Genomic DNA, 55,704 nt, shown 5'->3' with positions numbered 1-55,704 from the left:
ATGATCGGCGGGCGCTGGACGCACGCGCACCCAGGCGTCATCGTCCGCCTCGCGCTGGCCATGGTGATCGGCATCGGGATCGTCGCCCAGATGCAGGTGTGGACCAGCAGACTCGGGGAGCACTCACAAGCAGCGGTCGCCACGCACCAACGCAATGAGGACACCGTCATCGAGCTGACCACCAGCGGCATGACCGCGGCGCAGACCGACCGGTTCCGCGCCTCCCTTCCCTCCGGATCGCTTCTGCTGACCCGCACCATGCACGACCCGGGGCCGCCCGAAGAGCCTTGGGTTTCCGTCGAAGGACCCTGCCAGGACCTGCGCACACTGCACCTCGCCTGCACCGGCGACGGCACGCGGACCACGGCACCGGGCAACGCGCAGGTGGACGAGCTCCGCCGCTGGTACGGCAACGTCAAGTTCGCGCAGATCCCCCGCGTCACGGTGAAGGCGGACGGCACTCAGTCGCTCCTCGTCATCACCCCCGCACCGGGCCGACTCGCCGGGGTGAAGCACGCCGCTCACACGGTCCCCAACCCGTCCGTGCAGGTCACAGAGCTGGGTGGAAACTGGTTGGGCTCCTCGCGTACCCGCCTCCCGAGCTGGATCCAGGTGTTCGGCGTCACCGGCCTCCTGTTCCTGCTCGTGGCCGGTGCCGTGAGCGCGGCGGCGGAATTCGTACGCATCCGGCACGCTTTCGCCCCGTTGTCCGTCCTGACCGGCCACCGTCGAGTGTTCCGGTCCGTGAGCTCCTGGCATCTGACCGTCCCCTTGCCCATCTCCACGGTGGTGGCCGGGGCCGTGACCGCATGGCACTCGGTGTTCTTCGTCGCCCTGGTACGGGAAGGCTCCGTCTCCTGGACCGTCCTCGCGGTCGGCGTCACGACATGTGCCGTGATCTCGCTCGGCGTCGGGTTTCTCGGTGCACGTGCAGCGTCACGAGAGGCCGACCAGTGGCGGCCCGCCGCGGACTGACCGCCCCTGGGCGAACCATGGGGCAGCGGCAGATGTCCGGACCGCTGCCCCATCGGCCGGTCAGCGCGTCGAAGACTGCTCTTCGGCGTACTGGTACAGGTCCTGGGACGTGTCGATGAGTTCCTTCTGTTCCTCTGCCGAGCCGACCATCGGCTGCGAGCCGTCGAGGGGCAGTTGCGCGCTCTCCGGAAGGAACTTGACGGTCACCAGGCCGATGACTCCGGCCACCATCAAGTAGTAGGCGGGCACCAGCTTGTCGCCGGTCGCGTTCACCAGTGCCTCCGTCACCAGCGGGGTGGTGCCTCCGAACGCCGCCACCGCGAAGTTGAAGCCGATGCCCATCGCCGCGTACCGCACCGCGGTCGGGAACAGGGCGGGCAGCGTGGCGGCACTCGGTGCTGCGAAGCACGCGAGGAGCGTGGACAGGATCAGCACGCCGAAGATGGGCGGCCAGGTGCCCTCCGCCTTGATGAGCAGGAAGGCGGGGATGGCAAGGATGATCATGGCGACCGCCGCGCCCGCGTACAGGGGGCGCCTGCCGATGTGGTCGCTGAGGCGCCCGAGGAAGGTGATGAGGAGGACGATCCACACCATGCCGATCAGCACCAGGATGTCCGCCGACGTGCTGGAGCGGTCGAGTGTCTCCGTCTGATAGGTCGGCAGATAGCCGGTGACCATGTAGTTCGTGACGTTGTAGAGAAGAACCAGGCCCATGCACACGAGTAGGGGGCGCCAGTGCTCGCGGACGATGGTCTTGAACTCGCTGCCGACCGAGTCCTGGGCGAGGCTCTTCTCGTGTTCGTCGAGCTGTTGCTGGAAGGCGGGGGACTCCTCCAGCTTCAGCCGCATGTACAGGCCGATGACACCCAGCGGTCCCGCGATCAGGAACGGCAGGCGCCAGCCCCAGGACAGCATCTGGTCGTCCGTGAGAGCCACGTTCAACACGGTGACCAGCGCGGAGCCGAGGGCGTAGCCGACGAAGGTGCCGAAGTCGAGCCAGCTGGAGAGGAAACCGCGTCGGCGGTCCGGCGAATACTCGGCGACGAAGGTGGTGGCACCGCCGTATTCGCCGCCGGTCGAGAACCCCTGCACCATTCGGGCGACCAGCAGAAGAATGGGAGCGGCGATACCGATCGTCGCGTAGCTCGGGATGAGGCCGATCGAGAACGTTCCGGCCGCCATCATGATCATGGTGGTGGCGAGCACCTTCTGCCGCCCGACACGGTCACCGAGCGGGCCGAACACCAGGCCGCCGAGCGGTCGCACCACGAACGCGGCGGCGAATGTCGCGAAGGACGAGATCAGCTGGGCGCCCGGGGAGGCGCCCGGGAAGAACACCTTGCCGATGGTCGCGGCGAGATAGCTGTAGACGCCGAAGTCGAACCACTCCATGCAGTTGCCGAGCGCCGAGGCTCCGACAGCCCGCTTGAGCAGTGGTTTCTCGACGACCTGGACGTCCTGCTTGCGATAGGCCCGCTTGGTGCGCCGGAGCCGACGAGTCAGTTCCTCGCGCACATGCCGGGGCATGCCCGCGACTGTCTCCGGCATGCGCTTGCGGCCTCTGCTGGTCGGACCGTCAGAAGGTGTGTGGGCCACGTGCCGAGGCCGCCTCTCTCTGTTGTCCTCATTTCCGCTCGTCAGGGCCGAGTCTCCGCACATCGATCACCTGGCGCACCTCGAGGACGGCTGCCCGACACGTACTTCGGACGCCGTGCCTCGGGGCTCTTCCTCACCCGGGGCACTCGCGGCGACGCGGGATTCAGCCGTCCCAGGGTGTCCCGTACGCGGCGGCCAGTTCCCGCGCCTCGTCCGATGTGAGCAGCCGGTCCGGCAACTGTCCGAGAGTGAGGAGGAGCGCGGCTGTCTCCTCCAGTTCGACGGCCGAGTCGACGGCTGCCGCGACGGAGGATCCGGACACCACAGGGCCGTGATCCTGGAGCAGTGCGGCGCGGAAGGGGAAGGGCAACCGCTCCATGTCTGCCGCCTGTTGAACGTCCCCGGGTGGCGCGTAGGGAAGGAGGGGCGTCTGGCCCACGCGCATCACGAAGTACTGGGTGAGCGGGGGGAGAGCGCGCTGCGCTCGGACCAGGCGGGCCGGCAGGAGATCGCCGCGGCGTGGCGCGAGTGCAGGTGGATGACGGCCCGGGCCGTGGGGTCGCGCCGGTAGAGGGCGGCGTGCAGAGGGAACTCCTTGGACGGGCGAGGGCCGTCCAGATGCGTTCCCTCCAGGTCGAGGACGGTCAGACCGTCGGTGTCGATCGCGGCGAGATCCGTACCCGTAGGGGTGATGAGGACGTGGTCCTCCTCGCGGATGCTGAGGTTCCCGGAGGAGCCGGGGCTCAGACCGAGGGAGGCGAGGTGGGCACCGGCTGCGGCGAGTTCGTGGCGGGCCGTGCTCATGCGAGGTGGTCCCACGCGGAGATGAAGATGTCCGTGCCGCCGAAGTTGCCGGACTTGAGGGCCAGGTCGATGCCCTCGGCGCTCCCGGCGACGCCCGGTTCGGTGCGGGCCCAGGCGACGCCGGGCGCGATCTGCGCACCGATGCCCAGGGTGCGGGCACCGAGCGCGGTGACCACGGCGCCCGAGGTCTTCCCGCCGGCGACCAGCAGACGCCGGGCTCCGGCCAGGACGAGTGCGACAGCGCACTCCGCCAGGGCCCGCTCGACCAGTTCGGCGGCCGGTTCGCACCCTGGGGGTGTGGTGCGTTCGAGGTCGTCGATCGAGCCGACGGCGTAGAGGAGCGGCGGCCGCTGCGGGTCCTTCGCCCAGCAGGCGGGCGAAGTCGACGAGTTCGGCGACGGCCGCCGCGCTGTCGGCCCGCAGCGCCGCGAGGTCCGGCTTCCGGTGCGGAAGTCGCTCGCGCCCGTGTGCCACCTGGGCGCGGGTGGCCGCCGACGCGCTCCCCGCCAAGGCGACGCCGAAGTCGGTGGACCGGGATGCCGCCACGGCCCGCGCCGTCCCCTCGTGCGGTCCGTCGAGGCCCAGGGCACGACCCGCCGCACCGGTGACGAGCCGCGGTTCACGGGTGGCCGCGGAGATGGTGCGAAGGTCGTCGTCACAGGTCGCGTCGACGACGGTGAGCGCGTCCGCGTACTGCGGAGCGGCGAGCGCGTCGCGCAGCGCGGCCGCGCCGGAGCGCACGGTGTCGAGCCCGATGGCCCGCACGGGACGCCGGGTCTGCGGCGCGAGGAGCCGGACGAGATGCGAGTCGCGCATCGGGGTCAGGGGATGGTCGCGCATCGGGCTCTCGTCGAGCAGCTCGTCGTGGACGAAAAGGCGGACTTGTAGACCGTGCGGCCGGTGGCCGGAAACGCCGGGACGACGACGGTGGCCCGCTCCTGGAGGGCGTCCTGGAGGGCGTCCGTGACCGGCCCGATGTTGCCCTGCGGTGTGGAGTCGAATCCCACATGACCGTCCGCCGGGACATCGCCGAACTGGAGCGCCAGGCCCTGGTCTTCTCGGTCCCCGGTGGCGTCAGGATCGCCGGCCACGTCAACACCGAGCCCAGCTTCCAGGACAAGACCCTCGTCGACCGGTCCGAGAAGCAGGCCATGGCGGCACTCGCCGCCGAGCTCGTCCGTGACGGGATGACCGTCTACCTCGACGCGGGCACCACTCTTCTCGCGATGGTGCCCGCACTCGCCCGTCTGAACTCGCTGACGGTGGTGACCAACGACTTCACCACCGTGGACCGGCTGATGACCGCGCCTCACCTGGACCTGGTGCACATCGGTGGCCAGGTCGACGTGGACAACCGGTCCGGCGTGGGACGGCTCGCCGCCGCGACCCTGCGTCAACTCGCCCTGGACATCGCCTTCATCAGCACCGGCTCGTGGGGCCTGTTGCGCGGGGTGACCACTCCCTCCGAGCCCAAGGTCGAGGTCAGGCAGGCGGCCATGGAGTCGGCCGGCACCTCGGTGCTCGTCACGGGTTCCTCCAGGTTCGGGACCTTCGGCAGGTACCGTGTCGCGCCGCTCGCGGCGTTCGACACCGTGGTCACGGACGCGGCGCCGGCCGAGGCCGCGGCCGAGGGAGTCCGCGCGGGCGGAGCCGAACTGCGCATGGCATGAGCGGTGGTACCCGCCATGCCGGACGGTTCGGCAGGCGACGATGTGCGCTGAGGACACCTCCTCTCCCCTTCCCACACAAGGAGCCTCCACGATGCACACGCGCACCCTCGGTCAAGGGCTTCAGGTCTCGGCGATCGGCATGGGCTGCATGGGCATGTCCCAGAGCTACGGCCCCAACCCCGGCGATCGCGGCGACATGATCGGCGTACTCCGCACAGCTGTGGACCGGGGTGTCACGTTCTTCGACACCGCCGAGGTCTACGGCCCCTACGTCAACGAGGAATTGGTGGGCGAGGCGCTGGCGCCCGTACGTGACCAGGTCGTGCTCGCGACCAAGTTCGGCTGGCGCGTCGAGAACGGCACGCCGGTCGGGCTCGACAGCCGACCGGAGCAGATCAGGCGGGTCGCGGACGCCTCGCTGCGCCGGCTGCGCACCGACACGATCGACCTTTTCTACCAGCACCGGGTCGACCCGGACGTCCCGATCGAGGAGGTCGCGGGCGCGGTGGCGGAGCTCGTACAGGCGGGCAAGGTACGGCACTTCGGCCTGTCCGAGGCCGCGGCGGCGACGATCCGCAGGGCGCACGCCGTGCATCCCGTGAGCGCCGTCCAGAGCGAGTACTCCCTGTGGACGCGCGACCCCGAGCCCGAGGTCCTGCCCACACTCGCCGAACTCGGCATCGGCTTCGTGCCGTTCAGCCCTCTCGGCAAGGGGTTCCTCACCGGCACCGTCGACACCACGACCGCGTTCACCCAGGGCGACATCCGGGCCGGCATCCCGCGATTCGACGAGGACAACCTCGCCGCCAACCGGGCCCTGGTCGACCACGTCACCGCGCTCGCCCACGCCCGCGGCGCCACCCCCGGCCAGATCGCCCTGGCCTGGCTGCTGGCCCAGCAGCCCTGGATCGCGCCGATCCCCGGAACCCGCCGGATCGAGCGCCTGGCGGAGAACCTCGCGGCGGCCGACGTGGCCCTGTCCGCCGACGACATTGCGGACCTCGATGCCGCAGCGGCCCGCATCGGGGTGCACGGCGACCGCTACAACGAGACGCACATGGGACTGGTCGGCAAGTGAGACGACCGTGTCGAGGGCCCGCGCCGGTGCGTTCGTACTGAACGGCGGCTGACCGGTTCCCAGGCGCTCGGCCTCGGCCCGTGTCTGCCGCTCGCCCCTGTTCCGTGACCGTCCGGCCTTTTCGTGACGCCCTCCGTTCGGCAAAGAATCCATGAACTTTCATGATGCATGGATCGTGGTCGGGCAGGGCAGCCGACGGCCAGTCACATCAGGGCCGGGCCCGTGCGAGGGTCGCCGGCAGACTTGAGGACGGGTGTGGTGATGGCCACGACAACGGAGCCTTCAGGGCCGATTCCGGAGCAAAAGCAACCAGCGCTGCGCAGGGACATGGGGCGTGTCAGTCTGCTCTTCGCAGGAGTGGGATCCATCATCGGGTCCGGCTGGCTCTTCGGCGCATTGAACGCGGCGAAGACAGCCGGGCCCGCGTCCATCTTCTCGTGGGCGACAGCGGCAGTGATGATCCTGCTCATAGGGTTGTGTTTCGCCGAACTGGGGACGATGTTTCCCGTGTCCGGCGGGGTGGTGCGCTTTCCGCACCTCTCCTTCGGTTCCTTCGCCAGCTTCACCATGGGCTGGATCACCTGGATCGCCGCGGCGACCGTGGCCCCGATCGAGGTGGAGGGCGCTCTTCAGTACGCCACGAAGTGGGCCCATTTCACCGACTTCCACGAAGCCAACGGAGCCTACACACTGACCGCGCTCGGCTATGCGGTCGCGGTGGTCGCGATGGCCTTCTTCGTGGTGCTGAACTACTACGGAATCCGCTGGTTCGCCCGCGTCAACAACATTCTGGTCTGGTGGAAACTGCTGGCCATCGCTCTGGTGATCGTGGCCTTCTTCATCACCGCGTTCCACGGGCACAACTTCAACGCGCACGAGTACGGAGGATTCGCACCCGGGGGCGCCAAAGGAGTCTTCACCGCCATCTCCACCGCAGGCATCACCTTCTCGTTCCTCGGTTTTCGCCAAGGCGTAGAACTGGCGGGGGAGACCAGTAATCCGCAGCGCAACGTCCCGTTCGCCATCATCGGCTCCGTGCTGCTCACGGGTGCCATCTACGTGCTGCTCGAACTGGCCTTCATCGGCGCGGTGCCGCAAGGAGATCTGGAACATTCGCACGGCTGGCTGAACCTGGCCTTCGCGAACGACTTCGGGCCGCTGGCCGCGATCGCCGGCGCCATCGGCCTCGGCTGGCTGGCCTACATCCTCTACGTCGACGCGGTCATCTCACCGGCCGACACCGGCCTGATCTACACCACCGTCACGGCCCGCATCTCCTACGCCATGGCCCGCAACCGCAACGCTCCGGAAAGCCTGGCGAAGACCACTCCTCAGGGCGCCCCGCTGATCAGCCTGATCGTGACGTTCGTCCTCGGCCTCATCGTGTTCCTGCCTTTCCCGAGCTGGCAGGAACTGGTCGGGTTCATCACCTCGGCCACCGTCCTGTCCTTCGGCTCCGGCCCCCTGGTGCTGTCCGTGATGCGCCGCCAGATTCCGGAGCACGAGCGCCCGTACCGGATTCCGGGCGGCGACATCATCCCGTTCCTCGGCCTCTATTCGGCGAACCTGATCGTGTACTGGGCCGGCTGGAACACCAACTACAAGCTCTTCGTCACCATCGCCATCGGTTTCGTCCTGCTCGCCGTCTTCCAGGCCCTGGACAAGGGGCGCGCCCCGAACATGGACTGGCGGTCGGGCGCGACCTGGGTCCTGCCCTGGCTGATCGGCCTCGCCCTGATCAGCTGGGCGGGCGACTACGACGGCGGCCGGGGATGGATAGGCCTCGGCTGGGGCTTCGTCGCCAACCTCGTGCTCACCGCCGTCGTCCATCTCCTCGCGCTGCGCGTGCGACTCCCGCGCGAGCGCGTGCTGGAGAACATCGAAGAGGCCAAGGAGGAGTCCCGCATCGAGGAGGCCGAGCTGGCGCCTTCGTCCTGACGGTGAGCACATCCGGTCGGCGGCCGGGGACCGAAGGCCCGGCCGCCGCCGGCCGATCAGTCCAGCGGCGCCTTGGCCTCCGGGGCGACCACGTCGAGGACGGGGTACGGGCGCGGGTAGGGGGCGCCCAGGGCGTGTGTCGCGGCGAGCGCGTCGGCGAAGGCGGCGGCGATGCGGAGTTCTCCGTTGGGATTGGGGTGGGTGCCGTCCCAGGTGTGGTCGGGGGCGCGGAACTCGGCTGCCGTCTCGGCCACCGACACCCCTTCCTCGGCGGCGACGGCCCGCAGCTGTCGGTTGGTCTCGTCGACGAGCGTGGCGAACTCCGGGTCGTCGAGCGCCTTCTGCGTCTCCAGCACCGTGCCGATGACGATCTTCAGGCCGGGCGCCGCGCGGCGGGCGCCGGTGAGGAACTCCCGGAGGTTGGCGGCGAACTGAGGCGGCGTCACCCCGTACCAGAAGAGGTCGTTGATGCCGAGCAGCACCAGCAGGTACTCCGGCTCGTACTCGGCGACCTTCTCCTCGATGACCTCCTTCTCCTGGACGTAGGGACGGCCCCACTGCGCGTCGTGGTCCCGGTCGAACCCGGGGTCGGCGTAGGTCGCGTCGTCGTCGCCGACCTCGGCCGTGCGGATGTTGTCGAGGGTGTCCTTGGGGCCGACCAGGTCGATGCTCAGGCCATTGTTCTTCAGGTGTTTCCAGAAGAAGTAGCGCCAGGTCCAGTCGCCGCTGCTGCCGTGGCTGATGGAATCGCCGACGATCATGATGGGGATGTCGCCCTCGGGCGGCTTCTTCACTGTGCCTCGCTCGGTCGTGTCGGTTGCTGCGATACCGCGCCGGCCCTCGCCCGACGACCGGCGGCATGGGGTCTGCATAACCGGGGCGGGGCATCCGGAAGCCTGCCGTCCGCTCGGGCCGCCGATATTCACCCGGTCGAGCGACCGTCGGGCGCCGAACCGGCGCGTACGCGTGCGGCGGCGGTTGCGGGAGGGGCGCGGGGGCTCAACGCTTGTCCGGAGAAGGAGCGTGATCGCGTGGCCCGGAACCGCAGACTGATCCTGAGCCCGCCCGCCGAGGTGTGGCGGCTGCTGTCCGACGGCCGTCGGTACGACGAGTGGGTGACCGGCAACCAGGAGGTGCTCGCCGTCGACGAGGGCTGGCCCGCGGTGGGCACCGCCCTGCGGTTCCGGGTCGGCATCGGCCCGCTGAGCGCGGACGACATCAGCGTCGTCCGCATCTGCGAGCCGGAGCGCCGGCTCGAGCTGGAGGCGAAGGCGGGCCCGTTCGGCGCGGCCCGCGTCGCCATGAACCTGGTCCCCTGGGGCGACCACACCCTCTTCGTCCTCGACTGGCATCCGCTGCGGGGGCCCGGTACACGCATGCACGGGCTGCCCGTGGACTACCTGGTCAAGGTACGCAACGGCATGATGCTGACGAAGCTGGCCCGGATCGCCGTGGCGGAGCGGCCGACGGCGAAGCCGGGCGTCTGAAGACGGTTTCTAGTGCTGCTGCGGCTTCTGCGGCGTCGCCTCGCTCGGCCGCACCACCACGAACCCCTGCCCCTCCAGCATGAGTTGGACCGCCTCCCCGGATCCGCCGCGGATCATCGACCCGATCGACTGGGACCGGTGCAGCGACGTACGGAGATCGGCGGTCCAGCCCACCACCGCGTCCGTGTCCACGTACACCGGCTGCTGCGGCGAGACCGGGAGCACCAGCGGATTGCCCTCACATATCAGCCCCAGCCTGCCGTGCCCCGTGAACACGCTGTTGAACAGGCCGCCGCCCGTCATGCCCGCGCCCTTCACCGTCTTGATGTCGTACGACAACGAGGAGTCGAAGCAGAGCACGTTGCGGCCGTTGACGGTGAACACGTCGCCGGGCTCGATGTCCACGACGAACACGTTCTGCGCCTCCTGCGCGAACCAGGCCTCCCCCTGCCCGCGCACCTTCATCACCGGGAGCCCCTCACCGGTGACGGCGCGCTTCAGCATGCCGCCGACCCCCTGGCTCTTCCGCTCGAACTGCAGGTTCCCCCGGTAGGCGATCATCGATCCCTGCCGCGCCATCATCTCGCCGTCGATCACGTACCGGATCGATTTGGCGTTCTGCGCCGACATGCCCGGCCCGGCGGCGGCCCGCACCATGAACTCACTCGCGAAAAGATCACCCTTCATCCGGGCATCGTGACCCGGAGGGTTCCGTTCCGACAAGGTGCGCGAGCCTGGTCGTGACCGGCTCGGGGACGCGCGCGGCGCACAACCCGTGGAGGGTTGTCGGATCCGCCCGCTAGTCTCTTCACATGATCCCCACCGACGACGCTGGTTCCGTGCTGTCCGCCGACGAGTTGAACGAGCGGATCCGCGGCCTTCTCGCGCGCTCGGGCGGGCGGCTGAGCGTCGAGCAGCGCCGCGAGTACGAGGTGCTCGTGGTGGAGTGGGCGGCGGCGGTGCGCGGGGAGATCGTGAAGGCCGCCTGAAGGGCATCCCTCTGACTCAGGGCAGCACGCGATACGTCACGTGCGTCACCGAGTCCGTCGCTCGTGACTCCATCTGTTCCAGGTTCAGTGACGGCACGCCGTCGAAGAGGCGGGTGCCCGCGCCGAGGGTGAACGGGACGATGTGCAGGCGCAGTTCGTCGATCAGGCCTGCGGCGAGGTACTGGTTGACGGTGGTCGCGCCGCCGTGGATCGACACGTTGCGGTCGCCGGCCGCCTCGCGGGCCTGTCGCAGGGCGGATTCGATGCCGTCGGTGACGAAGTGGAACGTGGTGCCGCCGTCCATGGGCTGCGGGGCGCGCGGGTGGTGGGTGAGGACGAAGACCGGTGCGTGGTAGGGCGGGTTGTCGCCCCACCAGCCGTTCCATCGCCGGTCCCATGCGCCGCGCACCGGGCCGAACATGTTGCGCCCCATGACGAAGGCGCCGGCCGTGGACAGCCGGTCGAGTTCGGCCTGCCGCCGCTCCGGGGTCTCGAACATCCAGTGGTGCAGCCGGTCGCCCCAGCCGTCGCCCGCGTCGTCGCCGAACGGGCGCTTCTCGGACTGGTGGAGCCCGGCCGCGTACCCGTCGACGGAGATCGAGAGGTCGCACGTCACCTTGCCCGGTCGTGTCGTCACTGGTCCGTCCTCCTGGCGGTCGGTGGCGGTCGTTCGTCACCAGGATGGACCGGTGCGGGCCCGTGAACTCATCGCGCGGCCGCACGCGCAGTCAGGGCCGTTGACGCCGGGGCGTGCAGGCGCACCCGGCGTCAACGACGTAGGAGGTCAGCAGGTTGGGCTGATCCCGCTGCCTCACACGTGCTTCAGCGCCGGCCCTCGGGTCGGATGCACCTCTTCGGAAATTCGTCGGTCCGTCGGTCCGTCGGTCCGCCGGTCCGGCAATGCGGGAATTCGGCAGAAAGTGCCCGCATGCCGTTCTGGCAGCGGAGTGCCAAAGGTGAGGTTTGAGCACGGTAATCGCTCACCGTTTCGGGCGGAATGTTCTTTTCACTCCATTCGGGGATGTACCGCGAAAACAGCATTTCCTACGGTGGGCGGCGTATCGCCGGATTCTCTATTTGTGAGGTCACGTGCTTGCAGAAACCCGCAGGAAAGCCGTCGCCGAACGTGCCCGCCCGGTCGTCGAGTCGTCCGGATTCAGCGCGGCGGCACTCCTGTCCATCCTGGGTAACGCGACGCTGCTGGCTCTCGAGACATACCCCCATCTCTTCCGGGCGCACGGCGCTCTCCTCGCGGATCTCCAGCACGTGTTCCTCGGTCTGTTCGCCCTGGAGATCGCGGCGCGTGCCCTGGCCGAGGCCGACCGGCCCCGCTCCTTCTTCACCGACCCGTGGAACATCTTCGATCTGTTCCTGCTGGTCGCGACCCTGGTCCCGTTCGGCAACAGCGGGGCGGGTGTACTGCGGCTGCTGCGCCTCGCGCGGGTGTTGCGGGCGGCGCGCATGCTGCCGCACGTACGGCTCATCGCGACGGCCATCGGGCGCAGTCTGCCGGGCATGGTGGGATTCCTGATGGTCGGCGCGATCGTGCTCTTCCTGTACTCGATGGTCGGCTGGATGCTGTTCGGCCGGAGCGACCCCGAGCACTACGGCACGGTGGGGCTCGCCGGGCTGACCCTCTTCCTGCTCATCACGCTCGACGGGATCGGCGACATGGTCCGCTCCGGGCTCGACGTGACCACATGGACCATCCCGTACTACGTGAGCTTCGTGCTCTTCGCGTCGTTCCTGCTCGTCAACACCCTGATCGGCGTGGTCATCACCTCCCTCGACGAGGCGCGGGAGGCCGCGGGCGGCGAGAGCGCCGCGCCTGCCGCGGAGCCTGCTCCGGCCCCGGTCGTTCCCGCGCAGGGGCTGCGGAGCCATGTGGGCGAGCTCCGTTCCGTCCTCCTGGCGTTGGAGCACGCGGTGCGGGAGGAGGCGGACGGGCGCGAGGTGGCGTCGCGGGAGGTGCGGGGGCCTCGCTAGGCGGCGGCATGACCCGCGGGAAGGGTCCGGAGGACCCGCGCGAAGAAGCGTCCGCGAACACTTCTTCGCGAAGGACTCTTCCCGAACAAGTCTTCTGTGTCTACGCTCGGGCCCATGAGTGCATCCGCCGGAGATCCCCCTCATGCACCGAAGGCCCGGGACACGTCCGACACGGAGGGGGAGGTCACCCTCGACACCGCCGCTCTGCGCGTCCTCGCCCACCCCATGCGCCTCGCCCTCCTCGACGCGCTGCGGTGCCAAGGCCCGGCCACCGCACGGCAGTTGGCCCGCAGGTTCGAGCTGGACTCGGGTGCCGCCAGTTATCACCTGCGACGGCTCGCCGCGGGCGGGCTCATCGAGGAGGACGTCGAGCGCGGCAACCGCAGGGACCGGTGGTGGCGGGCGCTGCACCGCGTGTCCCAGCACGATCCCGCCGAGCACGGCGGCCCCGAAGGCCGCGCCTACACACAGGCCGTGGCCCTCGCCGCCGCCGAGACGCTGCGCAGGGCCGCCGCGCAGACCCCCGGTATGCCGGACGAGTGGTTCGCGGTGTCCGCCTTCAGCGACTTCACCGTGCGGCTCACGCCCGACGAACTCCGGGAACTGACAGGTGAGTTGTACGCGGTCGTCACGCGGTACCGGGACAAGGAACCCGCGCCGGGGGCCGCGCCCGCCACCGTGCAGTTCCAGGCGTTCCCCGCGGACCGGCCGCACGAGTCGTGACCGCGGCGACGCACACCCACGCGCCCGCCGCCCACCGTGATCCGAACGTGTGGCGCTGGCTCGGTGCCTACACCGCGTCCGTCACCGGCGACGTCGTCCACATGACCGTCCTGACCTGGGTCGCCGTCGACGTCTCAGGGCCCGCGCAGGCCGGATTCGTGCTCGCCGCGGGCGCCGTTCCCAGGGCCGTCCTCATGCTCGGCGGCGGTGTGCTCGCCGACCGGTTCGGGCCGCGCCGGGTGCTCATCGGCAGCGACCTGGCGCGCTGCCTGGCCGTCCTCGCGGTGGCCGCCGTCATGTACGCGGGAGGCGCGCACGTGGCCGTGCTGTGCGTCCTCGCGGTCTGCTTCGGCGTCGCCGACGCGCTGTTCATGCCGGCCGTGGGCGCGCTGCCGCCGCGCCTCACCGCGCCGGACCAGCTGACGCGCGTACAGGGCATGCGGTCGCTCGCGGTGCGGTTCGGCAACACCGTCGGTCCGCTCGCGGCCGGGGTGGCGCTCACGACGAGCGGCGCGGCCGGTGCGTTCGCCGGTGTCGGCGCCCTGTTCGCGGTGTCGCTGGTGCTGCTCGCCGCCCTGCGGGTGCCCGGTGCCCCGACGCGGACGGACGTCTCGGCCTGGGCCCAACTCCGTGACGGCATGCGCTACTTGAGCAAGCGGCCGCGACTCGTCCGGCTCGTCGTCGTCATCGGGCTCGGCGAGATGTGCTTCAGCGGCCCGGTCGGCGCCGCCCTCGTGCTGCTCACCGACGAGCGCGGCTGGAGCCCCGGCACGCTGTCGCTGCTGCTCGGCGCGTTCAGCGTGGCGGGCGCCGTGATCGGTGTCGCGCTGACCGTCGTACGAGACGTTCCCGCGCAGCGCGCCCTGCTCGCCGCGAGCCTCGCCGCCACCGCCGTACTCGTCGCCGCACTGGGACTGGCCCGGCCGGGGCCCGGCGCCTCCGTGGCCCTGTGCGCGCTGCTCGGCGCGGCGAGCGGGGTCCCCATGGTGCTCGGGCACGCCCTGCTCCAACGGTGGACGGCACCCGACTGCGTCGGCCGGGTCACCTCCGTCACCTCGCTGTGCACCCTCGGCCTGAGCCCGCTCCTGCTGCCGCTCGCGGGGATCGTCGCGGCGGCCTGGGGAGCCGGGACGTTCCTGGCCGGATGCGGCGCGGTCTGCCTGCTGGCCGCCGCGCTCGCCGCGTCACCGGCGCTGGGCTCCCCGGCGACCTGAGGGCTCTCGCTTGACCGCCTTCAGGATCACGAACTTCGGGTCACCGGCGACGAGTTCACTGTTGCCGAACAGGCGGCGCAGCTTGAGGTGGTAGCCGAGGTGCCGGTTGCCGACGACCCACAGCTCGCCGCCGGGGCGCAACGCGGCGCGCGCCTGCGTGAACATCCGCCAGGCCGTCGCGTCGGTTGTCGCCTGGTGCGAGTGGAACGGCGGGTTGTTCAGGACGAGGTCGACGCTGTCGTCGGCCACCCCCGCCAGTCCGTCGCCGACCCGGAAGCGGGCCGTGCCCGCCCGCCCGGCGGCGTTCGCCTCGTACGTCGCCTCGGCCGACGCCACCGCTTGGTGGGACTCGTCGGTGAACAGGACATCGGCCTGGGGGTGGGTGAGCGCGGCGGCCGTGCCCACGACGCCGTTCCCGCAGCCGAGGTCCACGATCCGGCGGGCCCCGGTGTCGTTCGGCAGGTGCCGCAGCAGGAACCGGGTGCCGATGTCGAGGTGCTCGGCGCAGAACACGCCCGCGTGGTTGACGACGGTGCCGCTCGCCAACGGGCCGATGTCGTCGGGGAGCTGATAGCGCAAGGGCCAGGGGTTCGGGTCCGGCGTCAGTGCCGGCTCGGGCGTGGTGAAGATCAGCCGCGCCTTCTTCTCCGCGAGGGAGGTGCGGGTCGGGCCGATGATTCGCTCGAACAGGTTCAGCGTCGAGGTGTGGATCTCCTTCACCATGCCGGTGCCGATGACCACGGTGCCCGGGTGGACGGCCGGCCGCAGGCGGTGCAGCTGGTCCTCCAGCAGGGCGAGGCTCTTGGGCACGCGCACGAGCAGCACGTCGACACGGGCCGGCGGGGTGTCCCGCGTGGTGAGGAGCGTCGCGCCCGCGCGGCTGTTCCGCTCCAGATTCGCGTACGTCGCCTGTTGGCCGAGGTAGGAGTCCGAGATCAGGGTCGGCGTGCAGCCGCCCGTCCCGGTGAGCGCCGTGGCGAGCGCGCCCCAGCGGTCGCCGACCACCACGACGGCGCCGGACAGGTCGGTGCCCTGCTCGGCGAGGTGCTTGAGGAGGTAGCTGTCGGCTGCGTCCCAGGCGCGCAGCCGGTCGCGCGGGTCCTCGGGGTACCGGGTCAGCGCGATGTCCGACCAGGGCGTGGTCAGGACGGGGGCGGGGGCGGCCTTGTCGGTGCGGTTCATCGTGCAGCAAGGCTAGCCGAGCCGCAGCTCACGGCGGTGCGGCCGGGTTGGCACACCCGGCCGCACCGTCACGCGCCGGCCCGGGGGAGAGCCCCGGTCAGACCTCGGGAAAGTCCCCGGCGAACACCGCCGCCATCCGCAGGTGCGGGGCCGCCTCGGCGTCCCGGCCCTGCCGCTCCAGGGTGCGGCCGAGCATCAGCCGGGCGTAGTGCTCCACCGGGTCGCGCTCCACGATGGTGCGCAACTCGGTCTCGGCGCGACGCAGTTGCGCCGAGTGGTAGTAGGAACGGGCCAGCAGCAGACGCGGGCCGACCTGCTCCGGGACCTCCGCGACGAGGCCGTCCAGGATCCGGGCGGCGGTCGCGTACTCCTTCGCGTCGAAGAACATCCGCGCGCGCTCCCAGCGCTCCGCGGCCGTCCCGTGCGTGTAGTACTTCTGCTCCACTGTTGCCTCCTTCGCGGCCGTCAACCGGGACCGCCCCCGGCATATTCCCCGGGCCTGCGGGCGGCGCGGCTCAGGCGAGGCCCGCCCGCAGCGCCGCCTCCAGCTCGAAGCGGGCGTCCGGATCGGTGAGCTGCTCGCCGAACAGGCGCTGGAGGTGGTGCAGCCGCTGCCGGGCGGTCTGCGGGTGGATCGCCAGGCGCTCGGCGAGTTCCGGGGCGCTGCCGTGCGGGGTCTGCAGATGCGCGAGCAGGGTGTGGGCGAGGCGGTCGCGCTGTTTCGGGGTGAGCGTGTCGAGCGGGGCGAGGCGCCGGGCCGCCATCAGCCGCACCAGCGGGGGGTCGGCGAGCAGCAGCAGATCGGTGAGCCGCCGGTCCGCGTCGTCCGGCCCGCCCGCCGCGATCCGGGCGCGCAGCGAACGGGCCCAGCGCAGGGAGTCGGCGGCCTGCCGCAACGGCACGACCGGCCCCGTCACGCCCACCCGGTCGTGCAGCACCTGCCGCACCCGGGGATCGGCGAGATGCACGGCGGGCTCGGGCACGAGCAGGCAGGGCGCGGACCCGTCGAGGTCGGCGAGGACCACGGACGGCAGCCGCAGCCCGCGCGACGCCGCGCCGTCCGGTCGCGGGGCCGGGGCCGTCACGTCGCGCGGCCCCTGAACGCGCGGGCCGAGGGCGACCGCCACCACCGTCTCCGGCAGGACCCACTCCGCGTCCCGGGCCGCCTGGATCAGCACGTCGTCGGGCACGGCGTCCGCCCGCGCGGTCCGCGGCGCGGGGCCCGGGGACGGGTCCGGCGCGACGAGCAGGGTGAGCAGCCGGTGCCTGCGGCGCCCGAGCGTGCCGGCCGCGTCGGCCTGGGCCTGCGCGTACGCGGCGACGGACGCGGCCGCGATCTCGTCGATGTGCGTGAACGCGGTCTCCGCGAGCTGCGCCACCGCGTCCGTGCCGAGCGACAGCCGACGGGCGACCCGGACGTAACGCCGGTACGCGACCCGGGCGCCGAGCCGGTACGCGGCCTGCAGCGCGTCCAGGCTGCGCCCCTCCGACAGCTCGCCGCGGCCCAGGGCCCGGTAGACCGGCAGACGCTGCGCGTCGAGTTCGCCGCCGCCCTCCTCGATGCGGTCGACGAATTCGGCGAGAGCGGTTTCCACCCCGTTCTGGATGGACGCTCCGAACTGCCCGGACAGCGGGCGGGAGAATTCCGGAATATGACGGCGGATTTCATGGATGATCTCGGCTGCGAGCGTGCGGTTCTCCTTGCGGAGTTCCGCCGCGAGGCGCTGCGGAAAGACGACCCACGCGCCACCGAAACCCGGCGCGCCGGCCGTGCCGGAAGCGTTCATGCCCCACCTCAAGGTCCGTCCGTCCCGCCGAGTATGGGACGAGGTTACTCGCGGGTCAAGGTGTTGACATGAAGTCAACTACCGCTGCTAGTCGGTCGTTCACCAGCGGTATTGCCGTTCGTCCGAGCCGGGCCACCGGCAAAGCACTCACGCGGATGACACCTTCGTGATCGGCCGTCGGTCAATCCTGGCACCGCCCTGCGCGCCCCACGGATCTCTTGGTCCACACCGTTGCCGTGGCCCCGGACTCCCTTCTAGCTTCTCGCCGTCCGACGCCGCGATTGTCGCGGTATTCCAGAACAAGGGACGGTACTGGAAATGAGACGCAAGATATTCGGCGCGGTTGCCGCGGGCGCCCTGGGGATTTCCGGGCTGGTCGCCCTTGGGGCTCCGAACGCGGCCGCGACGCAGGATGCGCAGCCGGTCGAGTACAGCTTCACCAGCGGATTCCTGAAGGGATTCTTCAAAGCGGGTGAGGCGCCTCCCGGAGCCAACGACTGGGGCTGCAGGCCGAGCGCGGAGCACCCGCAGCCGGTCGTCCTCGTGCACGGCACGCTCGAGAACATGAACGACAACTGGCGCGGCGCCGCGCCCCTGCTGGCCAACAACGGCTACTGCGTCTTCGCCTTCAACTACGGCGCCGACGACGAGTCCTCCGCGGTCCAGGGCACCGGCGCCATGAAGACCAGCGCCGCGAAGCTCGGCACCTTCGTCGACAAGGTGCGGGCCGCCACCGGCGCCGCCGAGGTCGACCTGGTCGGCCACTCGCAGGGCGGCGGCCCGATGCCCCGTCACTACCTGAAGAACGACCCGAGCGCGGCCGGAAAGGTCGCCAAGCTCATCGGCATCACCCCCTCCAACCACGGCACCACCCTCAGCGGCATCACCGAACTGGGCCGCGCCCTGCACATCCTGGAACCCGCCAACGACCTGCTCACCAAGACGAGCCCGGCCCTCGTCGAGCAGGAGATCGGCTCCGACTTCAACAAGGAGCTCGACGCGGGCGGCGACACCGTGCCCGGCGTCGACTACACGGTCATCGCCAGCAAGTACGACGAGGTCGTCACGCCGTACACGAACAGCTACCTCACGGCGGGCCCGGGCGCGACCGTCAAGAACATCCGCGTTCAGGACGCCTGCGCCAAGGACCTCACCGACCACCTGGAGGCCGCGTACGACCCGATCAGCCTCACGTACGTGCTGAACGCGCTCGACCCCGCGCACCCGCGCCCGGTCACGTGCCAGACCGTGCTGCCGCTCACCGGCCCCACGGGGCCGGTCAAGTGACAGGAGCCTCGCGGGGGCAGTGATCCAGCCGTAGTTCGTCAGGGGCGGGGCCGAACCACGGCCCCGCCCCTGACGTCGCTGTGGTCGTTGTCCACCACTCGTCCGATCGGCGCACCCCCAGGGTCTTGCCGGAGGTCGGGCGCCTCATGCGACGCGAAGGGGGCTGCGACCCGGGCTACCGAACCCGGGTGCCGCGCGGCGCGAGCCGGTTGCCGACGGCCCCGAACAGGCCGTCGGCGGCCAGCGCGAGCACCGCCACCCACAGTGCGGCGGCGATCACCCCGGACAGGCCGTACGACACCTGGTTGAGGATGATGTCGCCGAGCCCGCCGCCGCCGGCGACGGCCGCGAGGGTCGCGCTGGAGATGACGTACACGGCGGCGATCCTGATGCCCGTGAACAACACCGGCAGCGCCAGGGGCAGTTCGACCCGCCACAGGATCTGCCACTCCGTCAGCCCCATCCCGCGCGCGGCCCGTACGAGATCGGCGTCGACCTGCTCCACCGACAGATAGGCGTGGGTGAGGACGGGCGGCACGGCCATGACGACGAGGGCCGTCATCACGTTCACGAAGCCGATGCCGAGCAGCCCCAGGAAGATCGCGATCAGGGCGAGGGACGGCAGCGCACGCCCGATGTTGGAGATGCTGACGGTGAGGAACGCCCCCTTGCCCCGGTGCCCCAGCCACACGCCGAGCGGCACCGCGATCACCAGTGCCACGGCGACGGCGGCGGCGGAGAGCAGCAGATGGTCGCCGGTCCGGTCGAGCAGCAGCCCGAAGTGGTCGGCCATGAACGAGAAGCTCGCCCAGAAGGTGTGCATCAGACGGTCCTCCGCGTCCTGGCCCACGGGGTGAGCGCCCGGCCGACGAGCACGAGCAGCCCGTCGGCGGCGAGCGCGAGCGCCACAGCGAGCAGTCCGGCCCCGATGAACTGGGTGTTGAACGGCGACTGCAGCCCCTGGATGATCGGCGAACCGAGCCCCTGGTCGATGATGAACGCCGCCACCTCGACCACACTGATCGTGGTGACGGTCGCGACCCTGAGCCCGCTGATCACGGCGGGCAGCGCGAGCGGCAGCTCGATCCGCCACAGGATCTCCCGCCGGGTCAGGCCCATGCCGACCCCGGCCCGCCGTACGTCGTCGGGCACCTCGGACAGGCCGCTCAGCGTCGACTTGAACAGCACCATCAGCGTGTACGCGACGAGCGCGATCTCGGCGGTGAGCACGGAGAGCCCCGACACCGGGACGAGGAGCGTGAACAGCGCCATCGGCGGGATCGTGTAGAGGAACGAGGTCAGCCCGCCGAGCGGCTTGATCAGCCACCGCCGGAAGTGCGCGAGCAGCGCCAGCGGGAAGGCGATGAGGAACCCGATGCCGACCGCGATCACGGTGAGGCGGACGTGCTGGCCCAGGGCGGGCCCGAACACGCTGGAGAAGTTCGCGGTGAACCAGTCGACGCAGAACACGCCGTTGTCCCGCACGCACGAACTGACCGTCCCGAAGTCCGGGATGACCGGTTGCGGCCCGGAGGCGAGCAGGCTCACGCCGCCTCCCGTATCAGGTCGACGGTGACGGAGCCGACGGTCTTCCCGTCGCCGTCCGCCACCGCGAGCCGCTCGGCGGCACCGGCCATCAGCGCCGACAGGGCCGTACGCAGGGTGTCGCCGGTACGGAGCACGGCGGCCTCTGCGGTTTCCTCGGTGGCCGGCTCCAGCTTCAGGTCGCCGAGCGTGCGCAGCGTCAGCGCCTTCAACCCGCGGTCCGCGCCCACGAATCGGGCCACGTAGTCGTCGGCGGGCGCGCGCAGGATGCGCTCCGGGGTGTCGTACTGGAGCAGCTTGCCGCCCTTGGCGAGGATCGCGACGCGGTCGGCCATCCGGACGGCCTCGTCGATGTCGTGGCTGACGAACAGCGTCGTCTTCCCCACCTGTTCCTGGAGGCGCAGGAACTCGTCCTGGACGTGCTCGCGCGTCACCGGGTCGAGCGCGCCGAACGGCTCGTCCATGAGCATGATGGGCGGATCGGCCGCCAACGCCCTTGCGATGCCGACGCGTTGACGCTGCCCGCCGGAGAGCTGGGACGGGTAGCGGTGCCCGTACTCCTTGTGCGGGAGCCCGACGAGTTCGAGCAGCTCGCGCACCCGCTCGGCGATCCTCGGCTTCTTCCAGCCGAGCACCTGCGGCACGGTCGCCACGTTCTCGTCGATGGTCAGGTGCGGGAAGAGTCCCGCCTGCTGGATGACGTAGCCGATGCCGCGGCGCAGCTCGATGACGTCCTGGTCGCGGATGCTGCGGTCGCCGATGCGGATGTCGCCGCTCGTCAACTCGGTCAGCCGGTTCACGAGGGTGAGGGCCGTGGTCTTGCCGCAGCCCGAAGCGCCGAGCAGGACACAGATCTCGCCCGCCGGGACGGTCAACGACAGGGCGTCGAGAGCGGGTTCGGCCGATCCGTCGTACGTCTTGGTGGCCGCGTCGAAGACGATCTCGGCGGCAGCACTGTTCTGCATGGGTGGGTGCTCCTCGGTCACTTCAGGTCGTTGGCGCGCAGGAACCGGTCGGCGACCTTGGCGGGGCTGAGCCGCATCATCGCGGCGGCCTCGTTGAGGGCCTGCATGGCTTCCTCGGTGAGCAACTCGTCGACGGCGTCGAGCGGTTCGGTGAGCCGCGCGCCGTACCGGTCCACGAGGGAGCGGCGCACGACCGGAGCGACGTTCTGGAACCCGAAGATCGCCTGGTCGTCGTCGAGGACGGTGAAGTCGTAGCGGCGCAGCTGCGGGTCGGTGGTGAACACGTCGGCGGCGTCCACGTCCCCGTTCTTCAGCGCCGGGTACTGCAGCCCGATGTTGAGCGGGCGCACCTTCATGTCGCGCAGTCCGTACGCCTTGACGATCGCGTCGTAGCCGAGCGGCCCCGTGATGTTGTCCGGGTACTCGGCGTACGAGGTCTTCCCCATCTTCTTCAGGTCACCGACCGTCTTCAGCCCGTACTCGCGGGCGTCGGCGGTGCGCACGGCGACCGCGTTGCGGTTCTGGAACGGGGTGGCCTTCAGCAGGGTGACGCCGCGCGTCTCCTCGAACGCCTTCGCCGCCTCGTACGTGCCGCGCGCGGTCGTCGGCATGTGCTTCGGCAGCGCGAACGTCTGCAGGATCACGCCCGTGTACTCGGGGTACAGGTCGATCTGGCCGCCGCGCAGCGCCCGGTCGATGATGTCGGCGCTGCCGATGTTGGACTTGAGGACGACCTGGAAGCCCCGCGCCGTGAGGATCTGCGCGTACAGCTCGCCCATCACCCACGACTCGGTGAACTGCTTGGAGCCGACCGTGATGACGGGCCCGGTGCCGGCGACGGAACCGGTCGCCGTGGCGACCCCGGCCGCGCCGAGCGCGGCGAGACCGCCGGTCAGGAGGGTGCGTCTGCGCATCGGCCTCACATCCCCTGCCGGGGGATCACGGCGTCCGTGGTGCGGTCGTACACCTGCGTGTCCCCTTCGAATGCGGTGAGCGTGTTGCTGACCTTGAACGTGTCCCGGTCGGCGGTGAGCCGGCTCGATGTCACGACCTTCCAGCGCCAGTCGCCGCGGCCGCCCTCCTCGGTGCGCTCGCACTCCACGAGCGCCGAGTGCGGGTCGCCCTCGGAGAGCGAGAACCGGTCCACGGAGTCGGAGATCCGCCACGATCCGTCGGAGAGGTCCTTGAACTCGCCGTCACCCACGGCGAGTTCCACCACGGTCCGACCGCTGACCGGATCGTGCTCGATCCGCCGCGTCGACTCGCCCGGCGTCTGGGCGAGGTCGGCAGGAAGGTCCGGCAGCGGCTCCCCGTAAGGACGTAGCCCGGCGTCCGCTTCGTCGAACGGCCGCACGGGCAGCCGGAGTTCGGAGGTCGGCGACGGGTGCACGGTGACCGTGACGGGCTCCGGTGACGGCCAGGCCAGCGGCCAGTACGAGGCGGAGACCGCGACCCGGACCCGGTGGCCGGGCGCGAAGGCGTGCGCGGTCGCCAGCAGCGGGACCGTCACGTCGTAGGTGCGGCCCGTCTCCAGCGGCAGTACCTCCTCGTGGCCCTCGCGGTGCGTCAGATTGAGCAGCCCGCGCGTCACGAGCCGCGAACTGCCGTCCGGGGCGACGTCGTTGAGCCGCACCGCGAGCTGCGCGGCCGGCCGGTCCGCGCTCACCCGCAGCGTCACCGCCGGCACCCCGAGGATCTCGGCGCGCTCGTCGAGCGGCGCGGTGGTGAAGCAGTGCGCGAGCCCGTCGTCCCCGCCCTGCGGACCGAACTGACCCGCCGCGTCCCCGAACTGGAGCCAGCTGCCGCCCGCGGTGCCGAGCACGCGCGTGCTGTCCAGGTGGACGTCTCGGTAGCGCAGGGGGTCGTGCGTCGCGGCGTCCCCGGCGGACTCCCCGGCCAGCGCGAACGCCTGCTCCTGGATCCGCTCCGAGGGCCAGTTCCGCTCGGCGACCCAGCGCCCGGGGCGTACCGCGCGGTCCGCGCCCGGCGCCGCCCACTGCGGCAGCCACGCCCGCAGCGCCGGATCGTCCAGGGCGCCGGTGTCGCGGCCGCGCAGGAACTGGTCGAACCAGCGCACGACCTCACCGTGGAAGTCGATCGCGGGCCCCGGCTCCGCCTGATGCGGATACGTGTGCGCCCACGGCCCCACCATCGCTCGCACGGGAGCCCGCACACCCTCCAGCAGGCGCAGCACGGCGCCCACGTACGGGTCGTACCAGCCGCCCACCGCGAGCACCGGCGCGGTGATCGCGGAGAAGTCCTCGCAGACCGAGCCGTGCTTCCAGTACGCGTCGCGCGTCTGGTGCCGCAGCCACTCCTCGACGTACACCGGCGTGTCCGCCATGCGGTGCAGCCACTGCTCGCGCCAGCGGTCGCCGACGACCGCGGGGTCGGCCGGGCGGGCGTTGTAGGCGAGCATCGTCGACGCCCACGGCAGCATCTCCGAGGCGATCAGCGAACCGCCCGTGAAGTGCACGTCGTCCGCGTACCGGTCGTCCGTCGAGCACACGGTCACGATCGCCTTGAGGGCGGCGGGGCGAAGGGCGGCGATCTGCAGGCCGTTGAATCCGCCCCACGACTTGCCGATCATGCCGACGTTCCCGTCGCACCACGGCTGCGCGGCCAGCCACTCGATGACCTCGACACCGTCGTCCAGCTCGGCTTGCGCGTACTCGTCGAGCATCAGCCCGTCCGAGTCGCCGCTGCCCCGCAGATCGACGCGGACGGCGGCGTAGCCGCACTCGGCGAAGCGGGCGTGCAGGCTGTTGTCGCGGGACGCCGTCGCGTCGTTCTTGCGGTACGGGATGTACTCGAGGATCGCGGGCGCGGGCCGGGCGGCGCCGTCGGGAAGCCAGACCCGGGCGGCGAGCCGAGTGCCGTCGGCGAGCGGAATCCACAGGTGGCGGACGAGTTCTGAGCGGGCATCGGGCAAGGTGACGTACTCCTGTCGCACTCTCACTACTCAACGGTCGTTCAGTAGCGGACGGCTGGGCTCCCTACCCCGGTCCACACCTCGAAACCCACGTTCCGGAAAATGGGACGCGTGGGGGAGGGTTGGGGCATGGACACCTCGGACAGTTCCGTCAGATCAGGCGACGAGCACGGCCCGGCGCACCGGTTGATCCCCGGGGCCGCGCGCTCGCCGGTGATCCTGCATGTGCCGCACGGCTCCCGCACCATCACGCCGGGCGTCCGCGCCGGCATCGTCCTCGACGACGCCGCACTGGAGCGCGAGCTGGACCTGATCACCGACGCGCACACCCAGGAGCTCGCCGAACGCGCCGCACGCGCCGCGCCCGTGACGCCGTGGCGGTTCGTCAACGCACGCTCCCGGCTGGTCGTCGACCCCGAGCGCTTCCCCGACGAGCGCGAGGAGATGCGGGCGGTCGGCATGGGCGCGGTCTACACCCGCACGACGCACCGCGCACCCCTGCGCGCCGAACCTCCGTGGGACGAGGACGCCCTGCTCGCCCGCTACTTCGAGCCGTACGCGCAGGCGATGACCCGGGCGGTGGCGGACCGTATCGCCGCGACCGGCCGGGCGGTGATCATCGACGTGCACTCCTACCCGAGCCGCGCCCTGCCCTACGAACTCCACGGCTCGGGCCCGCGCCCGCCGGTCTGCCTCGGCACGGATCCCTTCCACACTCCGGCCGCCCTGCTCGCCCACGCGCGCGAGGCGTTCGCCCCGCTCGGGGAGGTCGGCCTGAACACCCCGTTCGCCGGCACGTACGTCCCGCTGCGGTACTACGGCGAGGACCCGCGCGTCACGGCGCTGATGCTGGAGCTGCGGCGCGACGTGTACCTGGACGAACCCGTCACCCCGCACGAGGGTCTCGCCGCGGCGGCGGCCGCGCTGGCCGACCTGGTCCGTCAGGCCTGAGCGGTCTCCTGGGCGATCCGGTCGAACTGCGCCGCCATGGCGGCCTGCAGGGCGTTCGCCGCCGACAGCGGCCGCACCATGACCGTGAACTCGTCGATCAGGCCCTCGTCGTTCACATGCAGGAAGTCGGCGCCGCTGATCGAGCGGTCGCCGACGCGCGCCTCGAAGACGAGGACGTGGTCGCGGCCGCCCGCGTCGTTGATCTCCCGCACGTAGTGGAAGTCCTCGAAGACGCGGGTCACCGCGCGCAGGATCGCCGCCGTGATCGCCTTGCCCGGATACGGCTTGAAGACCACCGGGCTGGTGAAGACGACGTCGTCGGCGAGCAGCGCCTCGATCGCCTCGTGGTCGTTCGCTTCCACGGCCTTGCGGAACGCCTGCATGGCGACACCTCTCTCGATCAATACCCAATTTGTTGAATAGGTGTGGATGAAAGTAATCGCATCGCTGTACGGTGTCCAGATGTCTCTGAAGTACGCGGTGCTCGCGGCCCTCCTGGAGGGCGAGGCGTCGGGCTACGACCTGGCGAAGATCTTCGACGTGTCCGTCTCGAACTTCTGGGCGGCGACGCCCCAGCAGCTCTATCGCGAGCTGGAGCGGCTCGCCGCGGACGGCCTCATCGAGGCGCGGGTCGTGCCCCAGGAGCGCCGGCCCAACAAGCGGCTGTTCACGCTCACCGAAGACGGGCGCGCCGATCTCGTCGCGTTCACCGTCAAGGAGCCGCGCCCGATCGCGGTGCGGGACGAGCTGATGGTGAAGGTGCAGGCCGTGGACGTCGGCGACACGGCCGCCGTGCGGGCCCACATCGAGGAGCGCATGGCGTGGGCGACCGGCAAGCTCGCCCGGTACGAGCGCGTACGCGCCCACCTGCTGCAGGGCATGACGGAGGAGGCGCACCTGCGGGACGGCGAGCGCGTCGGCCCGTACCTGACGCTGCTGCGCGGCATCTCGCTGGAGGAGGAGAACCTGCGGTGGGGCAGACGCGCCCTGGAGATTCTCGACCTGCGCACCGCGAGGGCGCGGCGATGACGACCTATCTGCGGTACGTGGCTCTCGGCGACAGCCAGACGGAGGGCCTCGGCGACGGTGACGACACGACCGGCCTGCGCGGCTGCGCCGACCGGCTGGCCGAGCGGCTCGCGGAGCTCGACGGCGAGGTGCGGTACGCCAACTTGGCCGTACGCGGCCGGCTCGCCGGGCAGGTGCGCGCCGAGCAACTCGCGCCCGCGCTCGCCCTGCGCCCCGACCTGGCGACGGTCGTGGCCGGGGTCAACGACCTGATGCGGCCCTCCTTCGACGCCGACGAGACGGCCGGCCACCTGGAGGCGATGTACGCGGCGCTGACCGGCGCGGGCACCCGGGTCGCCACGGTGACCTTCCCCGACGTGGGCCGGATGATCCCGCTGGCCCGCCCGCTCGCCGGACGGGTCACCGCGCTCAACGCCCGGATCCGCGTCGCCGCCGAGCGGCACGGTGTCGCCCTCGCCGAGACGGAACACGTGCTCGCCCTCACCGACAGGCGCCTGTGGAGCCCCGACCGGCTGCACGCGAGCCCGCTCGGCCACGCCCGGATCGCGGCCGCTGTCGCGCACGCGCTGGAGCTTCCCGGCAGCGACGACGCCTGGACCCGGCCGCTCCCGCCCGCCCCGGTACCGCATGCCGGGCGCGCCGCCGTCGCCGACCTCCGTTGGGCCGCGGGCCACCTGGGTCCCTGGCTCGGCCGGCGTCTGCGCGGCCGATCCTCCGGTGACGGGCGCCGCGCCCGGCGCCCGCAGCTGCTCCCGGTGCTTCCGGTCAGTGACGCGGCAGCGTGACCAGAGACTCCGGGGTCAGATCGGCGAGGGTCGGATAGCCGTCCACGGCCATGGTCAGGTCCGCTTCGGCGAGCAGTGAGCGCAGTACGTGCACGAGGCCGTCCTCGCCGCCGACCGCGAGCCCGTACGCGTAGGGGCGTCCGACACCGACCGCCGTCGCGCCCAGCGCCAGCGCCTTGACCACGTCGGCGCCGGAGCGGACCCCGGAGTCGAAGAGCACCGGCAGCCCGTCCGCCGCCTCGACGACACCGGGCAGTGCGTCGAGCGCCGCCAGGCCGCCGTTGGCCTGGCGGCCGCCGTGGGTGGAGCAGTAGATGCCGTCCACGCCGCCGTCCCGCGCGCGCCGCACGTCCTCGGGGTGACAGACACCCTTGAGGATCAGCGGCAGGTCGGTGAGCGAACGCAGCCACGGCAGGTCGTCCCAGGTCAGCGGGTTGCCGAAGAGTCCGACCCAGGAGCCCACGACGGCCTGCGGATCGTCGGACGGGGTCAGCTCCCTGAAGCGCGGGTCCGAGGTGTAGTTGGCGAGGCAGTGCCCGCGCAGCTGAGGGAAGTTGGCGGTCGACAGGTCGCGCGGGCGCCACCCGGTCACCCAGGTGTCCAGGGTGACCACGATGCCCTTGAAGCCCGCCGCCTCGGCCCGCTTCACCAGGCTCTCGGCGAGCGCCCGGTCGGTCGGCGTGTACAGCTGGAAGAAACCCGGGGTGTCACCGAACTCGGCGGCCACGTCCTCCATCGGGTCGACCGACAGCGTCGACGCCACCATCGGCACACCGGTGCGCGCCGCCGCTCGCGCCGTCGCCAGGTCCCCGTGCCCGTCCTGCGCGCACAGCCCGATGACCCCGACCGGCGCCATGAACAGCGGCGACGCGAGGCGCAGCCCGAACAGGTCGACGGACAGATCGCGCTGGGCCGCGCCGACCAGCATCCGCGGCATCAGCCCGTACCGTTCGAAGGCCCGCACATTGGCCCGCTGGGTGTGCTCGTCCCCGGCGCCCCCGGCGACGTACGACCAGATGGACGGCGGCAGCGCGGCCCGGGCCCGCTGCTCCAGTTCCCCGAACTCCATGGGCATGGTGGGGACGACACCGCGCAGCCCGTCGAGGTAGATCTCGTACTGATAGTCGCCGAACTGCGGGCTCATGGCGTACCTCTCTACGGTGATGAACGGTGCGCGGCCCAATCTGCCAGCAGACCGGCGTCCGGGAAAGAGATCAACTCACGGCGGTGGCGAACGCCACGGACCGCGCGAAGATGCGTTCCACCTCCTCGTCGTCCAGGCCGTACCAGCCGTGATCGGCTCCGGCCACCGTGTGCAGGTCCACCTCGGCGCCGGCCGCGCGCAGCGCCCGCGCGAGGTCCCGGCCGTGCGAGCACGCCACCATCGTGTCGGCCTCGCCGTGGATCACGAGGAACGGCGGGGCGTCCCCGTGGACCTGCCGCAACGGGCTCGCGGCGGCGGCGAGTTCGGGTGCGTCGAGGGGCGCCGCGCCCAGCAGCAGCGCCTCCGGCGTCGCCCGGTCGGCCGGGTCGAACGGCGGCCGCGGCGTCGTCAGGTCGGCGGGCCCGTACCAGACGACCGCCCCCGCGAGCCGCGGCTCCGAGTGCGTGAGCGCGAGCAGCGCGGCGAGATGCCCGCCCGCCGACTCGCCCCACACCACCGTGCGCAGCGGGTCGATCCCCAGCTCGGCCGACCGCAGGCCGAGCCAGCGCAGCGCCGCCCGCAGGTCCTCCAGCGGGGCAGGGAACGTCGCCTCGCCGCTGAGCCGGTAGTCGACGCAGGCCACCGCGAACCCGGCCGCCGCGAGCCGCTCGAAGGGGCCCGGGTCCCAGGAGCGCGTGGTCACGCCCAGGTCGTCACGGCGCCCGCGCCGCCAGGCGCCGCCGTGCACGAACACAACGACGGGGGAGGGGAGTTGATCCGGTCCCGGGCCCGGCAGCCACAGGTCGAGCTCCAGCGGCCGGGCGCCCTCCACGCTCCCGTACGGCACTCCGCGCAGCATCCGCACCCCGCCAGGGCGCCCGGCCGCGGGCGGCAATGGGGCGATGTCGGGGTGCGGGGCGGCGATCAGTGCCCGTAGTTCGGCCGGCTTCACTGCGAGCGCCACTGGTGCTCGGGCAGGAACCGCACGTCGAACTCCTGCGGTACGGAACCGAACTTGTGCGGCTCGGGCACGAATGGCCGGGCGGGCAGGCCGAGTTGCTCCGTCGGCGTGCCGAGGTTCTCGAAGAACCGCTCGAAGGTGTGGCCGGGGCCTGCCGCGACCCCGACGACCTGGGTGTGGTGGCGCTCCATGCGGTAGGCGTGCGGGCAGTTCTTCGGTACGAAGCCGAAGTCGCCCGGTGTGAGCAGCCGTTCGGACTGCGCGCCCTCGGTGTCCTCGACGAAGAGCCGGACGGCGCCCTGTGTCACGTAGAACACCTCGTGCGTGTCCGCGTGCAGATGCGCCGGGATGATGTCGCCCTTCGGCCCTTCCACGGTGAAGAAGTTGAAGGTGTTCTCGGTCTGCTCACCGCCCGCGTAGATCGTGATCAGGTCCCCGAAGAGATGGGCGCGGTCGCCCTCGCCCTTCTCGATCACGTACGGCTTCGTCGGATCGGCCGGTATCCGGGAGGCGCTGCGGTAGCGCGTCGCGAACTCCATGGTCATGGTTGCCCACTCCTTCGTGTCAGGGTGCCTGACGATATGCGTCAGGTACCCTGACACGTGAGACGGGTGACGGGCAAGGGGTCGGTCGTCGAGGGTTCGCGAGGGCGAGGAAGAAGTGACCGAGACGCGACGCGATCTGGCGCAGCTGCTGGGGGAGGGGCGGCGCTGGTTCGAGGAAGGACTGCTCGCTGCACTGGAGGCGGGCGGTGTGCAGCCCGTGACGCCGACGCAGACGCAGCTGTTCGCGGTGCTCGATGAGGGCGGCACCACCGTCTCGGAGCTGGCGCGCAGGATGGGCGTGACCCGGCAGACCGTGCACCAGGCGGTGCACGCGCTGGTGGCCGCCGGACTTCTTGAGCAGGTGCCCGACCCGGCGTCGGCCCGGCAGCGCCTCATCCGCCGCACCCCCGCGGGGCGGCACGCCCACGACCGGGCGCGCCGCGCGCTCGACCGCCTGGAGGCCCGCCTCGCCGACCGCATCGGCGCGGCGGCGGTCGACGCGCTGCGGGCCGCGCTGGAAGAGCCCTGGGGCGACCCGGGCCACAAGTGAGCCGGTTCGCCCCAGGGCGTCGGTGCGGACGTCGGGTCAGTCGTCGACCGCGTCCGTGACCGCGCCGAGGTCCACGAACTTGAAGTCGGTGGAGGGGCGTTCCGTCTCGTCCGGGGCGTCGTGACCGTCCTGCACGACGAGCAGGCCGTGCGGGTAGCGGCGGCCGAGTGGCGCGTTCAGCGCGGCCGCGCCGTCGCACTCCTCGGAGCCGTCGAGCGTCGCCGAGGCGGGCGTCACGCGGAAGCCGCCCTCGTACGCGTTGCCGTCGGACACCTCGCGGTCGTAGGCGGCGAAGGTGTCGTCGCCCTGGCTGGAGGCGAGCAGCAGTCCGTCGCCGTCCCGCTCGGTGACCAGTGTCAGGCCCTCGACGTCGGCCGTCAGGTGCTTGCCGCCGAAGCCCGGGTCGGCGCCCGCCGCGCACTCCTCGGTGGCCTCGTCGTACGTCGCGGGGACCCCGTACTCCTTCACCTTGTCCACGAGCCGGGGCGTGCCGGTCAGGTCGGCGCGCAGCCGCCAGATGCCGACGTCCTCCTGCCCGGCGTACAGCGTGCCGTTCGCGGGGTCCACCACCATGCCCTCGACCTGGGGGAGCTCGCCCGGTTCCGCGCACGGCGACCACGACGAGCCGTTCGGCAGGCGGAAGGAGGCGGGCAGGTCGAGGGTGCGGACCTTCGTGTAGCCGACGGTGCCGTCCTGGTGCGCGGTCAGCTCCAGCAGCGCGAGGCGGGTGCGCTCGCGTTGACTCACGAGGGCGTAGGAGCGGCCCGACGCCGGATCGGTCCACGTGGCCAGACCGTACGCGGTGCGCTGCTCGTCGATCTCGTCCTGCGAGCCGGAGAAGACCGCGGGCGCCTGCGGGTCGGTGACGTCGGTGAGCGGTCCGCCCTTGTGGCGGGGGTCGATGCGGTAGACGCGCAGCCGGTCGGTGCCGCGGTCCGTGGTGACGGCGAGGTCGTGCAGGCGCGAGCTGTGCACGAGGTCGACGTTGTTGAACCGGCCGGGGGCGTGGTCGGCGCCGGGTGCGGCGGGCGCGGGCAGCGACTGCACCTCCTTGGCGTCGAGGTCGTAGACGCGCAGCCCGCCCTGCTTGGCGGTGGCGATCACGAGGCTGCGCGCGGGGTCGGCCGCGTCGCGCCAGATCGCCGGGTCGTCGGCGTCGGCGTCGCCGCCCGCGGTGTCGTCGTGCAGGGCGGTGGTCTCCGCGCGCGGCGCGACGGCGGGCAGGGAGCCGAAGGCCTGGGCGGGCGCGGCGGCCGTGACCGCGAACGCGGCGGCGGCCGTGGCGAGGGCGAGGAGGGTGGCGCGAGGGGTGGCCACTGAGGGTTTCCCGTCTGTCGGGGACATGGCGGACACATCTTGTGATCTTGCCGTGTGGCGAAGGCGGTGGACAGACGAATCACGGCCGACCGGTCGGTGAACTCCCGGTGAGGCACGGGTTTTTGGGGGTCTCGGGCGGGGTGCCGTGCCGCCCGGAGTGTCCGTGCCGGGATGTCGCGGGCGGGAAAACTGCAGATGAGGTGTGCAAACAAAATCGTTGACAATTCTGTTCGCCTAGATTTAGCGTCGACAGGCACTCACTCAGGGAGGGCAGATGCCGAAGGAAGCCCGTCCAGGCTCCGGAGAGCAGGCCAAGCAGTACGCGCTGGAGCGGCTCCGGCAGGCGATTCTGCGCGGCGAGATGGCACCGGCCCAGCGGCTGGTGGAGAACGAACTCGCCGAGCAGTACGACGTCACCCGCGCCAGCATCCGTGCCGCGCTGCTCGACCTCGCCTCCGAAGGGCTGGTCGAGCGGATCCGCAACCGCGGGTCACGAGTGCGCGTGGTCACGATCGCGGAGGCCGTGGAGATCACGGAGTGCCGGATGGCGCTCGAAGGGCTGTGCGCGGCCAAGGCGGCCGAGGTCGCCACCGACGAGCAGCTCGACGAGCTGACCGACCTGGGCAAGGCCATGTCCAAGGCGGTCGCCGACGGCGATCCGATCACGTACTCCGAGCTCAACCACGATCTGCACGCCCGCATCCGGGATATCTCCGGCCAGCAGACGGCCGTCGGTCTCCTGGAGCGGCTCAACGCCCAACTGGTGCGCCATCGCTTCCAGTTGGCGCTGCGCCCGGGGCGTCCGCAGCAGTCCCTGAGTGAGCACCTGGCAGTGATCGAGGCGATCCGCGCCAGGGACCCGCAAGCGGCCGAGACGGCCGTTCGCGCCCACCTCAGCAGCGTGATCGCCGCCCTGCGCGACGACTGACAGCGCTCCTGGGGCGGGTGCACACCTGTCACCGAGGAGATGCAGCATGACCAACGGCAACGGCAACGGCGCGCCCGCCACCGCCCCACGTTCGACACTGGTGATCACCGCGCACGCCGGGGACTTCGTGTGGCGGGCCGGCGGTGCCGTCGCGCTGGCCGCCGCCCGGGATGAGAAGGTCACCATCGCGTGCCTGACCTTCGGCGAGCGCGGCGAGTCCGCCAAGGCCTGGCGGGAAGGGAAGAAGCTCGACGAGATCAAGGCGATCCGCCGCGACGAGGCGGAGCGCGCCGCCGCCGCGCTCGGCGCCGAGGTCCGCTTCTTCGACGCCGGCGACTACCCGCTGGTGGCCACCGCCGAGCTGACCGACGAGCTGGTCACCGTCTACCGCGAGACCCAGCCCGACGTCGTCCTCACGCACCCGGTCGAGGACCCGTACAACGGCGACCACCCGGCGGCCAACCGCATGGCCCTGGAGGCCCGCGTCCTCGCGCAGGCCATCGGCTACCCCGGCGAGGGCGAGATCATCGGTGCCCCGCCCGTCTTCTACTTCGAGCCGCACCAGCCCGAGATGAGCGGCTTCAAGCCCGAGGTGCTGCTCGACATCACCGAGGTCTGGGACACCAAGCGGGCGGCCATGGAGTGCCTGGGCGCCCAGCGGCACCTGTGGGACTACTACACCGATCTCGCCGTACGCCGCGGAGTGCAGCTCAAGCGGAACGCGGGCCCGAACCTGGGCCTGGCCCACACGACCATGGCCGAGGCCTACATGCGCCCCTACCCGCAGATCGCGAAGGAGCTCGCCTGATGCCCGGCGTCATCGTCACAGGACCGCCGAAGGCGGAGCCCAAGGACGTCGAGGCCCTCTCCGGGTACGGCGTCGCCACGATCCACGAGGCCATGGGCCGCACCGGTCTGCTCGGCCACCACCTGCGCCCCAACCAGCGGGACACCCGGGTCGCGGGCACCGCTGTCACCGTCCTGTCCTGGCCGGGCGACAACCTCATGATCCACGCGGCCGTCGAGCAGTGCGGCGAGGGCGACATCCTCGTCGTCACCACCACCTCGCCGTCCACGGACGGCATGTTCGGCGAGCTCTTCGCCACCGCGCTCCAGCGGCGCGGCGTGCGCGGCGTCGTCACGGGCGCCGGGATCCGCGACACCGCCGAACTGCGGGACATGGGCTTCCCCGCCTGGTCGGCGGCCGTCTCCGCGCAGGGCACCGTCAAGGCGACCGGCGGCAGCGTCAACGTCCCCGTCGTCATCGGCGGCCAGGCCGTCAGGCCCGGTGACGTGATCGTCGCCGACGACGACGGCGTCGTGGTCGTGCCGCGCGAGCGGGCCCGCGAGGCCGCCGAGAAGTCACAGGCCCGCGAGGAGAAGGAAGCCGCGACCCAGGCCGCCTTCATCGACGGCCAACTCGGCCTCGACCGCTACGGGTTGCGCAAGACCCTGGAGGACCTCGGCGTCGAGTACCGGACGTACGAGGAGCACACCGGAGCCGGATCGTGACCGGGCCCGCGGAGGTCCGCTGCCTGCTGATGCGCGGCGGCACCTCCAAGGGCGCGTACTTCCTGGCCGAGGATCTGCCCGCCGAACCGGCGGCCCGCGACGACCTGTTGCTGCGCGTCATGGGGAGCCCCGACCCGCGCCAGATCGACGGGCTCGGCGGTGCGCACCCCCTGACGAGCAAGGTCGCGATGGTGTCCCCGTCGGCGGACCCCGACGCCGACGTCGACTATCTCTTCCTCCAGGTCGGCGTGGACCGGCCGGAGGTGTCGGACCGTCAGAACTGCGGGAACCTGCTCGCGGGGGTCGGCCCGTTCGCCGTCGAGCGCGGCCTGGTGACGGCAGCGGATCCGCGGACCTCCGTGCGCATCCGCATGGTGAACTCCGGCGACTTCGCCACGGCTACGTTCCCGACCCCGGGCGGTCACGTGGACTACGCGGGCGACGCGGAGATCTCCGGAGTGCCGGGGACCGCGGCCGCCGTGGTCATCGAGTTCCCGCCGGGGAAGGGGGAGTTGCTGCCCACCGGCAAAGTGCGCGACACGGTCGCGGGCGTCGACGTCACCTGCGTCGACAACGGCATGCCGACGGTCCTGATCCCCGCCGTCGCGCTCGAGGTCACCGGCCACGAGGACCCGGAGGAGCTGGAGGCGAACACGGAACTCGCCGCCCGGCTCCGCGAAATCCGCCTGGCGGCAGGTGAGTTGATGGGACTCGGTGACGTGTCCGCCACCACGGTCCCCAAACTGACCCTGCTCGCCCCGCCCCGGCACGGCGGCGCCGTCACCACCCGCACCTTCATCCCGGTCCGCTGCCACACCTCGATCGGCGTGCTCGGCGCGGCGAGCGTGGCGGCGGGGATCCGCATCGAGGGCGGCGTGGGGACCGCCATCGCCGAACCGCCCGCCGAGGGGGACCGGCTCCGCATCGAGCACCCCACCGGCTTCACCGACATCGAGAGCGGCATCGGCCTCGGCCCCGACGGCCTGCCCCGCGCCCGCCGCACCGCCGTGGTCCGCACGGCGCGCAAGATCTTCGACGGCACGGTGTTCCCGCGCCCGTCCGTCCCCGCACACCCCTCAGGAGGCCAGCAGTGACCCCGCCCCTCGGCGACATCGCCCACATCGGCCACGCCCAGCTCTTCACCCCGGACCTGGACGCCTCGGTCGCCTTCTTCACCGACTTCCTGGGCCTGACCGTCAACGGCCGCGACGGCGACACGGTCCACCTGCGCACGTTCGACGACTACGAGCACCACAGCCTCGTCCTCACCGCCCGCGAGCAGCCGGGACTCGGCCGGCTCGCCCTGCGCACCTCCAGCGAGGAGGCGCTCCGGCGCCGCGTGAAGGCCGTCGAGGACGCGGGCGGCACGGGGAAGTGGGTCGAGGACGAACCCGGCCTCGGCAAGCTGTACGTCACCACCGACCCGGACGGCCACGAACACGCCCTGTACTGGGAGAGCGAGTACTACCGAGCCCCCGACCGCCTCAAGCCGTCCCTCAAGAACCAGCCGCAGGCCAAGCCCAACCGCGGCGTCGGCGTCCGCCGCCTCGACCACATCAACTTCCTCGCGGCCGACGTCCTCGCCAACGCCGAGTTCCAGCAACAGGTCCTGGGCGCCCGCCCCACGGAACAGATCCGCCTCGACACCGGGAAGATCGCCGCCCGCTGGCTGACCTTCACCGACAAGTCGTACGACGTCGTCTACACGTCCGACTGGACCGGCAGCGAGGGTCGCCTGCACCACATCGCCTTCGCGACCGACACCCGCGAGGACATCCTGCGCGCCGCCGACCTCGCCATCGACTCCGGCGTGTTCATCGAGACGGGCCCGCACAAGCACGCCATCCAGCAGACGTTCTTCCTCTACGTCTACGAACCCGGCGGCAACCGCATCGAGTTGTGCAACCCGCTCACCCGGCTCGTGCTCGCCCCGGACTGGCCACTGATCACGTGGACCGAGGAGGAGCGCAGGAAGGGCCAGGCGTGGGGGCTGCGGACGATCGAGTCGTTCCACACCCACGGCACGCCTCCAGTCCAGCCCTGACCTGCGTTTTCCGGCCCCGGGGAGAGCCGCGCGGCGGGCGTGCGACGCGCGTGCGGCACCGGGGCCGAAATCTTTTCTGAGATTGTTAACAAAAGTGTTGACGTAGTGGTGGCGACTTCTTAGCGTCTACGACACTCCCCACGACGCCGGCCGCGTGAGTCGCACCCCGCACCGGCCCCACCGCACCTGCCGCCCGGGACCAGGAATCCCTGCCTGGCTCCCGCACGAGAGGAAACAACGATGTCCTCCTCCGCCACCTCCTCGCTCGCGCAGGCGAGCGGGACGACGGCCCGCAGAAGCCGCAACGCCGTCATCGCCCTGTGCTGGGCGCTCGTCCTGCTCGACGGCATCGACACGTTCATCTACGGCTCGGTCCTGCCGCACATGCTCGGCGGCAAGAGCCTCGGGCTCACCGACTCCGCGGCGGGCACGATCGGCAGCTACTCGACCTTCGGCATGCTGATCGGCACGATCCTGTCGGGCATGGCGTCGAACTGGATCGGCCGCCGCAACACGGTCCTGGTCAGCGTCGTGATCTTCACCATCGCCACGCTGGGCACCGGCTGGTCCCAGACCTCCGGCCAGTTCGGCTTCTTCCGCCTCGTGTGCGGCTTCGGGCTCGGCGCGCTGCTGCCGATCGCGATCTCGTACGGCATGGAGTTCACCTCGCGCGGCCGCCGGGCGCTCGCCACCGGCGTCATCATGACGGCCCACCAGACGGGCGGCGCCCTCGCCCCGCTCATCGCGCTGTGGCTGGTCGACGACTTCGGCTGGCGCTCGGCCTTCATCGCCTCCGCGATACCGGCCCTGATCCTGCTGCCCCTCGCCCTGAAGCTGCTGCCCGAGTCGCCGACGAACCTGCTCACCCGGGGCCGCCGCTCCGACGCCGAGAAGCTCGCCGCCGACTTCGGCACCGAACTGCCCGAGGTCAAGGAGCGCGGCACGGACAAACTGGCCGCCCTGAAGAACCTCTTCCGGGCCGGCCAGTGGTCCACCACCCTGTGCTTCTGGCTGACGTCCTTCGCGGGCCTGCTGCTCGTCTACGGGGTCGGCCAGTGGCTGCCGAAGATCATGGTCGAACTCGGCTACGACACCGGCGACTCGCTCCTCTTCTCCACGTTCCTGAACGTCGGCGGCATCTGCGGCATGCTCATCGCCGGCCGCACCGCCGACCGGATCGGCCCGCGCAAGGTCGTCATCGCCTGGTTCACGCTCACCGCGGTCTTCGTCTACCTCATGGGCGTCGAGATGTCGGTCGGCGTCCTGTACGTGGTCGTCTTCTTCGCCGGGCTGCTCCTCTTCTCCGGCCAGACCATGGTCTACGCGACGGTCGGCACCCACCACAACGACGAGGACCGCCCCACCGCCCTCGGCTGGGTCTCCGGCATCGGCCGCTTCGGCGCGGTCTTCGGCCCGTGGGTCGGCGGCGAACTCCTCGCGGCGGGCAACGCGGACCTGGGCTTCACGATGTACGCCTGCGCCGCGGTGTTCGGCGCGGTGATGATGGCGCTGGCCGCGCTCACCATCAAGGCGCGTGCGACGGCGGCCGCGAAGGCCTGATCCCACCCATCGGAAAGGGCCGCTCCCGCATGGCGCGGGAGCGGCCCTTTCCGATGGGGCTAGCCCTTCTTCTTGTGACCCGTCACCTCGGCGATCCAGGCGATGAAGTCCGCCGGGTCCGTGTTGGCGCCGTGGCCCTGGTCCCAGTAGTAGAGGTGGTTCACGTCGTCGCCGAGGCCTGACGCGCTCGCCGCGAGGTTCGCGGAGACGACGTGCGAGGTGTCGGTGTCGTTCGTGCCGAGCCGGATCCACCAGTGCCTGGAGCGGCCCGGGTTCTTCTTCCCGAGGTGGTACATCGGGTTCATCAGGTCCAGCTTGCCGGGGATGTCGCTCGCCACCCGCTTGCTGTCCAGGCCCGTCGTGTCGTTCTTCGCGCCGTACGCGGTGAAGTGCCGGGACTCGGTCGTGCCCGCGCCGAACTCGTTGTTCTCACCGGACGACAGGTCGAAGGGGTCGAAGGCGGGGGCGTCCTTCTTCCGCGCGCCCACGTGCGTGAGGTAGTCCTCCCACGTGAACGTCGCCCTGTCGTTCTTCCAGGTGATGAAGGCGTTGTCGGCGAGGTACGCCTCGCGGTCCGCGTCCGACAGCCCCTTCAGGTACGTCGTCGCCGACGGCCGCAGGTACTGCTTCAGCAGGTAGTCGTCGTAGTTGCGGGCGTTCAGCGCGCCGAAGCCGCCGAGGCCGCGCAGCTTCAACCGGGCCTGGTACTCGACGAATTGCGACGTGAGGTCCTTCGACACGGACTGGTCGACCCGGGCCCCGCTGTTCAGCTTGTTGCCGCCCCAGTTCCACTCGTACGCGCCGTCGGCGTGCTCGAGGTCGGTGATCGGGCACCAGGCGCCGGTCGCGAAGATCGCGTCCGAGGCGTCGGCCGCACCCAGATCCTTCAGGTACGAGGCGTAGAGCTTGCTGTCGCCGGAGGCGCCGAGCAGGGCGGAGACGGCGCCGCCCGCGCTGGTCCCGGCGGAGACGATGCGGTCCGTGTTCCCCGGTATGCGGCCCTTGTTGGCGCGCACGTAACGCACGGCGGCCTTCAGATCGACGATCACGGCGGGCGCCGTGCCGTAGTACGTGCCGTCGGAGTCGGTGAGCGTACGCCCGCGGGCGCCGGGCTCGACGACCACGTAACCGGCCGCGACGGCCAGCAATTGGTTGCTGCTGAGCGCGCCCCCGGTGGCGTTGGTGTTGTCATCGGCGCCCGGCGCCGAAGCGCTGGGGGAAACGCCGCCGCCCGGCATGCCGCCGCCCCCGCCGGGCATGCCGCCACCCCCGATCCCGTCCGCGTCCGCCACCGACGACGGCATGTAGCCGCCGACGGAGTTGGCGAACAGGATCGGCGCGTCCGAGGCGTCGACCGGCGTGCCGTCGATCTCCACCGGCACGCTGACGTTGAGGCTCTGGTACGTCTCGTCGACCGGGTTCGCGACGTACGTGATCGCCTTCCAGAAGTGGTACTTCACCTCCTTGTCGCCGTCGCCCGTGGTGACGGTCGTGGTCAGCTCCGTGTACGCGTCCTTGTCGAACGCGAGCGAGCCCAGCTCCTTCGCCGTGCGCGACGTACTCTCCGGCGCCGCCTGCGCGGTGAGGGCGACGCCACCGACCGCCGCGGCACCCGCCGTCGCACCGATCCCGATCACGAAGTTCCTGCGCTTGATGGCCCTGTGCTTCACGTCATGTCTCCTGTGATCCAAGGGGCGCGAGGGGCGGCCCCGCACCCACCGCACCAAGCGTCAACCAGATTGTCAACAATCCTGGGCGCATTCTCAGGGCATGCTCAGGTACCGGGCCCGAGCAGGTTGTCGGGCTCCACCGTGGGGTTTACACGTATAGGGCACGACTCCTCCCCGGGTATGACATTGGCCGTTCGCGCCTACCGCAGCCGTGGGCGCGGACTGTGGCTCAGAGGCTGACCTGCGGGCCCGCGCGGGCGGAGACGATAGAGGAACGATCCTGCCGACCGTCCTGACGTGCAACGACGCACCATCCCCAGGCGGTCGCTCCTGCCCCATGACCCCGACGGGAGTCCCGTTCGCCGTGGCTACGTTCCTGTACAAACTCGGCCGGCTGTCCTTCAGGCGCCGCCGCTATGTGGCGCTGCTGTGGGTGCTGCTGCTCGGCGGGATCGGCTTCGCGTCGTCGGCCGCGCCCGCCCCGCCGGCCGACTCTTTCTCCATGCCGGGGACCGAGTCGCAGAAGGCGTTCGACCTCCTCGACCAGAAGTTCCCCGCCGCGAGCGCCGAGGGCGCGACCGCGCGCGTCGTCATACGCGCGCCGGAGGGCGAGAAGCTCACCGACCCGGCCCCCAAGGCCGATGTGCGGAAGCTGGTGACCGCGCTCGGCGACGGCCCGCAGGTCGCCTCGGTCGCCGACCCGTACAAGGCGAACGCGGTCAGCAAGGACGGCTCCACCGCCTACGCCTCCGTGACGTACAAGGTCGCGGGCACCGAGCTGACCGACAAGGCGCACGAGGCCCTCACGAAGGCCATCGACGACGCACGCGACGAGGGCTTCACCGTCGAGGCCGGCGGTGACGCGGTCGAGGCCGACCAGGAGATGGGCGGCACCGCCGAGATGGTCGGCATCGCGATCTCCGCGATCGTGCTGATCATCACCTTCGGCTCCATGGTCGCCGCGGGCATGCCGCTGTTGACCGCGATCATCGGCGTCGGCATCGGCGTCTCCGGCATCGCCGCGCTCGGCAGCGTCCTGAACCTGTCCAGCACCACGTCCACCCTTGCCTCGATGATCGGCCTCGCCGTCGGCATCGACTACGCGCTCTTCATCGTCTCCCGCTACCGCGCCGAGCTGGCCGAGGGCCACGAGGGCGAGGACGCGGCGGGCCGCGCGGTCGGCACCGCGGGATCCGCGGTCGTCTTCGCGGGCCTGACCGTCGTCGTCGCCCTCACCGGACTCTCCGTCGTCGGCATCCCGATGCTCAGCAAGATGGGCCTGGCCGCCGCGGCGACCGTCGCCATCGCGGTGCTCATCGCGCTCACCATGATCCCGGCGCTGCTCGGCTTCGCGGGCAAGAAGGTGCTGCGCCGCAAGGACCGCAAGCGGACCGGCCCGGCGCCCGACACGGACAAGCCCAACCTCGGCACCCGCTGGTCCCGCTTCGTGCTGCGCCGCCCGCTCGGGGTCCTGCTCGTCGGCGTCATCGGCCTCGGCGCGATCGCCGTGCCGGCGGCCAGCCTCGAACTCGGCCTGCCCGACGAGGGCTCGTCCGCGCCGGACAGCACCCAGCGCAAGGCCTACGACATGCTGTCCGAGTCGTTCGGCGCGGGCTTCAACGGCACGCTGATGGTGACCGTCGACGCGAAGGGCGCGGCCGGTGCCGCGAAGGAGGTCGGCGCCAGCCTGGCCAAGGTCGACGGCGTCGTCGCCGTCACCCCGGCCCAGGTCAACCAGGCCGGTGACACCGCGATCATGACGGTCGTGCCGTCCACCGGACCCAGCGACCACCGGACCGAGGACCTGGTCAAGACGATCCGTTCGGACGCCAAGTCCTGGGCGGCGGACACCGATTCCGAGATCCTGGTCACCGGCGCCACGGCCATGACCATCGACTTCTCGCAGACCCTGAACGACGCGCTGGTCCCGTACCTGCTCCTGGTGGTCGGCCTCGCCTTCCTCCTGCTGATGCTGGTCTTCCGCTCCGTCCTCGTCCCGCTCAAGGCCGCGCTCGGCTTCCTGCTCTCGGTGGCGGCGGCGCTCGGCGCCGTGGTCGCGGTCTTCCAGTGGGGCTGGCTCGCGGACATCTTCGGCGTCGACCAGCCGGGTCCGATCATGTCGATGATGCCGATCTTCATGATCGGTGTGGTCTTCGGACTCGCCATGGACTACGAGGTGTTCCTCGTGACGCGGATGCGTGAGGCCTACGTCCACGGGGCGCGGCCCGGCGAGGCCATCGTCACCGGGTTCCGGCACGGCGGCCGGGTCGTCGGCGCCGCCGCGGTCATCATGATGAGCGTCTTCTCCGGCTTCATCATGGAGGACAACGACATGATCGCGATGATGGGCTTCGGCCTCGCCGTCGCCGTCCTCTTCGACGCTTTCGTGGTCCGCATGGCGATCGTGCCCGCGGTGCTCGCACTGCTCGGCAAGCGCGCCTGGTGGCTGCCGAAGTGGCTCGACAAGGCACTGCCGAACGTCGACGTGGAGGGCGAGAAGCTGCAGAAGGCGCTGACCGCCTCGGCTCCGCCCGCGGAGGACGACCGCGAGCTGGAGACGGTACGCGGCTGAGGCCTGACGCAGGCGTCGTGCGCGGGCCCGCTCCGGTCACCGGGGCGGGCCCGCCGCGCGTTCGGCGGCGGCATGCCACCAGGCGGGCGGCGAAGGGCCGTCGACCGCGGCCGTCGGTTGCGTGGGGTGCAGCCCGAGCCGGCGCAGGGCGGCGCCGTCGACCTGGACATCGAACCAGCCGTGCCAGTGTCCGTCGGGCCCGATGCCACAGGCGTGGTCCCAGCGGACCTCGTTCTGGCCGAACGGCATCCAGTCGATGCCGTGCTCCCGCAGTCAGGCGCGCACGGCGGCCATCGGGTGCGGACGGCCGCGCAGGTTCTCGTACGCGGCGACGCCGATCCACTCCGTGGGCGTGACAGTGTCCATGGCGCCCATGATGGCGGGCCCGCGCCGCGGCCTCAACTGCCTTTTCCGCAGCGGGAATCCCCTCTACCGGGGCAGCGACCCGGCGAGGACCGACTCCACGATCCTGCGCACCTCCGCACGCTGCGGAGGGCCGTCGTCCCGGCCCGCGAACAGCAGGTGGCCCGTGCCGACGAGGCTGAGGGCGAGCGTGTCCACGTCGGTACCGGGGGAGAGGCGGCCCGCCGCGCGCTCTGCACCGAGGTAATCGACGACCACGGCCGTGGCGCGGGCGAGGACGGTGACGCCCGGCCGGCCCGCCGCGCGCAGCCGGGCCCGCAGGCCGTCGCGGAAGGTGATCAGGCTGACGAGCGCCAGCGCGACGGGGCTGAACAGGCCGGTCAGGGCGTCGGTGAGGTGATCGACGAGCGAGCCGGACCCGGCGACCGCCCGCAGCTGCGCGCCCCGCGCGTCGATCCCCTCGACCCGGTCGAGGATCAGCTCGCACAGGAACGCGTCGAAGTCGGCGAAGTGCCGGTGCAGCACCCCCTTGGCGCACCCGGCCTCGTCGGTGACCGCCCGACTGGTCAGCCCGGCCGCGCCGTCCCGCAGCAGGACGCGCTCGGCGGCGTCGAACAGCTGCGTGCGCACATCGCGGATGGCCACCCCGGTCGGCACCTGCGGATCTCCTTCGTCATCGCTGCGTCGGTCGGGCCAACCGTAGACGAGTGGGCATGTGCCCACCTAGAGTGGGCGAATGCCCACTCACTCCGGCCCGACCCCTTCCTCCGTCCCGGACGAACCGCACAAGGCCCGCGGCATGGCGGAGTCCTTCGGCTCCGATCCCGACCGCTACGACCGCAGCCGCCCCCGCTACCCCGGCGCGCTGGTGCGGCGGATCGCCGCGGCGGCGCCGGGACCCGACGTCCTCGACGTCGGCTGCGGCACCGGGATCGCGGCGAGTCAGTTCCGCGCGGCGGGCTGCACCGTGCTCGGCGTCGACGTCGACGCGCGCATGGCCGGCTTCGCGCGCGAGCGCGGACTCCCGGTCGAGGTGGGCGCGTTCGAGACCTGGGACCCGGCGGGTCGCACCTTCGACCTGGTCGTCGCCGGACAGACCTGGCACTGGATCGACCCGGCCGCGGGCGCCGCGAAGGCCGCCGAAGTACTGCGCCCCGGCGGGCGCGTGGCCCTGTTCTGGAACGTCTACCGGCCCGGCCCCGCCCTCGCGGACGCCTTCGCCGCAGCCCACCGCGCGGCACTCCCCGACGCCCCGCGCATGCCTTGGAAGAACTCCGCCATCGACGCGTACGGGGCCATCTTCGACAAGGTGGCCGACGGCCTGCGCGCCACCGGCTCCTTCGACGACCTTGATCGGTGGGAGGTCCGCTGGGAGCAGCACTACACGCGCGACGCCTGGCTGGAACACCTCTCCACCAGCGGCGAGGCGGCCCTGTACACCCCGGAGCAGCAGGCAGACCTCCTCGCGCGCACCGGCGCCGTGATCGACGAGATGGGCGGCGCGTTCCCGATGCCGTACCTCGCCGTGGCGGTCACGGCCACGCGGACCTAGGTCTTCCGACGGTGGGCAGCCCGGTCGCCGCTCTGGACGATGGGAGCCGTGACCACCACGCACCGCTTCGACCCGGACGCCTTCCTCCGCCGGCCGTTCACCGCCCGCCTCGCCACCGAGGGCCCGACCGTGCGCCCCGTCCGGTACCTGTGGGAGGACGGGGCGTTCTGGGTGCTCACCGGGCCGTGGACCCGGCTCTTCGACCGGGTGCGCAAGGATCCGAAGGTCGCACTGGTCGTGGACGAGTGCGACCTCGCTACCGGACGTGTCCGCCAGGTCCAAGCCCGCGGCCGGGCCGAGTTGGTGCCCTTCGACGTACCGAGGGGTCGCCGGAAGCTCACCCGCTACCTGGGCGCCGACGAGACCCGCTGGGACGAGCGGTTCGTGCGCTATCTGTACGACGATCCGGCGGAGCGCGGAACGGTGTGGCTGCGCCTGATGCCGACGTCGCTCACCACCCACGACCTCGGTTACGAGGTGCGGTGAGCCCGGTCGGCCTGCGTTGTCAGTGCCGGGTGCTATCCCTGGAAAGGTCGAGGGATCACGAAGGCGCGACGAAGGAGGAAGACATCGGACAGGACGGTCGGCAGCGGCGGTTCGGGCAGGACCTGTGCGTGCGACGGCACCCGGAGACGCGGGTGGAGTGCGTGCTCGCCGACACGCACTATCCGCGCCCGCACTACGCCCTGGACGGGACGACATGGCACGACGGACTGTGCGGCGCGTGCAGCGGCAGCGGGAGCCGCGACGGGACGGTCTGCGACTCCTGCCACGGAGGAGGGTTCTGCCTGCTGGAGATCGAGATCGGGGCCGACATCGACGAGGAGTGACCGGCCCCGACGCGACAGGGCGTCAGTCCGTGTAGACCTCGGCCCGGTCCACGCTCACGAACGAGGCGCCGGCCGAGGAATTGTGCTCACCGGTGACCCGGACGCGCAGCGTGTGCGGGCCGCTCGCCAGCCGTGGGCTCAGGTACTGGAGCGTCTCGCCGGTGCGGATCGCGTTGTGGAAGTCGACGCGCTGCTCGGGGCCGCCGTCGACGCTGATCGCCGCGATCCCGTTCCCGGTGTCCTTGACCGACAGCAGGGCGATGCGGGTGCCGGTGAAGGTGAACGTGGCGGTGTTGCCCGCCTGGTCGCTCCAGTGGTCGTCGCTCCAGAAGCACTGCGCGGCGCAGCCGGTGCCCGAGTTCCAGGTGCCGGTGTACGTCACGCCGCCGCTGCCGCTGGACCGGCCGTCGTCGTTGATCCAGTAGTTGCCCGAGCCGGGGTCACCGGACGGCAGGTCCTGGGTCGCGCCCATCGCGAGCGGCGTGCCGAGGTTCGGGCTGCCGTCCGCGTTCCAGGAGATCTTCTGCGCGCGCGTCGTGCGGTTGGTGTACGTGTTCGTCGACGTCGTCTTGGCGTGGTAGATCAGCCAGTCCTCGGTCCCGTCAGGGGACTTGAAGAAGGCGTGGTGCCCGGGGCCGAACACGCCGCGGTCGTCGGCGCGGGAGAATACCGGCCCGGCGGCTTGCGTCCAGTTGCCGGGCACGAGCGGATCGGCGCCGTTGGGCAGCGACTTCATCCAGACCTGGTAGTCGGGCTTCCCGGTGTCACAGGTCGAGTACGTCATCCACGTACGGCCGTTGCGGTTCAGGAACTCGGGGCCCTCCCGCACCTCGGGGCAGCCTCCGGCGGCGTCGATCGCGACCGCGTCGCCCGAGACGGTGTACGGGTTCGACATCGGCGCGATGTTCAGGCCGTTGTGCTGGTACGGGTTGATGCCGCTGTACGCGAGATACAGCTTGCCGTCGTGCTGCAGGATGCCCGGGTCGATGGCGAAGTCATCGGCGTGGTTGGGCGGGGTGAGCTTCGCCTTGTAGTGGTACGGGCCGGTCGGATCGTCGCCCGACGACTCCAGGACGTAGAGCCGGTGATGGTCGTCCGTGCCGTCGTCGGCCGTGTAGTACAGGTACCAGTGGTCGCCGAAGCGGTAGAACTCCGGCGCCCAGATGTGCTGGTCGCGGGAGGTGTCGGTGTCCGCCCACACCGTCTTCGGGTCGGCGTCGAGCAGCGTGGCCAGGGACGGCGAGCTCCACATCTTGATGCTGTCGCCCTGGGTGGTGGTCAGGTGATAGGCGCCGTTCGCATAGGTCAGGAACGGGTCGGGACCGGTGTTGAGCGGATTGCGGAAGGTGCCGCTCGCGGCGGCGTCGGCTCTCGCCGGCCTCTCCGCGGCCGCCTGCGGTGCGCAGGCCAGACCGGCGAGCAGGGCGAGCAGTGCGGAGACGAGGGCGGTACGGGACCGTGCGCGCACGAGCGGCTCCTTACATCGATGTAAGTCCCAGGCGTTCAGGACCGTAGGGAAGGGGTGGGGGCGGTGTCAACGGGGCACGCGGTGTGGAGAGTTGAGCCCGGGCGACCGGAGTCGCCCGGGGTCACTGGCCGCCCAGACCCGTCGTCGCCACCGACTTGACGATGTGCCGCTGGAAGAAGACGAACACGGCGACCAGCGGCAGCGCGGCGAGCACGGCCGACGCCATCGACTGCGCGTACTGGATGCCGTACGCGTCCTTCACCGTGGTGATGCCGACGGGCAGCGTCATCAGGGACGGGTCGGACGTGGACACGAACGGCCACAGGAAGTTGTTCCACGCCCCGATGAACACGAAGATCGCGACGGCGGCGAGCATCGGCCGCGACAGCGGCAGCAGCACCGACCAGAAGATCCGCCAGTGCCCCGCGCCGTCGATCCGGGCCGCTTCCTCCAACTCGACGGGCAGCGAGTCGAAGTGCTTCTTCAGGATGAACACCATCACCGGTGCCACGGTCTGCGGGAGGATCACCGCCGCGTACGTGTCGAGGAGATGCAGGGTCAGCATCTGCTCGAACCAGGGCACGATCAGGATCTGCGGCGGCACGAGGACCGCCGCGATCGTCAGCGTGAACAGCCACTTGCGGCCGGCGAACAGGGTGCGCGAGAAGGCGTACCCGGCCATCGCCGAGACCAGCACGGTGATCACGGTGACGGCGGCCGAGATCAGGAAGCTGTTGAGCATCCACAGCGGCAGGTCGCCGCGCTCCCACACCGTGCTGAACGCCTGGAGCGTGAAGCCGTGCTTCGGCCACAGCCAGTGCAGCGGATCGCTCGCGTCCTGCTCCGACTTGAAGGCCGTGAGCACGCCCCACGCCATGGGCAGCAGCCATATCAGCGCCGCGATCACGAGCACGGCGAGGGCGAGCACGCGGGTGGTGAGGCCGGCGCCGAGCGTCAGGTTCGTGGTCGACCGCGCGGGGCCGCCACCCCGCTTCGGCGGGCGTACGGGCACGATGGGCTGACGCTTCGCGGGGCGTACGGGCGTGTCGGTGGTGGTCGTCATGTCACTTCTCCCGGCGGCGGAGTACGGCGAACTGAGCGGCGGAGGCGAGGACGACGAGGGCGAAGAAGATGTAGCTGATCGCCGACGCGTAGCCGAGCCGGTAGCCGGTGAAGCCGACGTCGTAGATGTACTCGACGACCGGCCGCGTCGAGCTGTTCGGGCCGCCCCTCGTCAGCAGGTACACCTGGTCGAAGACCTTCAGGGACGCCAGGATCTGCAGCAGGGTGATGACGGTCGTGATGCGGCCGAGCTGCGGCAGCGTGATGGAGAACAGGCGGCGCCAGGCCCCGGCCCCGTCGATGGCCGCGGCCTCGTACAGGTGGTCGGGGATGGACTGGAGGGCGGCCAGGTAGAGCAGGAAGTTGAAGCCGACCGTCCACCACAGCGTCGTCAGCGCGATGGCCCACATGGCCACCGACTCGTCGCTGAGCCACGCCACTTGATCCAGGCCGAGCGCGCCGAGCACATGGTTGTAGACGCCGAGATCCGGCTGGTACAGCCACAGCCACAGCAGACCGACGACGCCGACCGGCAGCAGGTACGGGGCGAAGAACGCCAGGCGCCACACCCACTGGCCGGGCAGACCGGTGTGCACGAGGAGCGCCATGCCGAGCGCCACCACGACCAGCGGCACGGTCGAGATCAGGGTGAACACGAGGGTGTGGCCGAGGGCCCGCCACATCTCGGCGTCCCCGAACGCCTCCGAGAAGTTGTCGAGGCCGACGAAGGACGGGGCGTGCGCGGACAGGGCCTTGTCCGTGAGCGCCATCCACAGGCCCTGGCCCAGCGGCCACAGCAGGAACACGGCGAACAGGGCGAGGAAGGGCAGGGCGAAGAGCAGGCCCGGGGACAGCAGCCGGCGTACGGACAGCGGTCCCGGCCGGGGCGAGGGGTGGGGAGAGGACATCGTCGTGCCTCCAGGGAGTCAGGCCGGGCTGGGCTTGGAGAGGAAGGTGTTGACGCGCCGCACCATCGCGCGCGCCGCACGGTCGGGGGACAGACCGTCGAGCAGGGCCTGCTGGAGCACCTGCGACATGGCGTTCTGGAAGTCGGAGCCCGCGCCGACGAACCAGGCGGGCGGGTCGAGGACCACGGTGGACGCGGCCGACTTGTAGTGCGCCTGCGGCAGCAACTCGGCGTACTCCTTGGTGCGGGTCACCGGCGTGTACGCGGGGATGTGCCCGGCGGTGGCCCAGGTCTGCCCCGCCTTGAGGAGCGCCGCGACCGCCTGATGCGTGCGGCGGCGGTGCCCGGCGTCCGGGTTCTCGCGGTGGGGGAGGACGAACGAGTGCGAGTCCGCGTAGATCGCCGGAGTGCCGAAGACGGTCGGGAACGGGGCCGCGTCGACCTTCTTGTCCGCCGTGCGGAACGTGCCGAGCTCCCACTCGCCGGACAGGGCCATCGCCGTCTGCCGGTTGGTGAACGCGGCCACGCTCGCGTTGTAGTCGAGGCGCTTCGGATTGGCCTTGCCGTCGACCAGCTCGGCCATGAAGGAGATGACCTCGGCCATCCGGTCCAGGTCCACCTTCGCGGGCCCGCCCGGCGGCAGCTCGAACGTGCCGCCCGTCTGCCGGTACAGCCCGTAGAACAGCCGCCAGCCCTGCGCGGTGTCGTTGACGTACCCGAAGGAGATGCCCTGCTTGCCGGACGCCTTGGCCAACTCCCGCCCTGCGGCGAGGAATTGCTCGGGCGACGAGAACGCGTCCGTGTCCAGCGTGCCGTCCGCCTTCAGCAGACCCGCCTTCTTCGTCGGCTCCGGGTGGAAGAACACGATGAAGGGGTGCGTGTCGAGCGGGATCGCGTACGTCGCCCCCTCGTACCGGGTGCGCCCCCACACCGCTTTGGCGAAGTCCTGTTCGTGGACGCCGAATTCGGCCAGCAGGTCCATGTCCCACGGATCCACGAGGCCCGTCGGGGCGTATCCCGCGAGCCGTGACATGTGCGCCACGGCGACGTCCGGGCCGCGACCTCCGGCCGAGGCCATGGCGAGCTTCGTGTAGTACGGGGTGCCCCACTCCAGGACCGTGCGCTCGACGTGCACGCCCGGCATGTGGGGCCCGGCCTTGCGCACCATGTCGTTGAGCAGACCGCCGTCGGCTCCCTGGAACAGGTCCCACAGGCGTACGGTCGCGTCGTCGGCGGCCAGCGCGCTGCCGCAGCCGCTGAGCGCCCCGGCACCGAGGACCGAGGCCCCGGCGGCGAACGCGGCCGTCAGCGCGCGCCGCCTGGTGAGCGCGGGGCGACCGACAGGGACGGATGGACCGGTCATGTGGCTCCTTCCCGGTGGACGGCGGGGTCGTCCCGACACCGCCGTCCACGGTCATACATCGATGTAAATCGCGGACAGACTGAGCTAGCGCACGTTCTCGAAGGCGGCCGGACGGAGCTGGGCGTCCCGCAGCCGGGCGGTGTCGGCCTTCTCGCCGCGGTCGAAGCGGTAGACGCCGTTGCGCTCCTGGAAGACGTCCGTGAGCTGGGTGTAGCAGTAGCCGAACATCTCGGGGTCGCCCAGGAGCACGCCCGTCAGGCCCGTGAACCGCTCGATGAACTCCACTGCGGTGCGCGGCCGTTCGCCGTACCCCCACGAGTCGTCGCGTGCGTCGCCGGCCACCTCGGCCGCGGCCTCGGGGTCCCACCAGATGCCGCCGAACTCGCTGCAGAAGTAGGGCTGCCCGCGGTACGGGACGGACCAGACCTGGCCCTCGGGGCCGGTGTTGACGTACGGCTCGTTCTCCGCGAGGCCCCGCATCGTCTTCGCGAAGGCCGCAGGATCCTGCTCGTAGCAGTGCGCGTCGTACACGTCGGTCTCCGGGACGCGGTGCGCGTACCCGGACGCGTCGATCACCGGGCGGGTGCTGTCGGCCTGCTTCGTGGCCAGGAACATCGCCTGCGTGACGTCGTCGAGCCGCGTGATGCGGTCGTGCAGGTTCTGGTACGTCTCGTTCAGCGGGCACCAGCCGATGATCGACGGGTGCGAGTAGTCCCGCTCCACGGCCTCCAGCCACTGGGCGACGTACGACGCGTCGGGCCGCTGGTTGTCGTCACGGACGCCGACCTCGCAGCCCCAGTCGCCGAACTCGCCCCACACCAGGTAGCCGAGCCGGTCCGCGTGGTACAGGAACCGCTCCTCGAAGACCTTCTGGTGCAGTCGGGCGCCGTTGAAGCCCGCCGCGATGCCGAGTTCGATGTCGCGCACCAGGGCGGCGTCGGTCGGTGCGGTCATCAGGCCGTCCGGGTAGTAGCCCTGGTCGAGGACGAGGCGCTGGAAGACCGGCTCGCCGTTCAGGAGCAGCCGCTTGCCGTCGACCGAGACCGAGCGCAGGCCCGCATATGAGGTGACCCGGTCCACCGACTCGCCTTCGGCGTCGACGACTTCGAAGGTGAGGTCGTACAGGTGCGGGTCGTCCGGCGCCCACACGCGCTGCCGGTCCGCGGGCACGGTGAGCGCCAGGCGCGGACCGAGGTCGAGGTCGGCGCGGGCCTCGGCGGTGACGACCGTGCCGTGCTCGTCGGCGAGGGTGGCGCGGAGCCGGTGGCCGGGGGCGTTGCCGGTCAGGGGCAGCTCCAGGTAGAAGGTGCCCGAGGCCAGGTCCGGGGTGATCCGGGGACGCTTGAGGGCGACCGTGCGCGGCACCGGCTCCAGCCACACCGTCTGCCAGATGCCGGTGGTGCGGGTGTAGTGGCAGTGCGAGTTCGCGAACCAGGTCGCCTGCTTGCCGCGCGCCTGCGGGCCGTGCCGGGTGTCGCGGGCGCGTACGACGAGTGTCAACTCCGCGCCGGGTGCGGCGATGTCGCCGAGGTCGGCGGTGAACGGGGTGAAGCCGCCGCGGTGCCGGGTCACCTCCACGCCGTTCGCCCACACCGTGGTGTCGTGGTCGACGGCCCCGAAGTGCAGCAGCACCCGGGAGTTGGTCCAGTCGGCGGGCACCGTCACCGTGCGCCGGTACCAGACGGCCTCCAGGAAGTCGGTGTCGCCGACCCCGGACAGCTCCGACTCCGGGCAGAACGGCACGGTGATGTGACCGCCCAACTCCCGCTCCTGCAGCCCGCGTTCCAGGCCCGTGTCGGAGCGGTCGATCTCGAACTCCCACCGTCCGTTGAGGTTCAGCCAGGCCTCGCGGACGAACTGGGGGCGCGGGTACTCGGGACGGGGGACGGGCATGGTGCTCCTTGCCGGGTGGGTACGGCGCCGGGCGGCGCGGGGTCATGGCACCATGGCGATTACATCGTTGTAAATATCCGGGGCGGTGCGGGATCCGGCCCGAAGCCGATTCGTGATGCTCGATAGGATCGCGGACGGCAGACGGAAGGAATGAACAGCGTGGCGGCCAGACCCAGGATCAAGGACGTTGCGGAGTACGCGGGCGTCTCGCCCAAGACGGTCTCCAACGTGATCAACAACTTCGAGCATGTCTCCGACCGGACCCGCGAGGTCGTCCGGGAGGCGATCGACGCCCTCGGCTACCGGGTCAACATCGCGGGCCGCCAGTTGCGCCAGGGCCGCACCGGCATGATCACCCTCGCCGTCCCCGAGCTCGACGTCGCCTACTTCTCCGAGCTGGCCAAGCACGTGATGACCGAGGCCGACCAGCGGGGCCTGACCGTGCTCCTCCACCAGACCGGCGGCTCCCGCGAGCGGGAACTGGCCGCGCTGCACGGTTTCGACGCCCAGTTCTCCGACGGCGTCATCCTCAGCCCCCTCGCGCTGCAACCCCGCGACCTCGCCACCCGCGACCGCCGGCTGCCCGTGGTCCTGCTGGGCGAGCGGCCCGCCGAGGGCAGCACCGACCACGTCGCCATCGACAACGTACGGGCCGCGCGCGAGGCCACCGCGCACCTGCTGGAGCGGGGGCGGCGCCGGATCGCCGTCGTCGGCGGCAGGGCGCGCGGCCGCCAGGGCACCGACCGGCTGCGCACGGACGGGTACCGGGAAGCGCTGAAGGCGGCCCATGTCCCCTTCGACAGCGACCTGGTGGTCCCGGTGGACGCGTACCACTGGCGGGACGGCGCCCGTGCCGCGGTCGCGCTCCTCGAACGCGATCCGCAGCCGGACGCGCTGCTCTGCCTCAACGACCACCTCGCCCTGGGCGCGCTGCGGGCCCTGCACGAGAAGGGGGTGGGCGTGCCGAAGGACGTGGACGTGGTGGGCTTCGACGACATCGAGGCGTCCCGGTTCAGCGTGCCCACGCTGACGACGGTGTCCCCGGACAAGAAGGAGATCGCGCGCGCCGCCGTGGCGCTGCTCGTCGGCCGCGTCGACGATCCGGACGGCGGGCCGCTGCGGGATCACGTCGTCGGGCACGAGGTGATCGTGCGGGAGAGCACCGGGGGGTGACGCGCCCGCGGGAGCGCCTCCGCGGTCAGCCGGCCCGCTTCAGACGGACGACGACCGGGGCGTCGAAGGCGTCGCCGGACTGGTTGACCTGTACGTGCCCGGCGCCCAGCCAGGAGTCGGTGCCGGGTATTCGGTGGACCTCGGACAGCCACAGCGACTGGTTCGACGGCTTGCGGGCGCCGGTCGACAGCGGCAGCCGGTGCCGCTGGATCTTCACACAGCGGCCGTCGTCGGTCAGGTACCAGTTGCCGTCGAGGAACAGGCCCGCGTCGTCCTGGGCCACCGGAAGGCGCAGGGCGCAGCCGCCGGGCGCCGGTTCCTGCGCGACCCATGCCGAGCCGTCCCGGCGCAGCCGGATGTACTCCTCGTCCGGCTCCTCCTCGCCCTCGCCGTGGTTGAAGCCGTTGACGCCGTAGGCGCGCACCTCACCGCTGTCGAGCGCGAAGACCTTGGTCAGGGCGGCGCCGGGCTCTGGTGGGATCGGGTCGTCGAAGCGGGTCACCGGGGTGTCGACCGCTTTCCACGACGTGCCGTCCCAGTGCATCGTGGCCGGCTGGTCGTACGGGGTGCCGCCCGTCAGCTCGGTGCCGGGGCCGGTCGAGCGCCGGCCCACCGCCCAGGCGTCGTCCGGTCCCACCACGGCCAGGTCCGCGGTCTTGTACGGCAGCGAGGTCGTCGTCCATCGGCTGCCGTTCCAGTGCTGGGCGGTCCGCTCGCCGGTGAGGGCCCAGACGTCGTCCGGCCCGTCCGCCTCCAGGCCGGTGACAGCGCCGGGCGGCGGGTTCGGCACGGCGGCCCAGCGGGTCCCGTCCCACTGGGCCCAGCGGGTCGTGGTGGACCCCTGCAGGGACGGCGTCGTCCGCAGCCAGATCTTCCCGTCGCCGATCTCGTCGAGGGCGGGCGGAAATTCGACGGTGCCGAGGGAGCCGGGCAGGGGCTCCGGGGTCCAGCGGGCTCCGTCGTAGTGCAGCAGGCGCGCGGCGGGGTCACCGTCGTTCTCCGTGCCGACCGCCCAGATGTCGTTCTCGGCGAGCAAGGCGACATCCGTGAGGTCGCCGCTGAAGTCCGCTATGTGCTCGAACTCCCAGGTGAGTGAGGGCACTTGGGAAGAAGAGGAGCTTTCGGGGCCGGACGGCCGCGTGTCCGGGTTGCCGCATCCGGCCACGGTGAGCAGCGCGGCCAGCGCGGCGGCCCCCGCCACTCCTCCGAGTCCGGATCCCGCTGCCGTGCGCATGCTCGCTCCTCCGGTCGTCCCGTGCCTGCCCCGCCGTCTGGGTCCCGGCGAGCGGGCAGCGTATCCGGGCGGCGACCGCCGGTGGTCATGGGGGCGGACCCAGGTGCCCACCCGGTGCGGGAGGGACCGGAGCGTGCCACCGGCCCCTCCCGCGTACCGCGTGCGCTCAGGAGGTGCGGCGCAGCGCCACCACGTCGATCTCGACGAGGATGTCCATCAGGTCGGAGCCGACGGTGGTGCGCACCGGACGAGGCTCGCCGAAATGCTCGCGGTACACCGCGTCGTACGCGGCGAAGTCCCGCTTCAGGTGCTGGAGATGGACGGTCGACTTCACCACGTCGTCCAGGTCGAGGCCGTCGGCACGCAACAGGGCGCGCAGGTTCGCGAGGACCTGACGCGTCTGCTCCTCGACGGTGTCGGCGACCGCGCCGGTCGCCGGGTCCTGCGGGCCGAGCCCCGAGGTGAACAGATACGGTCCGGCGGCAAGAGCCTTGCTGTAGGCGCCGGCCTGCGGCGGGGCGCCGTCACTGTGCACGGCACGCTTGGCCGTGGGCTCGGTGCTCATCGGGTCAAGTCCCCTTCGCGCTCGTTGACTTCGGCGTAGTGCCGCAGCTTGTCCTCGTCGACGGTGACACCGAGGCCGGGACCGTCCGGCACCCGCAGCCGTCCGTCGCGCAGCGTCAGCGGCTCGATGATGTCGTCGGCGTGCAGGTAGTACATGGAGTCGATGGCCCGGTTCAGCACGGGCGTGCTCGCGACGACGGCGAGGTGGGCGGCGGTGGCGATGCCGAGTTCGCCGCCGCTGTGCAGGTTCATGCCGAGCCCGAACGTCTCGCAGTGCGCGGCCAGCGCCTTCGTCGGCGCGATGCCGCCCCACTTGTAGACGTCACCGTGGATGACGTCGACCGCACCGAGGCGCACGGCGGGCGCGAAGTCCTCGAAGCGGACCACGCACATGTTCGTGCACAGCGGGATCCGCACCTTCTGCCGGACCTGGCTCATCCCCTCGATGCCGACGCACGGGTCCTCCAGGTACTCCAGGTCGAGCTCCTCCAGGGCGATCCCGGCACGCACCGAGTCGGGCACCGACCAGGCGGCGTTCGGGTCGACCCGCAGATTCACCTCGGGCAGCGCCGCGCGCACCGCCCGCAGGATCGCGACGTCGCCCTGCACATCGGTGGTGCCCTTCAGCTTCACGGCGGTGAACCCGCCCTCCGCGACGACCCGCCCGGTGTGCTCGGCGAGCGCGGACGGCAGGTCGGCGGGGCGGGCGTCGGGCGCGTCGGCGCGGGTGATGAGCGCGGTCAGCGGCACCTCGTCGCGGACCGGTCCGCCGAGCAGGTCGGTCACGGACTGGCCGGTGGCCTTGCCCATGACGTCCCAGCAGGCGACGTCCAGCGCGGCCAGCGCCGCGTAGCCGAGGTAGCCGTAGAAGAACGGCACCATGTGGTGGCGCCGGTGGAACGCCTCCAACGCGAACGGGCTGGTGCCGATCAGGTCCTCGGCCAGATCGCGGACGATCGCGGCGACCGGCCGGCCCCACATCGTCTCGCCCCAGCCCTCGATCCCGGAGTCGGTCCTGATCCGCACCACGGTGCGGGTCTCCCCGGTCTTCGTCTCGAAGGAGCTGGTGAACGGGTTGACCAGCGGCAGGTTGACGACGTGCACGTCAACGGCGGTGATCTTCATGGGAGTTGCGGGTTCCTCTCGGAGGGGGAGATCAGGGGTCAGCGGGTCGGGTCGGGCCGGGTCGCCGCGTCGAAGGCGAGCACCGCGCGGGCCAGGCCGCGCACGCGGGCGTCGAGCAGCCGGGCACCGTGCGTGGCGTCCGCGCCGGCCGCGTCGTCGGTGGCGCCGCCCACGCGCTCCCACTCGCCGTGGCGTTCCACGGTCAGTCCCGGGTGCGGCGGCTTGTCGAACAGGGGCGGCGGATCCACCGGCTCGCGCGCGTCCCGCTCGGGACGGACCTGCTCGGGCCTGGCCGCCAGCATCAGGGACGTCTCGAACCAGCCGGCGTGGCCGGGCACCAGCTCGGAGTGGTCTTCGGAGTCGGAGGCATCGGCGAGCGTCCAGTACGAGCACGCGGCCGCCGTGACATCGGCGCGCAGCGCGAACCGCTTCACCGCGAGACGC

General features: G+C 71.3%; 54 protein-coding genes and 3 pseudogenes (2 of these 57 cut by a window edge). 25 read left to right on the top strand and 32 right to left on the bottom strand.

Annotation, left to right across the window (positions count from 1 at the left end; all coding sequences use genetic code 11):
* On the top strand, positions 1–975 hold the 3' portion of the coding sequence (locus B072_RS44485) for a hypothetical protein (protein ID WP_234018971.1). It extends 120 nt beyond the left edge of the window; the window shows 975 of its 1,095 coding nt (coding positions 121–1,095); its start codon lies off the left edge, out of view; it ends in the stop codon at positions 973–975.
* Positions 976–1,035: 60 nt separating this feature from the next.
* On the opposite strand, the gene proP is transcribed toward B072_RS44485, so the two are convergent.
* The 4 genes and pseudogenes from proP to B072_RS50015 all read right to left on the bottom strand — a co-directional run.
* Entirely contained in the window at positions 1,036–2,502 is a 1,467-nt protein-coding gene (proP, locus tag B072_RS0130975; protein ID WP_018533847.1) for a glycine betaine/L-proline transporter ProP, read from the bottom strand.
* 232 nt (positions 2,503–2,734) lie between these two features.
* Positions 2,735–3,375, bottom strand: a pseudogene (locus B072_RS44480) (class II aldolase/adducin family protein).
* Positions 3,372–3,965 (bottom strand): nucleotide-binding domain containing protein, encoded by a 594-nt coding sequence (locus B072_RS50020; protein WP_234018958.1) that lies wholly within the window; start codon positions 3,963–3,965, stop codon positions 3,372–3,374. Before B072_RS50020 ends, B072_RS44480 begins: the two are co-directional and overlap by 4 nt.
* Before the next feature lie 55 nt (positions 3,966–4,020).
* Positions 4,021–4,382, bottom strand: a pseudogene (locus tag B072_RS50015) (four-carbon acid sugar kinase family protein); the annotation flags it as partial.
* Between B072_RS50015 and B072_RS44470 the strand changes: the two are divergent.
* The 3 genes and pseudogenes from B072_RS44470 to B072_RS0130945 all read left to right on the top strand — a co-directional run.
* Positions 4,377–5,045 (top strand): annotated as a pseudogene (locus tag B072_RS44470) (DeoR/GlpR family DNA-binding transcription regulator); the annotation flags it as partial. The pseudogenes B072_RS50015 and B072_RS44470 sit on opposite strands and share 6 nt — an antisense overlap.
* A gap of 91 nt (positions 5,046–5,136) precedes the next feature.
* Entirely contained in the window at positions 5,137–6,123 is a 987-nt protein-coding gene (locus B072_RS0130950; RefSeq protein ID WP_018533843.1) for an aldo/keto reductase, read from the top strand.
* Between the two features lie 327 nt (positions 6,124–6,450).
* Positions 6,451–8,061: an APC family permease gene (locus B072_RS0130945; RefSeq protein WP_202538334.1), complete on the top strand. Its 1,611-nt coding sequence runs from the start codon at positions 6,451–6,453 to the stop codon at positions 8,059–8,061.
* A 56-nt stretch (positions 8,062–8,117) separates the two neighbouring features.
* Here B072_RS0130945 and B072_RS44465 read toward each other — a convergent pair whose 3' ends face one another.
* Positions 8,118–8,855 carry an SGNH/GDSL hydrolase family protein gene (locus B072_RS44465; RefSeq protein WP_018533840.1) on the bottom strand — a complete coding sequence of 246 codons (738 nt, stop codon included), beginning with the start codon at positions 8,853–8,855 and terminating at the stop codon, positions 8,118–8,120.
* Between the two features lie 237 nt (positions 8,856–9,092).
* On the opposite strand from B072_RS44465, the gene B072_RS0130935 reads away from it, so the two are divergent.
* Positions 9,093–9,548 carry an SRPBCC family protein gene (locus tag B072_RS0130935; protein ID WP_018533839.1) on the top strand — a complete coding sequence of 152 codons (456 nt, stop codon included), beginning with the start codon at positions 9,093–9,095 and terminating at the stop codon, positions 9,546–9,548.
* A gap of 9 nt (positions 9,549–9,557) precedes the next feature.
* Here B072_RS0130935 and B072_RS0130930 read toward each other — a convergent pair whose 3' ends face one another.
* Positions 9,558–10,235, bottom strand: a complete 678-nt coding sequence (locus B072_RS0130930) for an AIM24 family protein (RefSeq protein WP_018533838.1) — start codon at positions 10,233–10,235, stop codon at positions 9,558–9,560.
* Between the two features lie 125 nt (positions 10,236–10,360).
* On the opposite strand from B072_RS0130930, the gene B072_RS48815 reads away from it, so the two are divergent.
* On the top strand, positions 10,361–10,537 hold the full coding sequence (locus B072_RS48815) for a hypothetical protein (RefSeq protein ID WP_018533837.1): 177 nt from the start codon (positions 10,361–10,363) through the stop codon (positions 10,535–10,537).
* Positions 10,538–10,553: 16 nt separating this feature from the next.
* Here the strand turns inward: B072_RS48815 and B072_RS0130920 are convergent, their stop codons facing one another.
* Complete coding sequence (locus B072_RS0130920; RefSeq protein ID WP_018533836.1) at positions 10,554–11,174, bottom strand: dihydrofolate reductase family protein; 621 nt, start codon at positions 11,172–11,174, stop codon at positions 10,554–10,556.
* Between the two features lie 452 nt (positions 11,175–11,626).
* On the opposite strand from B072_RS0130920, the gene B072_RS0130915 reads away from it, so the two are divergent.
* The 3 genes from B072_RS0130915 (at position 11,627) to B072_RS0130905 (ending at position 14,460) form a co-directional block, all read left to right on the top strand.
* On the top strand, positions 11,627–12,523 hold the full coding sequence (locus B072_RS0130915) for an ion transporter (protein WP_018533835.1): 897 nt from the start codon (positions 11,627–11,629) through the stop codon (positions 12,521–12,523).
* Positions 12,524–12,637: 114 nt separating this feature from the next.
* On the top strand, positions 12,638–13,246 hold the full coding sequence (locus B072_RS44460) for a winged helix-turn-helix domain-containing protein (protein WP_018533834.1): 609 nt from the start codon (positions 12,638–12,640) through the stop codon (positions 13,244–13,246).
* A complete protein-coding gene (locus B072_RS0130905; protein ID WP_018533833.1) occupies positions 13,243–14,460 on the top strand; it encodes an MFS transporter in 1,218 nt (405 codons plus the stop codon). Before B072_RS44460 ends, B072_RS0130905 begins: the two co-directional genes overlap by 4 nt.
* Here B072_RS0130905 and B072_RS44455 read toward each other — a convergent pair.
* The 3 genes from B072_RS44455 to B072_RS0130890 all read right to left on the bottom strand — a co-directional run bounded on the left by B072_RS44455 (position 14,431) and on the right by B072_RS0130890 (position 17,429).
* A complete protein-coding gene (locus B072_RS44455) occupies positions 14,431–15,642 on the bottom strand; it encodes a methyltransferase (RefSeq protein WP_018533832.1) in 1,212 nt (403 codons plus the stop codon). The two genes, B072_RS0130905 and B072_RS44455, sit on opposite strands and share 30 nt — an antisense overlap.
* 97 nt (positions 15,643–15,739) lie before the next feature.
* The gene (locus tag B072_RS0130895) at positions 15,740–16,030 is read right to left on the bottom strand and encodes a tetratricopeptide repeat protein (RefSeq protein WP_202538402.1); all 291 of its coding nucleotides are present in this window, start codon (positions 16,028–16,030) and stop codon (positions 15,740–15,742) included.
* Between the two features lie 127 nt (positions 16,031–16,157).
* Positions 16,158–17,429 carry a helix-turn-helix domain-containing protein gene (locus B072_RS0130890; protein ID WP_018533830.1) on the bottom strand — a complete coding sequence of 424 codons (1,272 nt, stop codon included), beginning with the start codon at positions 17,427–17,429 and terminating at the stop codon, positions 16,158–16,160.
* 318 nt (positions 17,430–17,747) lie between these two features.
* On the opposite strand from B072_RS0130890, the gene B072_RS0130885 reads away from it, so the two are divergent.
* Positions 17,748–18,716: an esterase/lipase family protein gene (locus B072_RS0130885; RefSeq protein ID WP_018533829.1), complete on the top strand. Its 969-nt coding sequence runs from the start codon at positions 17,748–17,750 to the stop codon at positions 18,714–18,716.
* A gap of 175 nt (positions 18,717–18,891) precedes the next feature.
* Here the strand turns inward: B072_RS0130885 and B072_RS0130880 are convergent, their stop codons facing one another.
* The 5 genes from B072_RS0130880 to B072_RS0130860 are packed head-to-tail and all read right to left on the bottom strand — an operon-like array spanning position 18,892 to position 24,185.
* Entirely contained in the window at positions 18,892–19,539 is a 648-nt protein-coding gene (locus B072_RS0130880; protein ID WP_043245030.1) for an ABC transporter permease, read from the bottom strand.
* Positions 19,539–20,264, bottom strand: coding sequence for an ABC transporter permease (locus tag B072_RS0130875; RefSeq protein WP_018533827.1), 726 nt, complete (start codon positions 20,262–20,264; stop codon positions 19,539–19,541). Before B072_RS0130875 ends, B072_RS0130880 begins: the two co-directional genes overlap by 1 nt.
* Entirely contained in the window at positions 20,261–21,226 is a 966-nt protein-coding gene (locus B072_RS0130870) for an ABC transporter ATP-binding protein (RefSeq protein WP_018533826.1), read from the bottom strand. Before B072_RS0130870 ends, B072_RS0130875 begins: the two co-directional genes overlap by 4 nt.
* Positions 21,227–21,243: 17 nt before the next feature.
* A complete protein-coding gene (locus B072_RS0130865) occupies positions 21,244–22,140 on the bottom strand; it encodes a glycine betaine ABC transporter substrate-binding protein (protein WP_018533825.1) in 897 nt (298 codons plus the stop codon).
* A gap of 5 nt (positions 22,141–22,145) precedes the next feature.
* A complete protein-coding gene (locus tag B072_RS0130860; protein ID WP_106432969.1) occupies positions 22,146–24,185 on the bottom strand; it encodes a CocE/NonD family hydrolase in 2,040 nt (679 codons plus the stop codon).
* 102 nt (positions 24,186–24,287) lie between these two features.
* On the opposite strand from B072_RS0130860, the gene B072_RS0130855 reads away from it, so the two are divergent.
* Positions 24,288–25,109, top strand: a complete 822-nt coding sequence (locus B072_RS0130855) for an N-formylglutamate amidohydrolase (RefSeq protein WP_018533823.1) — start codon at positions 24,288–24,290, stop codon at positions 25,107–25,109.
* Here B072_RS0130855 and B072_RS0130850 read toward each other — a convergent pair.
* Positions 25,100–25,492 carry a nuclear transport factor 2 family protein gene (locus B072_RS0130850; protein WP_018533822.1) on the bottom strand — a complete coding sequence of 131 codons (393 nt, stop codon included), beginning with the start codon at positions 25,490–25,492 and terminating at the stop codon, positions 25,100–25,102. The two genes, B072_RS0130855 and B072_RS0130850, sit on opposite strands and share 10 nt — an antisense overlap.
* Before the next feature lie 79 nt (positions 25,493–25,571).
* Between B072_RS0130850 and B072_RS0130845 the strand changes: the two genes are divergently transcribed.
* Positions 25,572–26,138 (top strand): PadR family transcriptional regulator, encoded by a 567-nt coding sequence (locus tag B072_RS0130845; protein ID WP_018533821.1) that lies wholly within the window; start codon positions 25,572–25,574, stop codon positions 26,136–26,138.
* Positions 26,135–26,923 (top strand): SGNH/GDSL hydrolase family protein, encoded by a 789-nt coding sequence (locus tag B072_RS0130840; RefSeq protein WP_018533820.1) that lies wholly within the window; start codon positions 26,135–26,137, stop codon positions 26,921–26,923. The genes B072_RS0130845 and B072_RS0130840 overlap by 4 nt, the downstream gene beginning before the upstream one ends.
* Here B072_RS0130840 and B072_RS0130835 read toward each other — a convergent pair.
* From B072_RS0130835 to B072_RS0130825, 3 genes are all read right to left on the bottom strand, one after another.
* Entirely contained in the window at positions 26,904–28,067 is a 1,164-nt protein-coding gene (locus tag B072_RS0130835) for an alpha-hydroxy-acid oxidizing protein (RefSeq protein ID WP_018533819.1), read from the bottom strand. The two genes, B072_RS0130840 and B072_RS0130835, sit on opposite strands and share 20 nt — an antisense overlap.
* 70 nt (positions 28,068–28,137) lie before the next feature.
* Entirely contained in the window at positions 28,138–29,031 is an 894-nt protein-coding gene (locus B072_RS0130830) for an alpha/beta hydrolase (RefSeq protein WP_018533818.1), read from the bottom strand.
* Positions 29,016–29,573 (bottom strand): quercetin 2,3-dioxygenase, encoded by a 558-nt coding sequence (locus B072_RS0130825; RefSeq protein WP_018533817.1) that lies wholly within the window; start codon positions 29,571–29,573, stop codon positions 29,016–29,018. Before B072_RS0130825 ends, B072_RS0130830 begins: the two co-directional genes overlap by 16 nt.
* 115 nt (positions 29,574–29,688) lie before the next feature.
* Here B072_RS0130825 and B072_RS0130820 point away from each other — a divergent pair, with 115 nt between their 5' ends.
* Positions 29,689–30,123 (top strand): MarR family winged helix-turn-helix transcriptional regulator, encoded by a 435-nt coding sequence (locus B072_RS0130820; RefSeq protein ID WP_018533816.1) that lies wholly within the window; start codon positions 29,689–29,691, stop codon positions 30,121–30,123.
* A gap of 36 nt (positions 30,124–30,159) precedes the next feature.
* Here B072_RS0130820 and B072_RS0130815 read toward each other — a convergent pair whose 3' ends face one another.
* Positions 30,160–31,467: a phytase gene (locus B072_RS0130815; RefSeq protein WP_051127322.1), complete on the bottom strand. Its 1,308-nt coding sequence runs from the start codon at positions 31,465–31,467 to the stop codon at positions 30,160–30,162.
* Between the two features lie 247 nt (positions 31,468–31,714).
* On the opposite strand from B072_RS0130815, the gene B072_RS0130810 reads away from it, so the two are divergent.
* The 6 genes from B072_RS0130810 to B072_RS0130785 all read left to right on the top strand — a co-directional run bounded on the left by B072_RS0130810 (position 31,715) and on the right by B072_RS0130785 (position 37,484).
* The gene (locus B072_RS0130810; RefSeq protein WP_018533814.1) at positions 31,715–32,368 is read left to right on the top strand and encodes a GntR family transcriptional regulator; all 654 of its coding nucleotides are present in this window, start codon (positions 31,715–31,717) and stop codon (positions 32,366–32,368) included.
* Between the two features lie 46 nt (positions 32,369–32,414).
* On the top strand, positions 32,415–33,176 hold the full coding sequence (locus B072_RS0130805; protein WP_018533813.1) for a PIG-L deacetylase family protein: 762 nt from the start codon (positions 32,415–32,417) through the stop codon (positions 33,174–33,176).
* On the top strand, positions 33,176–33,880 hold the full coding sequence (locus tag B072_RS0130800; protein ID WP_018533812.1) for a 4-carboxy-4-hydroxy-2-oxoadipate aldolase/oxaloacetate decarboxylase: 705 nt from the start codon (positions 33,176–33,178) through the stop codon (positions 33,878–33,880). Before B072_RS0130805 ends, B072_RS0130800 begins: the two co-directional genes overlap by 1 nt.
* A complete protein-coding gene (locus B072_RS0130795) occupies positions 33,877–34,974 on the top strand; it encodes a 4-oxalomesaconate tautomerase (RefSeq protein ID WP_018533811.1) in 1,098 nt (365 codons plus the stop codon). The genes B072_RS0130800 and B072_RS0130795 overlap by 4 nt, the downstream gene beginning before the upstream one ends.
* Complete coding sequence (locus B072_RS0130790) at positions 34,971–35,924, top strand: catechol 2,3-dioxygenase (RefSeq protein ID WP_018533810.1); 954 nt, start codon at positions 34,971–34,973, stop codon at positions 35,922–35,924. The genes B072_RS0130795 and B072_RS0130790 overlap by 4 nt, the downstream gene beginning before the upstream one ends.
* 240 nt (positions 35,925–36,164) lie before the next feature.
* Positions 36,165–37,484, top strand: coding sequence for an MFS transporter (locus tag B072_RS0130785; protein WP_018533809.1), 1,320 nt, complete (start codon positions 36,165–36,167; stop codon positions 37,482–37,484).
* Between the two features lie 59 nt (positions 37,485–37,543).
* Here the strand turns inward: B072_RS0130785 and B072_RS0130780 are convergent, their stop codons facing one another.
* A complete protein-coding gene (locus B072_RS0130780; protein ID WP_018533808.1) occupies positions 37,544–39,154 on the bottom strand; it encodes a subtype B tannase in 1,611 nt (536 codons plus the stop codon).
* Between the two features lie 364 nt (positions 39,155–39,518).
* On the opposite strand from B072_RS0130780, the gene B072_RS0130775 reads away from it, so the two are divergent.
* A complete protein-coding gene (locus B072_RS0130775; RefSeq protein ID WP_026246478.1) occupies positions 39,519–41,726 on the top strand; it encodes an MMPL family transporter in 2,208 nt (735 codons plus the stop codon).
* 36 nt (positions 41,727–41,762) lie between these two features.
* Here B072_RS0130775 and B072_RS0130770 read toward each other — a convergent pair whose 3' ends face one another.
* Positions 41,763–41,975, bottom strand: a complete 213-nt coding sequence (locus B072_RS0130770) for a hypothetical protein (RefSeq protein WP_018533806.1) — start codon at positions 41,973–41,975, stop codon at positions 41,763–41,765.
* Positions 41,976–42,155: 180 nt separating this feature from the next.
* Complete coding sequence (locus B072_RS0130760; RefSeq protein ID WP_018533804.1) at positions 42,156–42,746, bottom strand: TetR/AcrR family transcriptional regulator; 591 nt, start codon at positions 42,744–42,746, stop codon at positions 42,156–42,158.
* Between the two features lie 79 nt (positions 42,747–42,825).
* On the opposite strand from B072_RS0130760, the gene B072_RS0130755 reads away from it, so the two are divergent.
* The 3 genes from B072_RS0130755 to B072_RS0130745 all read left to right on the top strand — a co-directional run bounded on the left by B072_RS0130755 (position 42,826) and on the right by B072_RS0130745 (position 44,471).
* Positions 42,826–43,641 (top strand): class I SAM-dependent methyltransferase, encoded by an 816-nt coding sequence (locus B072_RS0130755; RefSeq protein WP_018533803.1) that lies wholly within the window; start codon positions 42,826–42,828, stop codon positions 43,639–43,641.
* A gap of 39 nt (positions 43,642–43,680) precedes the next feature.
* A complete protein-coding gene (locus B072_RS0130750) occupies positions 43,681–44,127 on the top strand; it encodes a pyridoxamine 5'-phosphate oxidase family protein (protein WP_018533802.1) in 447 nt (148 codons plus the stop codon).
* A 128-nt stretch (positions 44,128–44,255) separates the two neighbouring features.
* A complete protein-coding gene (locus B072_RS0130745) occupies positions 44,256–44,471 on the top strand; it encodes a hypothetical protein (protein ID WP_158689267.1) in 216 nt (71 codons plus the stop codon).
* A 22-nt stretch (positions 44,472–44,493) separates the two neighbouring features.
* On the opposite strand, the gene B072_RS0130740 is transcribed toward B072_RS0130745, so the two are convergent.
* The 5 genes from B072_RS0130740 to B072_RS0130720 all read right to left on the bottom strand — a co-directional run bounded on the left by B072_RS0130740 (position 44,494) and on the right by B072_RS0130720 (position 51,164).
* Positions 44,494–45,939 (bottom strand): family 43 glycosylhydrolase, encoded by a 1,446-nt coding sequence (locus B072_RS0130740; protein ID WP_018533800.1) that lies wholly within the window; start codon positions 45,937–45,939, stop codon positions 44,494–44,496.
* A 121-nt stretch (positions 45,940–46,060) separates the two neighbouring features.
* On the bottom strand, positions 46,061–47,002 hold the full coding sequence (locus B072_RS0130735) for a carbohydrate ABC transporter permease (RefSeq protein ID WP_018533799.1): 942 nt from the start codon (positions 47,000–47,002) through the stop codon (positions 46,061–46,063).
* Between the two features lies 1 nt (position 47,003).
* The gene (locus tag B072_RS0130730; protein ID WP_018533798.1) at positions 47,004–47,909 is read right to left on the bottom strand and encodes a carbohydrate ABC transporter permease; all 906 of its coding nucleotides are present in this window, start codon (positions 47,907–47,909) and stop codon (positions 47,004–47,006) included.
* A gap of 18 nt (positions 47,910–47,927) precedes the next feature.
* The gene (locus tag B072_RS0130725; RefSeq protein WP_018533797.1) at positions 47,928–49,271 is read right to left on the bottom strand and encodes an extracellular solute-binding protein; all 1,344 of its coding nucleotides are present in this window, start codon (positions 49,269–49,271) and stop codon (positions 47,928–47,930) included.
* An 84-nt stretch (positions 49,272–49,355) separates the two neighbouring features.
* Positions 49,356–51,164 carry a glycoside hydrolase family 2 protein gene (locus tag B072_RS0130720; protein ID WP_018533796.1) on the bottom strand — a complete coding sequence of 603 codons (1,809 nt, stop codon included), beginning with the start codon at positions 51,162–51,164 and terminating at the stop codon, positions 49,356–49,358.
* 150 nt (positions 51,165–51,314) lie between these two features.
* On the opposite strand from B072_RS0130720, the gene B072_RS0130715 reads away from it, so the two are divergent.
* Positions 51,315–52,337 carry a LacI family DNA-binding transcriptional regulator gene (locus tag B072_RS0130715; protein ID WP_018533795.1) on the top strand — a complete coding sequence of 341 codons (1,023 nt, stop codon included), beginning with the start codon at positions 51,315–51,317 and terminating at the stop codon, positions 52,335–52,337.
* A 25-nt stretch (positions 52,338–52,362) separates the two neighbouring features.
* Here B072_RS0130715 and B072_RS44450 read toward each other — a convergent pair whose 3' ends face one another.
* From B072_RS44450 to B072_RS0130695, 4 genes are all read right to left on the bottom strand, one after another.
* On the bottom strand, positions 52,363–53,571 hold the full coding sequence (locus tag B072_RS44450; protein ID WP_158689266.1) for a hypothetical protein: 1,209 nt from the start codon (positions 53,569–53,571) through the stop codon (positions 52,363–52,365).
* 166 nt (positions 53,572–53,737) lie between these two features.
* On the bottom strand, positions 53,738–54,136 hold the full coding sequence (locus B072_RS0130705; protein WP_018533793.1) for a RidA family protein: 399 nt from the start codon (positions 54,134–54,136) through the stop codon (positions 53,738–53,740).
* A complete protein-coding gene (locus tag B072_RS0130700; protein WP_018533792.1) occupies positions 54,133–55,260 on the bottom strand; it encodes a mandelate racemase/muconate lactonizing enzyme family protein in 1,128 nt (375 codons plus the stop codon). Before B072_RS0130700 ends, B072_RS0130705 begins: the two co-directional genes overlap by 4 nt.
* A gap of 38 nt (positions 55,261–55,298) precedes the next feature.
* A protein-coding gene (locus B072_RS0130695) for a creatininase family protein (RefSeq protein ID WP_026246477.1) crosses the window boundary here: on the bottom strand, positions 55,299–55,704 show its 3' portion. 386 nt of this gene lie beyond the right edge of the window; the window shows 406 of its 792 coding nt (coding positions 387–792); the start codon falls outside the window, past its right edge — the gene reads right to left on this strand; it ends in the stop codon at positions 55,299–55,301.

This window comes from Streptomyces sp. HmicA12 (assembly GCF_000373565.1).
In the GTDB taxonomy this organism is placed as follows: domain Bacteria; phylum Actinomycetota; class Actinomycetes; order Streptomycetales; family Streptomycetaceae; genus Streptomyces.
The sequence above is the reverse complement of the archived record's forward strand: the minus strand, read 5'-3'. Positions and strand labels throughout refer to the sequence as shown.

Coding starts and splice junctions, on each gene's coding strand:
- B072_RS0130895 (WP_202538402.1), bottom strand. CDS start 16,030: ATGTTCTTCGACGCGAAGGAGTACGCGACCGCCGCCCGGATCCTGGAC.
- B072_RS0130845 (WP_018533821.1), top strand. CDS start 25,572: ATGTCTCTGAAGTACGCGGTGCTCGCGGCCCTCCTGGAGGGCGAGGCG.
- B072_RS0130880 (WP_043245030.1), bottom strand. CDS start 19,539: ATGCACACCTTCTGGGCGAGCTTCTCGTTCATGGCCGACCACTTCGGG.
- B072_RS0130840 (WP_018533820.1), top strand. CDS start 26,135: ATGACGACCTATCTGCGGTACGTGGCTCTCGGCGACAGCCAGACGGAG.
- B072_RS0130815 (WP_051127322.1), bottom strand. CDS start 31,467: ATGTCCCCGACAGACGGGAAACCCTCAGTGGCCACCCCTCGCGCCACC.
- B072_RS0130885 (WP_018533829.1), top strand. CDS start 17,748: ATGAGACGCAAGATATTCGGCGCGGTTGCCGCGGGCGCCCTGGGGATT.
- B072_RS0130725 (WP_018533797.1), bottom strand. CDS start 49,271: ATGACCGGTCCATCCGTCCCTGTCGGTCGCCCCGCGCTCACCAGGCGG.
- B072_RS44460 (WP_018533834.1), top strand. CDS start 12,638: ATGAGTGCATCCGCCGGAGATCCCCCTCATGCACCGAAGGCCCGGGAC.
- B072_RS0130810 (WP_018533814.1), top strand. CDS start 31,715: ATGCCGAAGGAAGCCCGTCCAGGCTCCGGAGAGCAGGCCAAGCAGTAC.
- B072_RS48815 (WP_018533837.1), top strand. CDS start 10,361: ATGATCCCCACCGACGACGCTGGTTCCGTGCTGTCCGCCGACGAGTTG.
- B072_RS0130700 (WP_018533792.1), bottom strand. CDS start 55,260: ATGAAGATCACCGCCGTTGACGTGCACGTCGTCAACCTGCCGCTGGTC.
- B072_RS0130835 (WP_018533819.1), bottom strand. CDS start 28,067: ATGAGCCCGCAGTTCGGCGACTATCAGTACGAGATCTACCTCGACGGG.
- B072_RS0130720 (WP_018533796.1), bottom strand. CDS start 51,164: ATGCCCGTCCCCCGTCCCGAGTACCCGCGCCCCCAGTTCGTCCGCGAG.
- B072_RS0130755 (WP_018533803.1), top strand. CDS start 42,826: ATGCCCACTCACTCCGGCCCGACCCCTTCCTCCGTCCCGGACGAACCG.
- B072_RS0130865 (WP_018533825.1), bottom strand. CDS start 22,140: ATGCGCAGACGCACCCTCCTGACCGGCGGTCTCGCCGCGCTCGGCGCG.
- B072_RS0130945 (WP_202538334.1), top strand. CDS start 6,451: ATGGGGCGTGTCAGTCTGCTCTTCGCAGGAGTGGGATCCATCATCGGG.
- B072_RS0130890 (WP_018533830.1), bottom strand. CDS start 17,429: ATGAACGCTTCCGGCACGGCCGGCGCGCCGGGTTTCGGTGGCGCGTGG.
- B072_RS0130770 (WP_018533806.1), bottom strand. CDS start 41,975: ATGCCGTTCGGCCAGAACGAGGTCCGCTGGGACCACGCCTGTGGCATC.
- B072_RS0130730 (WP_018533798.1), bottom strand. CDS start 47,909: ATGTCCTCTCCCCACCCCTCGCCCCGGCCGGGACCGCTGTCCGTACGC.
- B072_RS0130785 (WP_018533809.1), top strand. CDS start 36,165: ATGTCCTCCTCCGCCACCTCCTCGCTCGCGCAGGCGAGCGGGACGACG.
- B072_RS44455 (WP_018533832.1), bottom strand. CDS start 15,642: ATGAACCGCACCGACAAGGCCGCCCCCGCCCCCGTCCTGACCACGCCC.
- proP (WP_018533847.1), bottom strand. CDS start 2,502: ATGCCCCGGCATGTGCGCGAGGAACTGACTCGTCGGCTCCGGCGCACC.
- B072_RS0130805 (WP_018533813.1), top strand. CDS start 32,415: ATGACCAACGGCAACGGCAACGGCGCGCCCGCCACCGCCCCACGTTCG.
- B072_RS0130855 (WP_018533823.1), top strand. CDS start 24,288: ATGGACACCTCGGACAGTTCCGTCAGATCAGGCGACGAGCACGGCCCG.
- B072_RS0130930 (WP_018533838.1), bottom strand. CDS start 10,235: ATGAAGGGTGATCTTTTCGCGAGTGAGTTCATGGTGCGGGCCGCCGCC.
- B072_RS0130800 (WP_018533812.1), top strand. CDS start 33,176: ATGCCCGGCGTCATCGTCACAGGACCGCCGAAGGCGGAGCCCAAGGAC.
- B072_RS0130850 (WP_018533822.1), bottom strand. CDS start 25,492: ATGCAGGCGTTCCGCAAGGCCGTGGAAGCGAACGACCACGAGGCGATC.
- B072_RS0130735 (WP_018533799.1), bottom strand. CDS start 47,002: ATGACGACCACCACCGACACGCCCGTACGCCCCGCGAAGCGTCAGCCC.
- B072_RS0130750 (WP_018533802.1), top strand. CDS start 43,681: ATGGGAGCCGTGACCACCACGCACCGCTTCGACCCGGACGCCTTCCTC.
- B072_RS0130705 (WP_018533793.1), bottom strand. CDS start 54,136: ATGAGCACCGAGCCCACGGCCAAGCGTGCCGTGCACAGTGACGGCGCC.
- B072_RS0130825 (WP_018533817.1), bottom strand. CDS start 29,573: ATGACCATGGAGTTCGCGACGCGCTACCGCAGCGCCTCCCGGATACCG.
- B072_RS0130715 (WP_018533795.1), top strand. CDS start 51,315: ATGAACAGCGTGGCGGCCAGACCCAGGATCAAGGACGTTGCGGAGTAC.
- B072_RS0130870 (WP_018533826.1), bottom strand. CDS start 21,226: ATGCAGAACAGTGCTGCCGCCGAGATCGTCTTCGACGCGGCCACCAAG.
- B072_RS44450 (WP_158689266.1), bottom strand. CDS start 53,571: ATGCGCACGGCAGCGGGATCCGGACTCGGAGGAGTGGCGGGGGCCGCC.
- B072_RS0130950 (WP_018533843.1), top strand. CDS start 5,137: ATGCACACGCGCACCCTCGGTCAAGGGCTTCAGGTCTCGGCGATCGGC.